Genomic DNA, 52,140 nt, shown 5'->3' with positions numbered 1-52,140 from the left:
AGATGGTGGTGGGGGAAGGATTCGAACCTTCGAAGTCGATGACGGCAGATTTACAGTCTGCTCCCTTTGGCCGCTCGGGAACCCCACCACGGGGTAAAGCTAGTTTGGTACTGGCCCGCTTCCATCTCGGGAAGCGCGGCGCATCATATCAAATGACACGCCGCTGTAAAGCGTTGAAATACCAAAACTGAATCGGCTGCCTGCTTTTTGCACGTAATGGCGTAAACTCAGGCAATTCATTTTATTTATGATTAAAGAATAATCGTCCGGTTACCGTATACAAATACGCGTTGCGCCAGCACCTGATACAGCGCACGGCTCAGGACATTTTTCTCGACATCACGACCGGCGCGCATCATATCTTCTGCTGCATAGGTGTGATCCACATGAATGACGTCCTGCATAATGATGGGACCTTCGTCCAGATTGTCGTTCACATAGTGTGCAGTTGCCCCGATGATCTTCACGCCGCGCTCATAAGCCTGATGATAAGGACGGGCACCGATAAAAGCGGGCAGGAATGAGTGGTGAATATTGATGATTTTATTCGGGAAGTGGGAAACAAATTCCGGAGTCAACACACGCATGTATTTCGCCAGCACCACGTAATCGGGTTGGTGGGCTTCAATCGCCTGGACCATCAGTGCATCGTGTGCTTCACGGGTCAGTCCTTCATGGCTTACCAGTTCGAACGGAATATCGAAGCGCTCAACCAGGGAACGCAGCGTATCATGGTTACCAATAACGGCGGCAATCTCCACATCCAACCCACCATAGTTGGCCTTCATTAGCAGATCGCCGAGGCAATGTGCTTCTTTTGTCACCAGAATTACCACGCGGCGACGACCCGCTGGGTTCAGCTCGCGAATGGAGCCTTCCGGTAGCGCGCTATCAAGATCGGCCAACAGCGTTGCATCGTTAAAAATACCTTCCAGTTCGGTACGCATAAAAAAGCGTCCGGTGCGATGATCAACAAATTCATTGTTCTGCACAATGTTCAGTTCGTGCTTGTAACAAATGTTGGTGATTCGCGCGATAAGGCCTTTCTGGTCAGGGCAAATGGTGCGCAAAATTTTACGTTGTAATGAATGCATTGCCGGGTAAATCCTGTTGATAATGTTTGCTATGAGGTGATGCCCGGCTTATTGCCCGCAGCACTTTTTAAATTTTTTACCTGATCCGCAAGGGCAGGGATCGTTACGGCCAAACTGAGGACGCGTACCATCGATATAATACCACTGGCCGCTCTCCTTTAAGAATCGGGAACGTTCGATTATTGCGCCGTTCTTACCCTTTTCCTGAAAGCGTGCCACAAAACTGACATAGCCTTCGTTGTCACTATCGCCATCAGCATGCTCAAATACCGTCAGGCCCAGCCAATGTGTATCGGCAAAACCGGCTTCAATTTGCTGGCGGAATGCATCAGCCTCGCATGAGGGATGCCAGGTTTTGATCAAATAGTCGGTCTGATGGAAAACAAAAGCGGTGTAACGCGAGCGCATCAGGCGTGACGGATCTGGCGCAACCTGCGTACCAGACAGATAAGGCTGACAACATAGGCTATAATCGAGAGCGCTACCGCATGGGCAAGATTGAGACAAAATAGCATTCCAGGAACTATAAAAGCGGCGCGTTTGCGCCAGGGTAGCGATATGTTAACTGAGCCGTAGCGTTGTGGCTACAGTAAGCCGGGGGAAGTAGAACAAGCGTAATGAGAAAGGTAAAAATAGGTCTGGCGCTCGGTTCAGGAGCAGCCCGGGGCTGGTCGCATATTGGTGTAATTAATGCCCTGGAGCGTGCCGGCATTGAGATCGATATTGTGGCTGGGTGTTCCATCGGATCTCTGGTGGGTGCGGCGTATTCCTGCAGACGACTGTCGGCGCTCGAATCGTGGGTGCGCGCCTTTAGCTACTGGGATGTGCTACGGTTGATGGATGTCTCATGGCAGCGCGGTGGTTTGCTCCGTGGGGAACGCGTGTTCAATCAATATCGCCAGATTTTACCGTTTACTGAATTCAGCCAGTGTGAAAAGCGATTTGGCGCAGTAGCGACTAACCTGAGTACCGGACGTGAACTCTGGTTCACCAGTGGCAATCTACACCATGCAGTACGCGCTTCCTGTAGTATGCCTGGCCTTATGTCTCCGGTTGCGCACAATGGCTACTGGCTGGTTGATGGCGCGGTCGTTAACCCGGTTCCCATTTCATTGACCCGTGCGTTAGGTGCGGATGTCGTGATTGCTGTTGATTTACAGCATGATGCGCATTTGATGCAACAGGATCTCATGTCATTAAATCTCACGCAAAACGAAGCAGAAGACGGCACCATCGGAGAGACAGTAGCGTGGCATGTGCGTCTGCGCGCGCGGCTGGGCCGCATTACGCCTAAACGTCCCGTAGCACCAACCGCGATGGAGATCATGAGTACTTCGATCCAGGTGCTGGAGAACCGGCTTAAGCGCAACCGCATGGCAGGCGATCCCCCTGATATATTGCTACAGCCTGTTTGCCCGCAAATATCGACGCTAGACTTTCACCGTGCGGATGCTGCCATTGCAGCCGGTCAGTTGGCGGTTGAAAAGAAAATCGATGAATTGATTCCTCTGGTGCGGACATCAATGTGACTATTTTTACAAGAGTTCAGCAAATTCTGACAGGCGATTCCTGGCTAAGCATGCCACTATTAGTCTATCTTCAGGCAGGGGAGAAAAGATGACGCAGCCGTTAACCGGAAAACAAATAGTGATCGTTGAAGACGAGCCCGTTTTCCGCTCACTGTTGGATTCATGGCTCCTGTCATTAGGCGCGATGACGCTGCTTGCTGCTGATGGCGTGGATGCGCTGGAGTTGATGACGACAAGTAAGCCTGATTTGATGATTTGCGATCTTGCTATGCCGCGGATGAATGGTCTGATGTTGATCGAATCGCTACGTAATCAGGGCAATCAGACACCGGTACTGGTGATCTCCGCAACAGAAAATATGGCTGATATCGCTAAAGCGCTGCGTCTTGGTGTACAGGACGTGGTGCTAAAACCGGTGAAGGATTTCAACCGCCTTAAAGAAACTATCTTTGCCTGCATTTACCCCAACATGTTTAACTCGCGCGTCGAAGAAGAGGAACGTCTGTTCCAGGACTGGGATGCGCTGGTAGGTAATCCGCAGGCTGCTGCCAATCTGTTGCAGGAACTTCAGCCGCCGGTACAGCAAGTGCTTTCCGGGTGCCGGGTAAATTATCGCCAATTAGTTTCCGTGGAAAATCCCGGTCTGGTTCTGGATATTGCGCCTATTTCCTCACAGGATCTCGCTTTTTACTGTCTGGATGTTACCTGTGCGGGGAATAACGGCGTACTGGCTGCGCTATTATTGCGGGCGTTATTTAATGGCCTGTTACAGGAGCAACTGTCGCATCAGCGTCAGCGTTTGCCCGAAATGGGTGCGTTACTTAAACAGGTGAATCAACTTTTGCGCCATGCGAATTTGCCGGGGCAGTTTCCGTTGCTGGTGGGCTATTACCACAGCGAGCTTAAAAACCTGATATTAGTTTCTGCCGGGCTTCATGCATCGTTAAATACTGGCGATCACCACATTCAAATTAGCAACGGTGTTCCGCTTGGCACACTGGGTAATGCTTATCTTAATCAGGTGAGCCAGCGCTGCGATTCCTGGCAATGTCAGGTGTGGGGCGCTGGAGGAAAGCTGCGCTTAATGTTGAGCGCAGAATGAGCGATCGCGTCATCCATTGCAGATACATTTACCCGTCGGATTAAACGGGTGGTACTATCGCCGCAGAATATGCGTATTTGTCCTAATTAGATGTAAGCGCGTCCTTTTCAGACCTGGTTGATGGGTGGGTGCTGATATACTCAGGCGCGAGTTAATTCATGAACATGTTCATAGTTTGAACAGTCCAGGAGATTTCAATGGCTGCAATAAATTCGAAAGTGACTAAAGCAGTAATCCCGGTAGCGGGATTGGGAACCAGGATGTTACCAGCGACCAAGGCGATTCCTAAAGAAATGTTGCCGCTGGTTGATAAGCCATTAATTCAGTATGTCGTTAATGAATGTATCGCTGCAGGTATTACGGAAATCGTTCTGGTCACACATTCATCCAAAAACTCGATTGAAAACCATTTCGATACCAGTTTCGAACTGGAAGCAATGCTGGAAAAACGTGTTAAGCGTCAGTTGCTGGAAGAAGTTCAGTCCATCTGTCCACCGCATGTAACTATTATGCAGGTTCGTCAGGGGCTGGCGAAAGGGCTTGGACACGCGGTGCTGTGCGCACATCCGGTGGTTGGCAATGAGCCTGTTGCGGTAATTCTTCCGGACGTAATTCTGGATGAATTTGAATCCGATCTTTCCCAGGATAACCTGGCTGAAATGATTAAACGTTTTGACGAAACGGGTGCCAGCCAGATTATGGTTGAGCCGGTTGCCGATGTGACAGCCTACGGTGTCGTTGACTGCAAAGGTGCAACATTAAATCCAGGCGACAGTGTGCCGATGGTTGGCGTGGTGGAAAAACCGAAAGCCGACGTTGCACCCTCTAATCTGGCCGTGGTAGGCCGTTATGTGCTGAGCGAACAGATTTGGCCGCTGTTGGCTAAAACGCCTCCGGGAGCGGGCGATGAGATTCAGCTTACCGATGCGATTGATATGCTAATCGAAAAAGAAACGGTTGAAGCTTATCATATGAAAGGCAAAAGCCATGATTGTGGTAATAAGCTGGGATATATGCAGGCGTTCGTAGAATACGGTCTCCGTCACAGTTCTCTGGGCGCAGAATTTAAAACCTGGCTGGAAGATACTGTGGGCATCAGAAAAGCATAATCTTCTAATCGTTGCGCAAATAAGGCGGGAGACAATAGTGCAATCCACTGATTATCTCCGGCCTTTTTTTTATTTTTGTGTTTCCGGATGAAACATCTGTTAACTTCTTCTCATAAGAACAAAGCGCACAAAAAGAATAATGTGATGCTGAGAATTTCAACAAAAGGCAAACGATAAGTATGAGCGGGGATGGTAATACACTATATTTGTGAAGATATTGTGTGTTTCATCAAAAAAAATCCCGCAGGTGGCGGGATTTTTTTGATGCAGGCGAGATTACTCGTTGATCAAGAAATCTTCGAGCTGTTTGCCTTGTTCGTCCATTGCTTTTTTGATAACGGCAGGAGTACGACCTTGACCAGTCCAGGTTTTAGTTTCGCCGTTTTCATCAACGTAGCTATATTTAGCCGGACGTACTGCGCGTTTAGCTTTTGTGCTGGATTTGGCAGCTGAAAGGCTATTCAGCAATTCATTCGGGTCAATACCGTCAGCCATCAGCATGTCACGATATTGCTGCAGTTTACGCGTACGCTCTTCAACTTCAGCTGCGGCGGCACTTTCTTCCTCGCGACGCTCATTTACCACAACTTCTAATTTTTCCAGCATTTCTTCGAGCGTTTCCAGAGTGCATTCTCTTGCCTGCGCACGAAGAGTACGGATGTTGTTCAGAATTTTAAGTGCTTCGCTCATTGTAGTAATCTCAAACTTATATTGGGGTGGTTTGTCGGGCTAATAATAGAGCGTTAATTTGACCAGTGCAATAGCTGAGAATGTAAGGAATTCAAAATACCCATTTATTTCGATGGTTTTTAAATATCGCTAACTTAAATTTAGCTTGAAGAGTCGCACAAAACAGCGCTTATACCAACGACAAACTTCACCGTCATGATCACATATGCTTTCGATTAATCCAGAAAGGGTTATAGGCACAATGGATAAATAACAGCCTCGTGTATTACGACATCAGATGGTTTTTTACTTCTAAGTTATTAATAAGTTTCGATCCATAAGCTCAGAATGCTCTGATTAAAAAGAGTATGTATACGGTCCGGTTTCTAATTGCTGTTTCTTTGGCAGTAACAAACCGTTGCGTAAAGTTGCCTTATATCTATGGGTCCATAACCGGGCTCGATTTACTCAGGATCAGCGCTGGCTCCGGGTTAGCCGGATAAAATATGGTACAATCTCTGTCGGAATAACACACTTTGATCGGGGTTTTGCACGCAATGGCACAGCTTTATTTCTACTATTCAGCAATGAATGCGGGGAAATCTACAGCGTTACTACAGTCTTCGTACAATTATCAGGAACGCGGTATGCGTTCGGTAGTGTACACTGCTGAAATTGACGATCGCTTCGGAGCAGGGAAGGTAAGTTCACGTATTGGATTATCCTCACCCGCACGTTTGTTTAATCAACACACTGCATTATTCGAAGAGATAAAAGCTGAACATGCGCGTAAAGCGGTGCATTGCGTGCTGGTGGACGAGAGCCAGTTTTTAACACGTGAGCAGGTCTATGCATTGTCTGAAGTTGTTGACCAACTTGATATTCCAGTGCTGTGCTATGGGCTGCGTACTGATTTTCGCGGCGAGCTGTTCGTTGGGAGCCAATATTTACTCGCGTGGTCAGATAAACTGGTCGAACTGAAAACCATCTGTTTCTGCGGACGTAAAGCCAGCATGGTACTGCGCCTGGATCAGGCTGGACGGCCCTACAATGAAGGGGAGCAGGTGGTAATAGGCGGTAATGAGCGCTATGTCTCCGTCTGTCGTAAACACTACAAGGAAGCCCTTGCCGAAGGTTCGTTAACAGCGATACTGCAGCGTATACGCGGAACAACATCCGATTGTTAAGTTTCATGTTAGATATAAAAAACCGCCAAAGCGGGTAATGCCGATCATTTAAGGATCGGTTGACCAATACGGCGGCTCATTTAAAAGGGAGCCATTGCATATAATGGCTCCCTTTTTACATGGAATTTTCACACGTCCCCGGCATTATTAATCTTACCGCATCCGATGAAGTTTAGAGATCTGTCTGATCTCTTTCCCCCGACCTTATTCAGCAGGCCTTTACCCTCACGGATACGGTGAGGCTGCGTAAGTTCCCCTTGAATCCATGGTCTGGCGAACGCCCGATATACCATCCGGCAGCAGACAGAGCAGAACGGTATAAATACCCGTGGGAAACATAACGGGGGGGAGGTAAAGCAGTTTCTGTGCGGCGACCGCTGGACGCTGAGAAGTCAATTATCGGAAATGGTCAGAAAGGAAGTGTGTGGATACTGCTGACGTACAACCTGGTGACTGCCTGCCGTGTCAACTGCGCATTATCGGCTCGGTGGCAGAGATACTGCGGCTGTTAATCGGGCTGTCCTGGTCATCACCGGATGTTGTCCCCCTACATCTAATGCACTTCTTTAGCAATACCGCAGCAATGCTGCGATGCTGGCACTACCGCCGGGACAGGAGTGGAAGTATGAAAAAGAAGTGAGGCAAAAAACCGAATACCTTTTAAAAACAATGCCGGTCACCTTAAGTGACCGGCATTAGCCGAAACGGTTTTTTTATCAGCTAAGATAATTAAGCGGTTTTCTTCGCTTTTTTATCTGCTTTTAACGCTGGTGGTACTACTGCTTCAACTTTCGCTGATGCCACATCACCTTCTTTGTACTCGCGACCATAGAACGTATCCAGCAGGATTTGTTTCAATTCAGAGATCAACGGGTAACGCGGGTTTGCGCCGGTGCACTGGTCATCAAATGCATCTTCAGACAGTTTATCCACGTTCGCAAGGAAATCGGCTTCCTGCACACCCGCTTCGCGGATAGATTTCGGAATACCCAGTTCAGCTTTAATGCTTTCCAGCCACACCAGCAGTTTTTCAATTTTCGCTGCGGTACGGTCGCCAGGAGCACTCAGGCCCAGGTGATCGGCGATCTCAGCATAGCGGCGACGCGCCTGCGGGCGATCGTACTGGCTGAAAGCCGTCTGCTTGGTCGGGTTGTCATTTGCGTTGTAGCGGATAACGTTACAGATCAACAGAGCGTTAGCCAGACCGTGTGGAATATGGAACTGTGAGCCCAGTTTGTGCGCCATTGAGTGACACACACCGAGGAAGGCGTTTGCAAACGCGATACCTGCGATGGTCGCTGCACTGTGAACGCGTTCACGCGCTACCGGGTTTTTAGAACCCTCGTTGTAAGACGCTGGCAGGTTTTCTTTCAACAGTTTCAGCGCTTGCAGCGCCTGACCATCAGAGAATTCTGATGCCAGTACAGAAACATAAGCTTCCAGTGCGTGAGTCACCGCGTCCAGACCACCGAAAGCACACAACGATTTCGGCATTTCCATTACGAGGTTGGCATCAACAATCGCCATATCCGGAGTCAGTGCATAATCCGCCAGCGGGTATTTCTGACCTGTTGCATCATCGGTCACCACAGCAAACGGTGTCACTTCAGAACCGGTACCGGAAGTCGTGGTGATAGCGACCATTTTCGCTTTCACGCCCATTTTCGGGAACTTGTAGATACGTTTACGGATGTCCATAAAGCGCAGTGCCAGCTCTTCGAAATGGGTTTCCGGGTGTTCATACATAACCCACATGATTTTCGCGGCGTCCATCGGGGAACCACCACCAAGTGCGATGATAATGTCCGGTTTGAAGGAGTTAGCTAGTTCTGCACCTTTACGCACGATGGTCAGTGTCGGGTCAGCTTCAACTTCGAAGAACACTTCAGTTTCCACACCAGCAGCTTTCAGCACAGAGGTAATCTGGTCTGCGTAGCCATTGTTGAAGAGGAAACGGTCGGTCACGATAAGCGCGCGTTTGTGACCATCAGTAATCACTTCATCCAGCGCGATTGGCAGGGAGCCACGGCGGAAGTAGATAGATTTCGGAAGTTTATGCCACAACATGTTTTCAGCTCGCTTAGCAACGGTTTTCTTGTTGATCAGGTGTTTCGGACCAACGTTTTCGGAGATGGAGTTACCACCCCAGGAACCACAACCCAGAGTCAGGGAAGGCGCGAGTTTAAAGTTATACAGATCACCGATACCACCCTGTGATGCCGGGGTGTTGATCAGGATACGTGCGGTTTTCATCTTCTGACCGAAGAAGGCGACACGATCCGGCTGGTTATCCTGGTCGGTGTACAGGCAGGAGGTATGGCCGATACCACCCATGGCGACCAATTTCTCCGCTTTTTCTACCGCGTCTTCGAAGTCTTTCGCACGGTACATTGCCAGCGTCGGGGAGAGTTTTTCATGTGCAAATGGTTCACTTTCATCAACCACTTTCACTTCACCAATCAGGATCTTGGTCGTGGCAGGAACGGTGAAGCCTGCAAGCTCAGCAATTTTATAGGCTGGCTGACCAACGATAGCGGCGTTCAGTGCGCCATTTTTCAGGATAATGTCCTGAACGGCTTTCAGCTCTTTGCCCTGCAGCATGTAGCCGCCATGGCTGGCGAAACGTTCACGAACGGCGTCATACGCAGAATCGACAACAACGACAGACTGTTCAGATGCGCAAATCACGCCGTTATCGAAGGTTTTGGACATCAATACCGATGCGACGGCACGTTTGATATCGGCTGTTTCGTCGATAACAACTGGTGTATTACCAGCGCCTACACCAATTGCTGGTTTACCGGAACTGTATGCCGCTTTAACCATACCTGGGCCACCGGTAGCCAGAATCAGGTTAATGTCAGGGTGGTGCATCAATGCGTTGGATAATTCCACGGACGGTTGGTCAATCCAGCCGATTAAATCTTTCGGTGCGCCAGCGGCAATCGCAGCTTGCAGAACGATGTCTGCGGCTTTGTTAGTGGCATCTTTAGCGCGAGGATGTGGGGAGAAGATAATTGCGTTACGGGTCTTCAGGCTAATCAGCGATTTGAAGATAGCAGTAGACGTTGGGTTAGTGGTAGGAACGATACCACAGATGATGCCAATAGGTTCCGCGATGGTGATGGTGCCGAAGGTATCATCTTCAGACAGCACACCACAGGTTTTCTCATCTTTATAGGCGTTATAGATATACTCAGAAGCGAAGTGGTTTTTAATCACTTTATCTTCAACGATCCCCATACCGGATTCGGCAACGGCCATTTTCGCGAGGGGGATTCGAGCATCTGCGGCTGCCAGTGCGGCGGCACGGAAGATTTTATCTACTTGCTCTTGAGTAAAGTTGGCATATTCACGCTGGGCTTTCTTCACACGTTCAACGAGTGCGTTAAGTTCAGCGACATTAGTAACAGCCATAATGCTCTCCTGATAATGTTAAACTCTTTTAGTAAACCATCTGTCCGTGGTGAAATTATAGACAGTCCGGTTGAGGGTTGCATAAAGTTCGTAAAAACAGAGATTTAACGCCAACCCAATACTACTGGTTTACTGAAAGAGCCTTAACAAAAAAGTCGCATTTATTGACGATTTTGCTCTCTTTTCGTGGCTTCAAGATTACCTACTTCTGAGTAAGTAATGCGTGATCTGTGTCAAGTTTAAGACAGGCTGACACCTTTCAGCAGGCCATTTTTGGGGGGTTGTATCAAATGTTAATAGCATTTGGCCAGGCGCACCGTAAGATTATCACATTTACAACAAATTAGTAACGCGCTGTATTGCATGATTTTTCTGCAAATCTTAATGGACAGCGGCATGAAAACGCGTATCTTCTGCATGGATTTTTCTGCCACGCCGATATAGTTGATATTAGGGTGACATTACGGAGCTAACGCAGTGCAAACAATGATAGATTTACCTCTTTATTTTAAATTTTTTATTGGCCTTTTTGCGCTGGTAAACCCGGTCGGCATCATTCCGGTTTTTATCAGTATGACCAGTTACCAGATGGCTGGAGCACGAAATAAAACCAACCTTACTGCAAACGTCTCAGTGGCAATTATCCTGTGGATTTCTTTATTTCTTGGTAATGGTATTTTGCAGCTCTTTGGCATCTCGATTGATTCGTTTCGCATTGCTGGCGGTATTCTGGTTGTCACCATTGCCATGTCGATGATCAGCGGCAAACTCGGTGAGGATAAACAGAATAAACAAGAGAAATCAGAAACCGCGATTCGCGAAAGTATCGGCGTGGTACCGCTGGCATTACCTTTGATGGCGGGGCCAGGAGCCATTAGCTCCACGATTGTATGGGGAACGCGCTATCATAGTCTGGTGCATTTAATCGGCTTTACTGTGGCGATTGCGCTGTTTGCTTTCTGTTCGTGGGGATTGTTCCGCATCGCACCATGGTTAGTGCGTTTACTGGGGCAAACGGGCATCAACGTTATCACACGTATTATGGGGTTATTACTGATGGCGTTAGGTATCGAATTTATTGTCGGCGGAATACGATCCTTGTTCCCCGGCTTGCTGAACTGATTCACCTCTGTATTAAGTACGGCTGAGCTTGTTATTTCTTCCTTTACATGACAGTAAATTCAGCCGTTACGAACCTGCCAGGGAAAGTCAAAAATTAGTAAAAGATATGAAGAATGCGCAAAGCGGCGCGAAATATAATAATTTACACTCATCAGAAAATCTGTTCCCAATCAGTAAATTATAAGTAATGCGAATCAATCCTGCGCATATTTCGTGCAATTGAGGCTGTTATTTCTTTCACACCATACTATTGGGCTTGCCGTGACATTATCGAAATGATATTAGTACTTTCAGACTTCCTGTAGATGAATGTGCTAAAAAGTAGTCAATTGTTGATTATTTGTGCAAAATAATGCGGCATCTGCAAAAAAGCATTACATGGTAGTAATGCTATCTTATCTTCTTGATTTAAAGAGATAAAAAACTCAAAAGGAGGCTGTGTATGCAGCGCTTCGTAGTTTATGCTGCGTCGCAAAAGAGAAATGGTTAACAAATTTGCAAATTGTATTGGCGGCAGAGTGAGGCATTTGATATTTTCCGCCCTTATATTTAGCTCCTTATAATTTGCAAGTTAAACAACATAGATGAGAATCGTTTTCATATAACGACTATCGCTACGTTCAGAGCTGCCTCGACAGGGGAGGCAGTTTACCGAATCGACGTAAGATTGCCTTTTGAGCGATCCGTAATAAAAAAAGTCGGTGATAGCAGCAGTAAAAAAGATGTCTGATAGCGCCAAAAAGCTCCTGCGCTCTTCAGGCCCCCACAGGGGATAAACACGCTGACCTCAACGTCAGTAATTATAATGAGTGGAGTATCAACACAATGTCCATCATCACAAAGAAAAGTCTGGTAGCAGCCGGAATTTTGGCTGCGCTAATTACCGGCAACGCGGCAATGGCTGCCGACGTTCCGGCAGGTGTCCAACTGGCGGATAATCAAACGCTGGTCCGTAATAACGGTTCTGAAGTGCAATCTCTTGATCCCCATAAAATTGAAGGTGTTCCTGAATCCAACATCAGCCGCGATCTGTTCGAAGGTTTGCTGATTTCTGATGTTGAAGGCCACCCGACCGCCGGTGTTGCAGAGAAGTGGGAAAACAAAGATTTTAAAGTCTGGACCTTCCATCTGCGCAAAAACGCAAAATGGTCCGACGGTACGCCGGTAACGGCGCATGATTTCGTCTACAGCTGGCAGCGTCTGGCGGATCCGAAAACGGCTTCTCCGTATGCGAGCTACCTGCAATACGGGCATATCGCTAATATCGACGATATTATCGCCGGTAAAAAACCAGTCACCGATCTCGGCGTAAAAGCTATCGATGACAACACGTTTGAAGTGACGCTTAGCGAGCCGGTTCCTTATTTCTACAAACTGCTGGTTCACCCGTCAGTTTCCGCTGTGCCTAAAGCCGCTATTGAGAAATTCGGTGAAAAGTGGACTCAGCCTGCCAATATTGTCACCAACGGTGCTTACAAACTGAAAGATTGGGTGGTCAACGAACGTATCGTTCTTGAACGTAACACCAACTATTGGGATAACGCTAAAACGGTTATCAACCAGGTCACCTATCTGCCGATCTCTTCTGAAGTGACAGACGTTAACCGCTATCGCAGCGGCGAAATCGACATGACTTACAACAATATGCCGATTGAACTGTTCCAGAAGCTGAAAAAAGAGATTCCTAAAGAAGTACATGTCGATCCGTACCTGTGTACTTATTATTACGAAATCAACAACCAAAAAGCGCCATTCACTGACGTTCGAGTTCGTACCGCCCTGAAACTGGCGTTGGATCGCGACATCATCGTCAATAAAGTGAAAAACCAGGGCGATCTGCCAGCATACAGCTATACGCCGCCGTATACCGATGGTGCAAAACTGACAGAACCGGCCTGGTTCAAAATGACCCAGGAACAGCGTAACGCTGAAGCGAAAAAACTGCTTGCCGAAGCGGGTTATACTGCTGACAAACCGCTCTCTTTCAGCCTGCTGTACAACACGTCTGATCTGCATAAAAAACTGGCGATCGCTGTGGCTTCTATCTGGAAGAAAAACCTTGGCGCTAACGTAACGCTGGAAAACCAGGAGTGGAAAACATTCCTCGACACGCGTCATCAGGGTACATTTGATGTGGCACGTGCTGGCTGGTGTGCGGATTACAACGAGCCGACCTCCTTCCTGAATACCATGCTGTCCGACAGCTCTAACAACACTGCACACTATAAGAGTGCGGCGTTTGACAAGCTGATTGGCGACACGCTGAAAGTCACAGACGAAGCGCAACGTACTGAGCTTTACTCCAAAGCTGAACAGCAGTTGGATAAAGACTCGGCGATCGTTCCGGTGTACTACTACGTGAACGCCCGCCTGGTGAAAACCTGGGTTGGCGGCTACACTGGTAAAGACCCGATGGATAATATCTACGTTAAAAACTTATATATTATCAAGCATTAATGGCAATGAGTGGGGCAGGGTGACCTGCCTCACAGTGTCTTATTTTTTACGCAACAGAATACACATCATGCACGGATGGCTGAATTGCCGTCTGGAAGCGAATGTGTAAAAGGCACAGGCCAGAAGGTACGGGCAATGTTGAAATTTATCCTACGTCGCTGTCTTGAAGCGATTCCAACACTTTTCATCCTTATCACGATTTCGTTCTTTATGATGCGCCTTGCGCCGGGTAGTCCTTTTACCGGTGAACGTGCGCTTGCGCCAGAAGTGATGGCGAATATTGAAGCGAAATACCATTTAAACGATCCGATCACTACGCAGTACTTCAGCTATCTGAAACAGTTGGCGCATTTTGATTTCGGACCGTCATTTAAATACAAAGATTACACTGTGAACGATCTGGTTGCGGCCAGTTTCCCGGTTTCAGCGAAATTAGGGGCGGCCGCCTTTATTCTCGCCATTGTTTTTGGTGTTACCGCAGGCGTTGTTGCCGCGTTAAACCAGAACACGAAATGGGACTACACGGTGATGGGGTTGGCAATGACCGGGGTGGTGATCCCGAGTTTTGTTGTCGCACCATTATTAGTGATGATCTTCGCCATTATATTGAAATGGCTGCCCGCCGGTGGCTGGAATGGCGGTGCACTGAAATTCATGATTCTGCCGATGGTTGCGCTCTCTCTGGCCTATATCGCCAGCATCGCGCGTATTACGCGCGGTTCAATGATTGAGGTATTACACTCAAACTTTATTCGTACCGCGCGGGCGAAAGGTCTGCCGATGCGCCGCATTATCTTCCGCCACGCGCTGAAGCCTGCGCTGCTGCCAGTACTCTCTTATATGGGGCCTGCGTTTGTCGGCATTATTACCGGTTCAATGGTCATCGAGACCATTTATGGTCTGCCAGGTATCGGCCAGCTGTTTGTAAACGGTGCGCTGAACCGTGACTATTCATTGGTGCTGAGCCTGACTATTCTTGTCGGGACACTGACTATTATCTTTAATGCGATCGTTGATGTGCTGTATGCCGTTATCGATCCGAAGATCCGTTATTAACGCTGGAGTTCGCCATGATGTTAAGTAAGAAAAACAGCGAGGCGCTGGAAAACTTCAGTGAGAAACTCGAAGTCGAAGGACGTAGCCTTTGGCAGGATGCGCGTCGCCGCTTTATTCATAACCGTGCGGCAGTCGCCAGCCTGGTTGTGCTTTTGTTGATCGCACTGTTTGTGATACTGGCACCAATGCTTTCACAATTCACCTACTTCGATACCGACTGGGGCATGATGTCGAGCCAGCCGGATATGCAGACTGGCCACTATTTTGGTACCGACTCCTCCGGGCGCGATCTGCTGGTGCGTGTGGCGATCGGCGGACGTATCTCGCTGATGGTCGGTATTGCTGCGGCATTGGTGGCAGTCGTGGTCGGTACGCTATATGGATCGCTTTCCGGCTACCTCGGCGGTAAGACCGATTCCGTGATGATGCGTCTGCTGGAAATCCTTAACTCCTTCCCGTTTATGTTCTTCGTTATCCTGCTGGTGACCTTTTTTGGGCAAAATATTCTGCTCATTTTTGTGGCGATCGGCATGGTCTCCTGGCTGGATATGGCGCGTATCGTTCGTGGACAAACCTTAAGCCTGAAGCGTAAGGAGTTTATCGAAGCGGCGCAGGTTGGCGGGGTTTCCACGGCGAATATCGTGGTGCGCCACATCGTACCGAACGTGCTGGGCGTGGTGGTGGTCTACGCGTCGCTGCTGGTGCCGAGCATGATACTGTTTGAGTCCTTCCTCAGCTTCCTTGGGCTGGGTACGCAGGAGCCACTGAGTAGTTGGGGGGCGTTGTTAAGCGATGGCGCCAACTCAATGGAAGTGTCTCCATGGCTACTGCTGTTCCCTGCGGGTTTCCTCGTTGTCACCCTGTTCTGTTTTAACTTTATCGGCGATGGCCTGCGTGATGCCCTCGACCCGAAAGATCGTTAAGGAGTGCTGTCATGAGCATTATTGAAACCTCATTAGCGTCCACGACGCGGCAGCAATCGAACCTTCTGCTGGATGTCAAAGACTTACGAGTCACTTTCCAGACGCCGGATGGCGATGTCACGGCGGTTAACGATCTCAATTTCTCGCTGCGTGCGGGTGAAACACTGGGTATCGTAGGTGAGTCCGGTTCTGGAAAATCGCAGACCGCATTTGCGCTGATGGGGCTGCTGGCGACTAATGGCCGCATTGGTGGTTCTGCGACCTTTAACGGCAAAGAGATCCTCAATTTGCCGGAGCAGGCGTTGAACAAACTGCGCGCCGAGCAGATCTCCATGATTTTCCAGGATCCTATGACCTCGTTGAACCCGTATATGCGGGTTGGCGAGCAGTTAATGGAAGTCCTGATGTTGCACAAAGGCATGGGCAAAGCGGAAGCGTTTGAAGAATCCGTTAAAATGCTTGATGCGGTGAAAATGCCGGAAGCGCGTAAGCGCATGCGCATGTATCCGCATGAGTTCTCCGGTGGTATGCGTCAGCGCGTGATGATCGCGATGGCTCTAATGTGTCGGCCGAAACTGCTGATTGCCGACGAGCCGACCACTGCGCTGGATGTGACCGTGCAGGCGCAGATCATGACCTTGCTGAATGAACTGAAACGTGAATTCAACACGGCGATTATCATGATCACTCATGATCTCGGCGTGGTTGCCGGGATTTGTGACAAAGTGCTGGTGATGTATGCCGGGCGCACCATGGAATATGGCAACGCGCGTGATGTGTTCTATCAGCCATCTCATCCTTACTCCATCGGCTTGTTAAATGCTGTGCCGCGTCTGGATGCGGAAGGTGAAGCGCTGTTGACCATTCCGGGCAACCCGCCGAACTTACTGCGTCTGCCGAAAGGCTGTCCGTTCCAACCGCGTTGCCCGCACGCGATGGAAATCTGTAACAGTGCTCCACCGCTGGAGCAGTTTGCCCCGGGCCGCCTGCGTGCCTGCTTTAAATCGGTGGAGGAGCTGGTATGAACGCGATAACCGAAGAGAGAAAAGTGCTGCTGGAAATCGCCGATCTGAAGGTGCATTTCGATATCAAAGACGGCAAACAGTGGTTCTGGCAACCAGCAAAAACCCTGAAAGCGGTTGATGGCGTCACCCTGCGTCTGTACGAAGGGGAAACCCTCGGTGTGGTAGGCGAGTCCGGCTGCGGTAAATCGACGTTTGCCCGCGCGATTATCGGTCTGGTAAAAGCCACCGACGGTAAAGTCGCCTGGCTAGGTAAAGATCTGCTGGGCATGAAACCGGAAGAGTGGCGCGATGTGCGCAGCGATATCCAGATGATTTTCCAGGATCCACTGGCGTCACTGAACCCGCGTATGACTATCGGGGAAATCATTGCCGAGCCGTTGCGCACCTATCACCCGAAAATGACGCGTCAGGAAGTGCGCGATCGCGTGAAGACGATGATGATGAAGGTCGGTTTGTTGCCGAACCTGATCAACCGTTACCCGCACGAGTTTTCCGGCGGTCAGTGTCAGCGTATTGGTATTGCCCGTGCGCTGATCCTTGAACCTAAGCTGATTATCTGCGACGAGCCTGTATCTGCACTGGATGTGTCGATTCAGGCGCAGGTGGTGAACTTGCTGCAACAACTGCAACGTGAAATGGGGTTGTCACTGATCTTTATCGCCCATGACCTGGCCGTTGTGAAGCACATTTCCGATCGCGTGCTGGTGATGTACCTCGGGCACGCCGTTGAGTTAGGCACGTACGATGAGGTGTATCAGAACCCGCTACACCCTTACACCAAAGCGCTGATGTCGGCCGTGCCGGTTCCCGACCCGGATTTGGAAAGGAATAAAACTATCCAGTTGCTGGAAGGGGATTTACCGTCGCCGATTAACCCACCGTCAGGTTGCGTCTTCCGAACCCGCTGCCCGATTGCCGGGCCGGAATGCGCGCAGACGCGCCCGGTACTGGAGGGCAGTTTCCGCCATGCGGTCTCATGCCTGAAAGTCGACCCGTTATAAGCGATGCATAAAAAAGGGCTGACATTTGTCAGCCCTTTAACTTCCACGGTAGCTTATTCGCGCCACAGAATATGGCAAAGTTTATGATCTTTCTCGCGGCACAGCAAAACGCGCGCGAAGATGTCATTGAGTTCGCCGCCGTCAGTGTCTGCCAGCCCGATCACCACTTCAGCGAAGAAGTCCGGGTTTAAATCGTAATCGACATGCTCCGCCCAATCCTCGCCTGGATCAAACAGCTCTGCGCCACCACGCTCTTCAAATTGCAGGTTGAAAAGAATGATGTCCGCCGGGTCAAGGTTGTCCGCCGCCAGTTCGAGAAAGATGTCATAAGCCTGTTCGAGCGTTTCGTCTTCGGTCAGGCGGTTGTTCAGATCCATTTCCATGATTTACCTCTTCATGTCTGTTGGGCACGTTTTACAGCAACGGACTAAAGAAGTAAAACAGTCGTTCAGCAATCCGGTGCCAGAATGGTCGTTTTACCCACAAGCGCGCATCAAGCAACCGGGAACGGGAGATGTAATCGTCCTGTACCGCTGCCAGATCGCCGCCAAAACCGGCATCATCAATAACCAGCGTGATCTCAAAATTCAGCCACAAACTACGCATATCGAGGTTCACGGTGCCAATAAGGCTCAATTCGCCATCAACCAGTACACTTTTGGTGTGCAACAGACCACCTTCAAACTGATAAATCTTCACCCCGGCTGCCAGCAACTCAGTGAAGAAGGCGCGGCTGGCCCAACCGACCAGCACCGAGTCGTTTTTGCGCGGCAGAATAATGCTAACGTCGACACCGCGCTGCGCTGCTGTGCAAATAGCGTGCAGTAAGTCGTCACTGGGTACGAAATAGGGCGTGGTCATGATCAGATATTCACGTGAGGCGTAGACGGCGGTTAGCAATGCCTGGTGAATCAAATCCTCGGGAAACCCCGGCCCCGAGGCAATCGTGTGAATCGTATGCCCGCTAGCTTCTTCAAACGGCATAATATTGGTGTCAGGCGATGGTGGCAGAATGCGCTTGCCGGTCTCAATTTCCCAGTCGCAGGAGTAGACGATGCCCATCGCCGTGGCTACTGGACCTTCCATACGCGCCATCAAATCGACCCACTGGCCGACACCGGCATCCTGTTTGAAGAAGCGTGGGTCGACCATATTCATACTGCCAGTGTAGGCAATATAGTTATCGATTAGCACAATCTTGCGGTGCTGGCGTAAATCCATGCGACGTAAAAAAACGCGCATCAGATTCACTTTTAGCGCCTCGACCACCTCAATGCCCGCATTGCGCATCATCGCGGCCCAGGGGCTACGGAAGAATGCCACGCTACCCGCAGAGTCGAGTAACAGACGGCAATGCACGCCGCGTCGCGCTGAAGCCATTAGTGATTCCGCCACCTGATCGGCCATTCCGCCGGGTTGCCAGATGTAGAACACCATCTCAATATTGTGTCTGGCGAGCTGAATATCGCGGATCAGCGCCTGCATCACATCATCGCTGGAGGTCAGCAGTTGCAACTGGTTGCCTTTTACGCCAGCGATGCCCTGGCGCCGTTCGCATAATTTAAATAACGATGAAGCAACGCTGCTGTTCTCCTGTGCGAAGATGCGTTTAAAGTTTTTTAAATCGTTGAGCCATTTTGCGGTAGAAGGCCACATGGCGCGCGCGCGTTCGGCTCGGCGTTTACCGAGATGCAGTTCGCCCAGCGAGAGATAGGCGATAATCCCTACCAGTGGCAGAATATAAATAATTAACAGCCAGGCCATCGCCGATGTTACCGCCCGCCGTTTCATTAAAATACGCAGGGTTACACCAGCAATCAGTAGCCAGTAACCTAAGACGATCAGCCAACTCATTAGGGTGTAAAAAGCGGACATAGATAAAAATCCTTTTAAAAACCACATCTCATGAGTTTACGCATCCGCATTCATCTGGCAAATAAAAACGCGGAAAAGCACTGGCCTGGGAAAAACGACGGACTATAATGGCCTCTCTGTTTTGTTCAGAGTTGTAAAAATGAAGCGTAGTCGAACGGAAGTGGGGCGCTGGCGTATGCTTCGGCAGATGAGTCGCCGAAAAGCCCGCTGGCTGGAAGCGCAATCACGCCGCAATATGCGCATCCACGCCATCAGAAAATGCGGTGTAAATCGCCATCGTAATGTGTTGTTGTTCGCCATTTACGATCTTTGATACCCGGGCACCGATAAGGTGCCCGCGGTCGTAAAGAAAAGGTTATACGCTGGATGGATTGCAGCACCGGAATGGTGTTCCTCCTTTTGCCACCCGCCAGGCCATTAGCAAACGTTAACGGATATAAGTTGGACAAAAATGCAAAATGAATAAAGACGCACTCATTTTTCTTGCTATCGCCATTGTTTTTGAAGTCATTGCCACGACTGCACTGAAATCGTCAGACAGCTTTACCCGGCTGCTGCCCAGTATCATTAGCATTGTGGGTTATTGCATCGCATTCTGGTGTCTGACGATTCCGATGCGCACCATCCCAACCGGAATTATTTATGCCATCTGGTCTGGTGCCGGGATTGTATTGATTGGGATTGTTGGCTGGCTGGTTCACGGCCAGAAACTGGATCTTCCGGCAATATTGGGTATGGGGATGATTATCGCCGGCGTGGTTATCATTAATCTTTTTTCCAGAAGTGTAGCCCATTAATTATTGCAGCCAGCGCGAATACTCCACGCTGGCATTTTTCTATTCTCCGTAACCGGATGCCGGGAATAGTTTCTGGTTCTGGGCGATTAAGATGATTCGCCGCGCTCTGCCTAACCGCATCACCAAGGAACTTGACGTGGAAGTTCCACCAGGAACGACAACGCGGTAGCCATTGACCGAAAGGCAAAAGGCCTGCCATCTTCGGCGGTGCTTAAACGTTAAAAAACCTTCTTGAACGGCTTAATGATAACGTTCTGATACACGCCAGCGGCAACATAAGGATCTGCCTCCGCCCAGGCTTTTGCCGTTTCCAGCGATTCAAACTCTGCGATCACCGTTGAACCGGTAAAACCTGCGACACCAGGGTCGTTGCTGTCCACCGCTGGCATCGGGCCAGCCGTTAGTAAACGGCCTTCATCATGCAGCAGTTGCAGTCGCGCCAGGTGGGCAGGGCGCACTGATAAACGTTTCTCAAGCGAGTCAGCAACATCTTCAGCAAAAATAACGTAAAGCACGGGAAGAGCTCCTTACTTATCAGAAAGGCATACCGTATGTGAAAGGGAATGCAACTGCAATGCAAAGATGCTCTGACATTAATATCCGTGCAAAGAATGAAACTTTTTTACACGGTAAAGAGAGAAAATGGACAATGAATGCGATGGCTTGTTGAATATGATTGTTATTTGCATTTAAAATTGACCCCTGGTTTTTTAACTGACACGATTATGACTTCAATGACCTTTGATTCACCTCGCAGCTTTCCCTGGCCGACGCTGTTGTCCGTTGGTATTCACGGAGCCGTTGTGGCGGGTCTGCTCTATACATCGGTACATCAGGTTGTTGAATTGCCCGCACCCGCACAGCCTATCTCAGTGACGATGGTAACACCGGCTGAACTCGAACCGCCGCAGGTTGTGCAATCGCCACAACCTGTCGTCGAACCGGAGCCAGAGCCCGAACCAGAACCGGTGGCGGAGCCGCCAAAAGAAGCTCCGGTGGTAATTGAAAAGCCAAAACCAAAACCAAAACCTAAGCCAAAACCGGAGAAAAAGGTCGAGCAGCACAAACAAGAGGAAAAACCGGCCCAACCGCGACCGGCATCACCGTTTGACAACAACGCGCCAGCGCGCCCGGTGGCTAATCCGGCACCCTCGGCGTCCTCCACACCAGCGCCATCCGTGCCGGTCGGTCCGCGCGCGCTGAGTCGTAACCAGCCGCAATATCCGGCGCGTGCGCAGGCGCTGCGTATTGAAGGTCGTGTACGGGTGAAATTTGACGTCACGGAAGATGGTCGCGTCGAGAATATTGAAGTTTTGTCTGCGCAGCCAGCAAATATGTTCGAGCGTGAAGTGAAAGCGGCCATGCGGAAATGGCGCTACGAACCTGGTAAACCCGGTTCAGGGTTGATAGTCAATGTTGTGTTCCGCCTGAACGGCGGAGCGTCAATGGAATAAGAAAAGCCTCCGTCAGGAGGCTTTTCTTATGACTGCTGCGGTAACGCGCGAGGTTTCCCTTCTTTATCAACCGCGACATAAATAAACAATGCTTCGGTGGCTTTGTAGCGCTGGCCAATTGGCTCAGAAGAGACTTTTTTCACCCACACTTCTATATTGATGCTGACGGAAGTGTTCCCGCGTTTCATGCAGCGAGCATAGCAGCACACCACATCGCCGACGGCAACCGGACGCAGGAAGGTCATGCCATCCACCCGTACGGTTACCACGCGTCCGTGCGCAATCTCTTTTGCCAGGATTGCGCCCCCCATATCCATTTGTGACATCAACCAGCCGCCGAAGATATCTCCGTTAGCATTGGTATCCGCTGGCATTGCTAATGTGCGTAAAACAAGTTCTCCCTGAGGAGTTTCCTGAATGGTGTTCATTATTATCTCTTCTGTGATGAGGGACTTATGGCGGGATGCTACTACGAATATGGGGCGTTCGGGAAGAAAAAAGCCAGGTGCTGGCCTGGCTTCAGTTTTCAGGAGTTATCATCCTGCTGCGGCATATGGCGGTAGATGTAAATACCGCTGAGCACGGTATACACCAGCGTCAGAATCGTCAGGCCAAACACTTTGAAATTGACCCAAACATCAAACGGTAGCCAGAAAGCAATATAGATATTCGCCAATCCGCACACGATAAAGAATAGCGCCCAGGCGATGTTCAGCCGTGACCAGACGACTGCAGGCAGTGTCAGTTCTTTCCCGAGCATGCTCTGGATCAGCGTTTTCTTCAGCACCCACTGACTGAACAACAGCGCGACGGCAAAAAGACCATAAATCACCGTTACTTTCCACTTAATAAACTCAACATCGTGGAATTTGATGGTCAATCCGCCAAACACGGCGACCAGCACAAACGTGATCAACGCCACTTTTTCCACTTTGCGGTAACGGATCCAGCAATAAATCAGCACGATGGCCGAGGCGATAATCAATACCTTCGTCGCGGCGAAAATATCGTACAGCTTGTAAACGGCGAAAAAGAGCGCCAGCGGAAGAAAATCAAGAAACTGCTTCATTCTACGATTCCATAAACAGGGGCAACCCTGACAGGGCTGCCGAAACAATCATTAGCGCATCAGCATATAGAGGCGGAACAGATAAATAAGCAGCGCCGCCGAGATCAAATTGCTGAGTGTATTCGCGATAACTGCGCCTACTTCCGGGGTGAAAACCGCGAAATTGTGCGCGAACATTAACAAAACTGTTTTTGCCAGCAGCCAGCTTATGACCGCCGGGGCCACTAGCCGCATATTGCGCCAGCTCAGACGCATACTGCTGCGCATGGCGGCGAAAATCCCTGCTTTATCCTGTATCAGCATTACGGGAGCGAAAGCGAGCAGAATTGCCAGAATCACGCCCGGAACAATGATAAACATGATGCCGATCTGCACCATAAAAGTGGTCAACAGGATCAATAAAAACAGCCTTGGTAACACCGGCGCGCTGGCACCAATCGCACGCAGCGCACTGACGCGTTGACCGGCTGAAACCATCTGGATGAGCAGCAAGATGCCGCCTGCCAGAATCGCGTTGCCGATAAGGCCGGAAAACGTCGATGCGGCCGAGGCACGCAGCAATACCTGTTGTTGCTCTGGCGTCATGCTTTGTACCAGTTCAAACAAGCCGACACTGCTCGCCAGGTTATCCCCTTGCGTTAAAATAGAGAGTTGTTCGTCAGTGGGCGAAAACACGTGCCCAATGACTGCGGTGATAAATGCGCACAGCAGCGCAATCAGAAAAATGGTAATCAACTGATTACGAAAAAAATTCCCCGTGTCACGGTAAACGGACTTCGCCGTGATAGACATGCACTCTCCTTGAGTATTGCAGTATTAAATTGTTGGCGATTGTACCCCGAATGACGGCTCAGTGGCAGCATCATGGCTTGTATGGAAAAGCATATCTTTGTAAAGAGGCGCTAATCCGTAACGCGCACGGGCGCGATCACAGGCTTCATTCACTTCACCACTCTCCCCAGACATCGCAAACTCCCGGCAGGGTGATGGCCTTCCTTCATAGATGCTGCAACGGGCCGATTCGCCGGGGGTACCTTCCAGCGCCACGCAGCGACTCTGTTTCTGATTGGTACCACACATACAGCGTAACAAAGGGGTCAGTTGCTCAGTAAGTTGAGCCGGGACAGAGCCGCCAGCGTCATCCGCTTCAGCCCAGTAAAAAGAAACACGAAAATACGCACAACATGCTCCGCACGACATGCACGGATTGAGATCACTCATAGCACACCTGTACTTCACTACGTATCAAGATGAATTGTCAGGCCCCTAAATTATCTCTGCGCCTGTTGGTGTACAAGGTGGCTGCGGTGGAAAATTTTTTATGTCTGAAAAGTGTAAATTGATTTAAATACAAAAATTAAGGGGCTGGCATTAGGATGAAAATTATCTCAGATCAATGAATGTTAAATTACGTAACTAAGTGTGATCTGGGTTGGATCACTATGTACTTAATTGTGGGTATATTCACGCCGCGATAAAAACCTCAATCATGGAGTGGATATGAAAAAATTAGCTGTGGCAGCATTAGTCCTGAGTTCGCTTTCCGGCGGTGCGTACGCGCATGACGCGGGCGAATTCTTTATTCGTGCCGGTTCCGCTACTGTCCGTCCAACGGCAGGTTCGGATAATGTGCTGGGTAGTCTTGGCAGTTTTGATGTCAGCAATAACACCCAGTTGGGTGTGACGATGACATGGATGGCAACGGACAATGTGGGTATTGAGCTACTGGCTGCGACACCGTTCCGCCACCGCGTAGGCACCGGCCCTACGGGCGATATCGCGACCGTGCATCATTTGCCGCCTACATTGATGGCGCAGTGGTACTTTGGTGACTCAAAAAGCAAATTCCGCCCATACATTGGCGCGGGCATCAACTACACCACGTTCTTTGACGAAAAATTTAACGATACTGGTAAAGCTGCAGGGCTTTCCGATTTGAGCCTGAAAGACTCCTGGGGAGCGGCAGGGCAAGTGGGGCTGGACTATCTGATCAATCGCAACTGGTTAATCAATATGTCGGTCTGGTATCTGGATATCGATACGGATGTGCGTTTCAAAGCGAATGGTGCTCAGCAGAGTGTCAGTACTCGCCTGGATCCGTGGGTATTTATGTTCTCCGCAGGTTATCGTTTCTGAGTGCCGTTGGAAACTGGCCCCCGTTTGCGGCCAGTTTCCCCGTTTATTTCTGCGTCTGTGATGCGCCAGCAGTTAATCACTCTACCGGCAGTTCAGGAGTCCTGAATTCTCCACGTAGCGGCACGTCATATACGCGCCAGCCACGCATAATGTGAGAGGGACAAAAAAGCTGAAGTCCATGCCGGTGAATTCCATCAGCAGGACTATGGCGGTCAGTGGCATTTGCATGGATGACGCCAGAAACGCGGCGCCTCCAGTGAGAGCAAATTCCGCCATACTGCCGCCAGGGAAGAAGGGACCTACAAGCAGAAACATCAGCGCGCCCAGCAGTGCGCCAATCGCCAGACCAGGCGTCAGAAGGCCGCCCTCCGCTCCGCTGCGTAGCACCATCCAGATACTCACTACTTTGAGGACAATCAGCATGGCTGCCAGCGGCAGAGTGACACCGCCGCCAAAACTAAGCTGCACTGGTCCGCGGCCGTTGCCCGGCAGTTGCGGAAACCAGATGGAGAATAAGCCCAGGCAGGCAAAGGCGAGTAAACAGAGCAGCGGCATCTGCCAGTTGCTTTTCGCCTGGTTGCGCGCTTGCCGCGTCATACGGCGAAACTGGCTGGCGGCGTAGCCGAGCAGTGGGCCGGAGAGCACCGCCCAAACGATTAATGACACAGGTGCTGTAGGCGCAATAAATTGGTACTGACGTTCGTTGCCGAGCACCAGCGAGGTGATAAACGCCGCCAGCGCGGAGGTGATCGTTGCGGCGATCACTGCATCCCAGGCGATAGTAACCAGCAACACTTCCAGCGTGAAAATCGCACCTGCCAGCGGAACGTTATAAACTGCAGCCAACCCGGCTCCTGCGCCACAGGCGATCACCAGCTGGCTTTCCCGCGCATTGAGGCCGCTACGCCTGGCAATGTTGCTGCCAAACAGCGCGCCCACTTCTCGCGGTGCGCTTTCACGTCCCAGCGGCGAGCCCATCGCTACCGTCACTACCTGTAACAGGGCGTGGCAGATTGTGGTGCTCCCGGGCATCTGACGACCATTTTCGCTAAGCGCTGCCGTAACGCTTACCCGGGGCTTGCCGTATCGCGCCAGCAACCACCAGCCACAGCCAGCAATCACACCGGCACCGGTCAGTGCGACAAAACGGCGCAGGTTACTGGCATCGGTAACGCCTCGCAGAAACGGCGCACCACCAATCAGTGATTGCTGGCTGTAACCAAACACCAGATGCTGGATTGCATGCAGTAGTAATGCAATCAGCATGCCTGACACGCCGGAAAGTAGGCCAGTCAGCAGCAGCGCTATCCAGCGCCGCGTCCAGGAAGAAGGAGTGTCACTCATCTATTCAGTCTCTGTGAACAAGCATCTCGGTCATTATTCCACAGAAAATATGAATCTTTTAACAATGGGTTACCATTAATGGATGATAAAGACGGTTCTTTTTTGGCTGCCAACATACAGCCAGGTGCCTGGCAAACGGATATTCTGACTGAGGCAAGAAGAGGCCGCCTGGGGGAACAGGCGGCAACAGGATTAACGCGGCAGCGTAGCGGCTTTCAGGCTCTGAACAAAAGCGTTCAGTTCAGCCAGCATCGTCGTGGGGTTTTGCAGATTTTTTTCAATAATTTTGACAATTGCCGAGCCGGAAATAGCGCCCGCAGCACCAGCATTCACGGCAGCTGCGACCTGATCAGGCGCGGAGATACCAAAGCCCTGCAACGGCGGTGCAGCGTGGTATTCCTTCAATTTTTCCACCAGGTGATGCAATGGCAGCGCCGCACGGTTTTCCGCACCGGTCACGCCAGATCGCGACAGTAGATAGGTATAACCGCGACCATAAGAGGCAATCTGACGCAGCAGTTCATCGTCGGCATTCGGCGGGCAGATAAAAATTGGCGCAACGTTGTGGCGCATCGCCGCTTGACGGAAAGGAGCAGACTCTTCAATCGGCACATCGGCTACCAGAACTGAATCGACACCGACTTTTTCACATTTTGCATAAAACTCATCAATACCGCCGCTGAACACCAGGTTAGCATACATCAGCAGGCCAATTGGAATGGTCGGATGCTTCTGACGAATGGCCGCCAGTATTTCAAAGCACTGCGTCGGCGTAACACCAGCGGCGAAAGCGCGCAGCGTCGCGCTTTGGATCGTCGGGCCATCGGCCAGCGGATCGGAGAAGGGGATCCCCAATTCCAGTGCGTCCGCGCCGGCTTCGATCAGCGTATCGATAATTTTCAGTGACTGTTCCGGCGATGGATCACCCAGCGTAACGAAGGGAACGAAAGCGCCTTCTTTCCGGTCGGCGAGCCGTTTAAACAGATTGTCGTAGCGTTCCATCAGATTTCCCCTCGCGCTTTCAGGATGTCATATACGGTGAAGATGTCTTTATCGCCGCGGCCGGAGAGGTTAACCACCAGCAACTGCTCTTTATCCGGGTTTTCGCGCATCATTTTCAGCGCGTGGGCGAGGGCGTGCGAAGATTCCAGCGCCGGAATAATCCCTTCATGGCGGCTCAGCATCTGAAAAGCATCCAGCGCTTCGTTGTCGGTAATCGACACATAATCAGCGCGACCAATGCTGTTGAGATGCGCATGCTGCGGCCCGACAGACGGGAAATCCAGCCCAGCGGAGATGGAATAAGACTCTTCAATCTGCCCTTCATCGGTCTGCATCATCGGCGATTTCATACCGAAATAGATGCCCACGCGGCCGTGCTTCAGCGGCGCGCCGTGTTCGCCGGTTTCAATACCGTGACCGGCCGGTTCAACGCCGATCAGGCCAACGCCGGTTTCATCGATAAAATCGGCAAACATGCCAATAGCATTAGAGCCGCCGCCGACGCAGGCAATCACGGCATCTGGCAGGCGCCCCTCTTTTTCGAGGATCTGCGCTTTGGTCTCTTCACCGATCATGCGCTGGAATTCACGCACTATGGTCGGGAATGGGTGTGGGCCAGCAGCTGTGCCGAGCATATAGTGCGCGGTTTCGTAGCTGCCGGACCAGTCACGTAGCGCTTCGTTACAGGCGTCTTTTAGCGTGGCGGAGCCGCTGTGTACCGGAATCACTTCTGCGCCCATCAGGCGCATACGGAAGACGTTTGGCGACTGGCGCTCAACATCTTTTGCGCCCATATAGATGCGGCACTTCAGGCCGAGCAGAGCGCTGGCAAGTGCTGATGCAACGCCATGTTGCCCTGCGCCGGTTTCTGCGATGATTTCGGTTTTACCCATCCGTTTTGCCAGCAGCGCCTGACCGAGAACCTGGTTGGTTTTGTGCGCACCTCCGTGCAGCAGATCTTCACGTTTCAGGTATAGTGTGGTGCGGGTACCGGCAGTCAGGTTCTGGCACTTTGTCAGCGCAGTCGGACGCCCGGCGTAGTTTTTCAGCAGATCGTTAAACTGGCGCTGAAAATCCGCATCGCTCTGGGCGCTGACAAATGCTTCTTCCAGTTGGCGCAGCGCAGGCATCAGGATCTGTGGAACAAACATGCCGCCAAACTCGCCAAACCATGGATTTAATAGTGTCGTCATTCTCTTTTTTCCTTAATAAGCACGCAGTGTACGGAAAACCGAAGCCAATTTGCTGGCATCTTTAATTCCTGGTTCCGACTCCACGCCTGAATTAAAATCGAGCCCGGCACAGCCGGTTTTCGCCGCCTGCACACAATTATCTGCGCTCAGGCCGCCAGCCAGCAGCACATTATCGAGCGGCTCACCGGCCAGCAGTGACCAGTCGAAGCTTTGACCGCTGCCGCCCTGGCCGTTGTCGAAGACATATTTATCAACCTGCTGTAAGTGACGTGGCGGCAGGGTGTCGCTGACGCTCAGCGCTTTCCAGATTTTCGTCCCGGCAGGCAATACCGCGCGCAGAGCGTCAATATAGGCCTGATCCTCGCTGCCGTGTAACTGCACCGCAGAGAGTGCCAGCGTTTTCGCTTTTGCCACCACATCTTCAACCGTGGCATTACGGAACACACCGACATAATGTAGCGGCGCGCCCTGCATTACCGCCTGTGCCTGTTCATCGGAGACAGCGCGCGGCGAGGAGGCGACAAAAATCAATCCACCATAAATCGCGCCCGCGTCATGGGCAGCACGCGCATCTTCTGCGCGAGTCAACCCGCAAACCTTGTTCTCGCCGAGCAGCACGCGTTTCACGGCGGCATCAAGATCATCATGAGACATTAGTGCCGAGCCAATCAGGAAGCCATTGGCAAAGTGGCTTAGTTCGCGAACCTGAGCATAGGTATTGATGCCGGACTCGCTGATCACAGTGACGCCATTACCCAGACGCGGTGCAAGCTGGCGGGTACGGTTGAGATCAATCGAGAGGTCGCGCAGATCGCGGTTATTAATGCCGACCACTTTCGCTTTCAGCGCAACAGCGCGTTGCAATTCTTCTTCGTTGCTCACTTCAGTCAGCACGCCCATCTTCAGGCTGTGCGCTACGGCGGCAAGCTGGCGGTACTGCTCGTCATCCAGTACTGACAGCATCAACAGGCAAGCATCGGCCTGGTAGTGACGCGCCAAATAGATCTGATACGGATCGATAATAAAATCTTTGCACAGGATCGGCTGCGGCGCGATGGCGCTGACGATAGGCAGAAAATCGAAACTGCCCTGAAAATATTTCTCATCGGTCAGTACGGAAATTGCCGAAGCGTGATGTTTATAAATACCGGCGATGCGCGCCGGATCGAAATCGTCACGGATAACGCCTTTGGACGGTGACGCTTTTTTGCATTCCAGAATAAAGGCAGTACGTGTTCCTTGCAGGGCATCGTAGAAGCTGCGTGTACTCGGCACGACGTCGTTCTGGAAACTGTCCAGCGGTTGTTGCTTCTTTCGCGCCGCAACCCATAAGGCTTTGTCGGCGACGATTTTCGCTAAAACGGTCTGCATCTTTTATCCTCTTGCCGCAAGTGCGGTGACTTTGTCGTAGGCTGCTCCGCTGTGCAGCACATCCAGTACTTTCTGCGCGTTGGCCCGTAAATCTTCGTTGCCGTGCAGACGCATCAGCATCGCGACGTTGGCGGCCACCGCGGCTTCATGAGCAGTTTCGCCTTTACCTTGTAATAAGCGCGTCAGAATGTCACGGTTTTCTTCCGGCGTACCACCCGCAAGCTGCTCCTGATGATAAGGCGTCAGACCAAAGTCTTCGGCAGTCAACTGGTAACTTTTAATTTCGCTGTTGTTTAGCTCCGCAACCAGCGTCGGCGCATGTAATGACACTTCATCCATACCGCCGCTATGCACTACGGCCGCACGCTGATAACCGAGGACGCGCAGGGTTTCCGCAATCGGCAACACCAGTTCCGGGCTGTAAACACCTATCAGTGCCAGCGGCGGATGTGCCGGGTTGATGAGCGGCCCCAGCACGTTAAATAGGGTGCGGGTTTTCAACTGCTGGCGTACCGGCATCGCGTGGCGGAATCCCGTATGGTATTTCGGCGCAAACAGGAAGCAGACACCAAGTTCATCCAATGCGTTGCGCGATTTGTCGGCATTCATGTCCAGATTAATACCAAATGCGGCCAGCAGATCGGATGAACCTGAACGGCTGGAAACGCTGCGATTACCATGTTTAGCGACCTTCAGCCCGCAGGCTGCAGCGACAAACGCGCTGGCGGTGGAAATATTGATACTGTTGCTGCCATCACCGCCAGTGCCGACGATATCCGCAAACGGATAATCTGGGCGCGGGAAGGGCGCCGCATTTTCCAGCAGCGCCGTAGCAGCACCGGCAATCTCATTCGGGTGCTCGCCACGGATCTTCATGCTGACCAGCGCTGCGGCCAGTTGTTCCGGCTTCAGCTCACCACGAACCACCGCCGAGAAAAGCTGGTGGCTCTCTTGCTGACTGAGGGTTTGCGCCTGGTAAAGTTTCTCCAGAATGGGTTGCAGCGTGTTGCTTTGCTCGAGTTTCTGCAACGCCCAGGCCAGTGTCTGTTCCAGCAGACGCGCGCCCTGTGTGGTGAGGATCGATTCTGGGTGGAACTGGAAGCCGCAGACGCGATCCGCATCGTGACGTACCGCCATCACCATGCCGTTGAAATGCGCATTGATGGTCAACCCGGCGGGAATATTGCTGCCAACCAGCGAATGGTAACGCGCCACCGGCAGCGGACTGCTTAAACCGGCAAACATCGCCTGGCCATCATGTTCAATACTGGAGGCTTTGCCGTGCAGTATTTCACCGGCCTGGCCGACATAACCGCCGTAGGCTTCCACAATCGCCTGGTGCCCAAGGCAGATACCGATAATCGGCAGCTTGCCTCGCAAACGCGTTAACAGTTCCGGCATACAGCCAGCTTCCGACGGCGCGCCCGGACCGGGTGACAACATCAGAACCGGGTTTTGCATCGTCGCCAGGCGGTCAATTAAGGTTTGTGCGGGTACATGGTTACGATAAATCACCACATTATGTCCGCTTGCACGCAACTGATCCGCCAGGTTGTAAGTAAAAGAGTCGATATTATCGAGCAGCAGAATGTCAGCCATCAGAACGTCTCCTGTGCGTGGTGTGCGGTGGCAATGGCGCGCAGAACCGCGCGAGCTTTATTACGGGTTTCATCGGCTTCAGACTGCGGTACAGAATCCAGTACTACGCCAGCGCCGGCCTGAACAGTGGCAATGCCGTCTTCAACCCACGCGGAACGAATGACAATGCAAGTATCCAGATCGCCGTGAGCGGTAAAGTAACCGACAGCGCCACCATAGCTGCCGCGCCGTGCACCTTCGGCCTTGGCAATCAGTTGCATGGCGCGGACTTTCGGCGCGCCGCTAAGCGTCCCCATATTCATGCAGGCGCGGTAAGCATGCAGCACATCCAGATCATGACGCAGTTCGCCCACCACGCGGGAAACCAGGTGCATAACATAGGAGTAACGATCCACTTTTGTCAGGTCGGCAACATAACGACTGCCGGGCGTACAGATGCGTGCCAGATCGTTACGCGCCAGATCGACCAACATCAGGTGCTCAGAAAGTTCCTTGTGGTCGGTACGCATGTCGAGTTCGATACGGCTGTCGAGATCGCGATCCAGCGAACCATCCGGGCGACGACCGCGAGGGCGCGTTCCGGCGATGGGGTAGATCTCAATCTGACGGTTACTGGCGTCATATTTCAGTGAACTTTCTGGCGATGCGCCGAACAGGGTAAAATCAGCGTCCTGCATGAAAAACATATACGGGCTGGGGTTGCTCTTTTTCAGCACTTCATAAGCGGCCAGCGGCGAGGGGCAAGGCAGCGTAAAGCGGCGCGACGGGACAACCTGGAAAATTTCGCCGCTGCGAATTGCTTTCTGCATCTCCCTTACAACGGCGCCGTACTCTTCATCGCTCTGATTGGTTTCGCAACGCATATGCGCGATGGTTTGTACCGGCAGCGACTCTGCGGGGAGATCCAACTGCTGGCGCAGGACATTAATACGCTCAAGCAGGCGCGCTTTTTCGCTGGCATCCTGGCTGAACACGCTCGCCTGGATACGCGTCTGCTTTTTCTGGTGGTCGATCACCAGGAGTGTTTCCGCGAGATAGAAGCAGTAATCCGGGCAGCGACGGTCGTGGGAAAGCTGCGGTAAATCTTCAAAGCCAGCGACCAGGTCATAGGCAAACAGGCCGCCAAAAAACATCGCTTCGCGTTCATCTGCCGGGACGTCCACCAGTGTTTGCAGCAGGCGGAAAGCGTCAAATACCGAGAGCGAACACAGGCGGGCGTCTTCATCCAGCAGCGTGCTGACCGACGGAAAACGCAATTCGCGGCCATCTATCAGCACGGTGTTTTCAACCCCGGCAGGCAGCGCCGTATCAAGCAGGTTTAGCAGGGAGGCGCCATTGGCTGTTAGCGCCTGAATAGTGACAGTGTCACCGAGCGCGGTAATACGCAGTGCGCTATCGACCAGCAACAGGCTTTTTAAATCATCCTTACTGTCGATATCGGCGGATTCCAGCAGAAGTGTTGCCGGTCGATCACCGCATAATTGCTGAAACAGCGCCGTCGGATTGTCACGGTATGCGGCGTTGCTGGTAAGAAGTTCGAGTGCTGGTTTTTGCGTTTGCATAGTCGCTCTCATAAATTTGTTCAAAAAAAAGCCCGCTGAGTGAGCGGGCCGGGTATCGGTATGCTGAATGCGCACGAGATCTCACAGCCCTGTTCAGGGAGTGCGCCACCAGCGAGTAACAGAGAAATGTGCATTCATTGTTGCGATACCTTGTCGTGTGAACTTACGTACTAGTTAACTGGTTCATGGAGGGAAAGTCAACCCTCGATTTCAGAAAAAGTTGGCTAACCGTTATGATAGGGCGCAAATAGATGCCCTGATAAATTTACGGAGCCGCTTTGAGCGACACGAATTACGCCATTATTTATGACCTGCATAGCCACACCAGTGCCTCTGACGGCCTGCTTTCCCCGGAACAACTGGTACATCGCGCGGTAGAAATGCGTGTCGGCACGCTGGCCATTACGGATCACGATACCACAACTGCGATCCCTGTGGCACGGGCTGAAATTGCCCGCGCCAGGCTGGCGCTGAAATTAATTAGCGGCGTGGAAATCTCCACCGTCTGGGAAAATCATGAAATCCATATCGTGGGTCTGAATATCGATATCGATCACCCGGCGATGTGCGAATTTTTGCAGCAGCAGTCCGCCCGTCGTGTCCTGCGTGCGCAATTGATAGCCGAACGTCTGGAAAAAGCGCATATCCCCGGTGCGTGGGAGGGCGCACAACAACTGGCACGGGGCGCGAGCGTGACGCGTGGTCACTTTGCCCGCTTTCTGGTTGCGCAGGGTAAGGCCAGTAACATCGCCGATGTTTTTAAAAAATATCTTGCGCGTGGGAAAACCGGATATGTTCCGCCGCAGTGGTGTACAATAGAACAAGCTATTGAAGTGATTCATCATTCTGGCGGAACGGCGGTGCTGGCCCATCCTGGTCGTTATAATCTTTCCGCTAAATGGTTGAAAAGACTGCTGGCGCATTTTGCTGACCGCGGCGGAGAGGCGATGGAAGTCGCCCAATGCCAGCAGGCTCCCAATGAACGAGCGCAGCTCGCCGTATATGCCCGCCAGTATGGTTTGCTGGCGTCGCAAGGATCGGATTTCCATCAGCCCTGCCCGTGGATTGAACTGGGGCGAAAACTCTGGCTACCGGCTGGTGTTGAAGGCGTCTGGCTGAAATGGGAGCAGCCGCAGTAAAACGTAAGAGAGGGAAGTATGAGTCAGTTTTTTTATATTCATCCGGAAAACCCACAACCACGATTAATTAATCAGGCGGTGGAGATCGTGCGTAAGGGCGGTGTGGTTGTTTATCCCACTGACTCCGGGTATGCGCTGGGGTGTAAAATCGAGGATAAAGGCGCGATGGAAAGAATTTGCCGCATCCGTCATCTGCCGGATGGCCACAACTTTACGTTGATGTGCCGCGATCTGTCCGAGCTGTCGACCTATTCATTTGTTGATAATGTGGCGTTTCGTCTTATTAAAAACAATACGCCTGGTAATTACACTTTTATCCTGAAAGGGACAAAAGAGGTACCGCGTCGTTTATTGCAGGAAAAACGCAAAACCATCGGGCTACGCGTACCGTCGAATCCGATTGCGCTGGCACTGCTGGAAGCGCTCAATGAGCCGATGCTCTCAACGTCATTAATGCTGCCAGGCAGCGATTTTACCGAATCCGACCCTGATGAAATTAAAGATCGCCTGGAAAAAGTCGTCGATCTGATCATCCACGGCGGCTATCTCGGGCAGCAACCAACGACCGTGATAGACTTAACCAATGACTTGCCGGTGGTGCTGCGCGAAGGCGTCGGCGACGTTAAGCCTTTCTTATAGTGACGCAAGCCGCTATACTACGCGGCCATTTCAGCAGCGGCTTCGCCGGACTGATGACCCTATTCGACGCCTGTGAAGGCGACACCTAAGGATGCTCTATGAGCGAGAAACTACAGAAAGTGCTGGCGCGAGCTGGCCACGGCTCCCGCCGTGAGATCGAATCTATTATTGAAGCTGGCCGCGTCAGCGTCGACGGTAAAATCGCGACGCTGGGGGACCGCGTTGAGGTGACGCCGGGGTTGAAAATTCGTATCGATGGTCACCTCATTTCGGTGAAAGAGTCCGTTGAGCAAATTTGTCGAGTGCTGGCGTACTACAAACCAGAAGGCGAGCTCTGCACCCGCAACGATCCTGAAGGCCGCCCGACCGTCTTCGATCGCCTGCCGAAATTGCGTGGTGCACGCTGGATTGCTGTTGGCCGTCTCGACGTCAATACCTGTGGTCTGTTGCTGTTCACCACCGATGGTGAGCTGGCGAACCGCCTGATGCACCCGAGCCGTGAAGTCGAGCGCGAATACGCCGTGCGTGTATTTGGTGAGGTGGATGATGCTAAACTGCGCGATCTCGCACGCGGCGTGCAACTGGAAGACGGTCCTGCGGCCTTTAAAACCATCAAATTCAGCGGTGGCGAAGGTATTAACCAGTGGTATAACGTGACCCTGACCGAAGGACGTAACCGCGAAGTGCGTCGCCTTTGGGAAGCGGTGGGTGTCCAGGTTAGCCGCCTGATCCGCGTACGTTACGGTGATATCCCGCTGCCAAAAGGCCTGCCGCGTGGCGGCTGGACGGAACTTGATCTGGCGCAGACCAACTATTTGCGCGAGCTGGTTGGCCTGGAAGCTGAGACGCAATCAAAAGTGGCGGTAGAAAAAGATCGTCGCCGCATGAAAGCAAACCAGATCCGTCGTGCCGTGAAGCGCCACAGCCAGCCTGGCGGTGCTCGCCGTCCCGGCAGTGCGCGTAACAAAAACGATTAACAGAAAGGGGCGAAAGCCCCTTTTATAACGTCGGAATTGTTGTAGCTCGTCAATTGGCCTGCATCATCGCCAGGCCAGATTTACCATTAATAATCAATACCGATCTGCGCTTTAATACCTGCTTCGAAAGCATGTTTAACCGGACGTAGTTCGCTGACGGTATCCGCCAGTTCCTGAATATCCCGGTGACAGCCGCGCCCCGTAATGATCACAGTTTGCATCGGTGGACGGTTGCGCAGCGCATTCAGCACCGTTTCCAGCGGCAGATAATCATACGCTACCATGTAGGTCAGCTCATCGAGCAGCACCATGTCCAGAGAAGGATCTGCCAGCATCCTCTGCGCGTGTTGCCACACCGCCAGACAAGCCGCTGTGTCGCTCTCGCGATTTTGTGTGTCCCAGGTAAAACCTGTCGCCATGACCTGAAATTCCACGCCCAATGGCTCCAGCAAGTTACGTTCGCCATTTGGCCAGGTCCCTTTGATAAACTGGATCACGCCGACCTTTTTCCCATGTCCGATTGCGCGCGTAGCGGTGCCGAACGCCGCGGTAGTTTTGCCTTTGCCGTTGCCGGTGAAGACAATAATAATTCCACGTTCGTCCTGCGCGGCGGCCACGCGCGCATCAACGCGTTCTTTTACGCGCTGCTGACGTTGCTGATAACGTTCTTCACTCATTGTGCGATCCCTGGTTTACGGCCGGGTTGAGCATCGAAGCTCATCCCGGTTTTGCGTCGGCTGTCATCGCCCATCAGCCACAAATAGAGCGGCATAATATCGGCGGGGGTTTTCAATTTTTGCGGATCTTCTGTAGGGAAGGCGCTGGCACGCATTTTGGTGCGCGTGCCGCCCGGGTTGATACAGTTGACCCGCAGGCGGTTCTGGTACTCTTCGGCCAGCACCTGCATCATTCCCTCGGTGGCGAATTTTGACGCTGCGTAAGCACCCCAGTTGGCGCGTCCCTGACGGCCAACACTGGAAGAGGTGAACACCAGCGAACCGCTGTCTGATTTGAGTAATAAAGGAAGAAGCGCCTGCGTAAGATAGAACGTTGCGTTGACGTTGACCTGCATAACGGCATCCCAGGTCGCCGGATCTTGTTCGCTCATCGGGCAGACATCGCCCAGTAAACCGGCGTTATGTAGCACACCATCAAGATGAGGTGTGGCGGCAGCAATCGTTGCCGCCAACTGCAGGCACTCTTCCGGCGTACAGGTTGCCATATTCAGGGTAAACCACTGCGCCTGCTGCCCCTCATCCTCTATGGCCTGCGCGACCTGGCGTAACTTTGCTTCCTGGCGTCCGAGCAAAATCAGACTTGCGCCGTGGCGAGCGTAGGTCAGGGCGGCTTCTTTACCGATTCCGTCACTGGCACCGGTCACAAGAATAATGCGGTCATTTAGCAGATCGCGCTGCGGCTGATAATGCACACTGCCTCCTCAGGCCGGGCCGTTAATCACCTTAATATGTTGGCTTTATGCCTTAAATGACAGTCTATTTCAATCGGCCTCGTGGAGAGTTGCTCAACCTTTAAGTCTGAGAGTGTTAAAAAATTCAGCAACATGGCACATTTGGTGCCGGGCTTGCGCGAGACGCGCCCGGACGGCTCATGTACACTGGGGCCATTATTATTGATGTAACCGAGGTGGTACGCGTGGAATTACTGTCTGAATATGGTCTTTTTTTGGCTAAGATCGCGACCGTGGTAGTGGCGATTGCGGTGATAGCGGTGCTTATTGTCAATCTGACGCAGCGCAAGCGTCAGCGTGGCGAGCTAAAAATTGCCCGTTTGAGCGAGCAATATAAAGAGATGCAGGAGGAAATGTCTACTTCGTTGCTGGACGTTCATCAGCAGAAACAGTGGCATAAAGCGCAGAAGAAAAAGCTTAAGCAGGAGGCAAAGGAAGCCAAAGCGAAAGCAAAAGCAGGGAAAATTGTTGACCCAGCAAAATCGCGTGTTTATGTGCTGGATTTCAAAGGCAGTATGGATGCCGGCGAAGTCAGTGGGTTGCGCGAGGAAATTACCGCCGTGCTGACCGTGGCAAAACCGCAGGATCAGGTCGTTCTACGCCTTGAAAGCCCCGGCGGTGTAGTGCACGGTTATGGTCTTGCGGCTTCTCAATTACAGCGCCTGCGTGACAGACATATTCCGCTGACCATCGCCGTCGATAAAGTGGCAGCCAGCGGCGGTTATATGATGGCCTGCGTGGCGGACAAAATTGTTGCCGCACCCTTCGCCATTATTGGCTCTATCGGCGTGGTGGCGCAGATCCCTAACTTCAATCGTTTCCTGAAAGGTAAAGAGATTGATATTGAACTGCATACTGCCGGACAGTTTAAACGTACGCTAACGCTACTGGGTGAAAATACCGAAGAAGGGCGACAGAAATTCCGCGAAAGCCTAAATGAAACCCATGACTTATTTAAAGATTTTGTTCATCAGATGCGCCCGGCGCTGGATATTGAAAGCGTGGCGACCGGTGAGCACTGGTACGGTTCCCAGGCACTGGATAAGGGTTTGATTGATGAGATTGGCACCAGTGACGAACTGCTGCTCAGCCTGTATGAGGATCATGAAGTTATCGGTGTCCGATACCAGCAACGCAAGAAAATGATGGAGCGGGTTACCGGCAGTGCAACAGAAAGTATTGACCATTTGCTGATGCGCTGGTGGCAGCGCGGTCAAAAACCCCTGATGTAGACAAAACGCGAGGCCAGAAGCCTCGCGTTTTTAGTTAGTCGATAAGATGATACTTTTCAGAAAGTTCATGGGCTAAATATTTGAACATATTGAATACTGCCGTGCTTTTCGGCGTCGGAAGACCTTGCTCATCCAGATAGTACTCGCCGCTGAACACCAGCACGCCATTCCGCTGGGTAACATTGGTGGCTGCAATACCTGCCAGCGTATCTTCATGCTCACGGATCAGTTTGTTAGCCAGCTCCAGCAACGTCTGACGATCGATAGGTTGAGATGTACCCGTCATTTTTCTACTCCTCAAAATTTTCTGAAGTTTACCGCTGGCCCCGACAGGGAGCAAATTTTCCCTGTTTTTGCAAAGGGTTTGGCCTGTTGTTATGCTGGCGCGTTTCGTTTTTGCGTGCTAATAAAGTTGCGTAACAAATTTTATCAGGTACAGTGTGACGCTTTCGTCAACCTGGCAACAGAATTGCTTGACATTCGACCATAACACCGTCGTACAACATCATCCTGACGCGAAAAAGCTTGTAAACTCAGCCACCTGAATGCTCCGTTTAACGCGCCTGGCCAGATATGGGGTTGATATCCCCTGCTGTTGCCGCAATAGTGAAGGTTCGTCGTGGGTGGTGTTAAGCAATGTCGACGTATTCCTGGAAGAATTAAATTAGGTAAAGGTGAATATGGGTAAAGCTCTCGTTATCGTTGAGTCCCCGGCAAAAGCCAAAACGATCAATAAATATCTGGGTAATGATTATGTGGTTAAATCCAGTGTTGGTCATATCCGTGATTTGCCGACCAGCGGCTCAGCACCCAAAAAGAGTGCAGACTCAGCCTCCACCAAAACGGCTAAGAAGCCTAAAAAGGATGAACGCGGCGCTCTTGTCAATCGCATGGGGATCGACCCATGGCACAACTGGGATGCACATTATGAAGTGCTGCCAGGCAAAGAAAAGGTGGTTTCTGAACTGAAATCGCTGGCTGAGAAAGCTGACCACATCTATCTCGCAACCGACCTTGACCGCGAAGGGGAAGCCATTGCATGGCACCTGCGGGAAGTGATCGGCGGTGATGATAAACGCTATAGCCGCGTAGTGTTTAACGAAATCACCAAGAATGCCATTCGGCAGGCTTTTGAAAAGCCTGGTGAACTGAATATTGACCGTGTGAATGCCCAGCAGGCGCGCCGCTTTATGGATCGCGTTGTGGGTTACATGGTCTCGCCTCTGCTGTGGAAGAAAATTGCCCGTGGTCTTTCTGCTGGCCGCGTACAGTCTGTTGCTGTGCGTCTGGTGGTTGAACGCGAACGCGAAATCAAAGCCTTTGTTCCGGAAGAGTTCTGGGAAATCGATGCTGCTACCACGACGCCTGACGGCGACGCATTGCCACTGCAGGTGACACACCATGGTGACAAAGCGTTCCGTCCGGTCAACCGCGAACAGACAATGGCCGCCGTTAGCCTGCTGGAGAAAGCGCGTTACACCGTGCTGGAGCGGGAAGATAAACCAACCAGCAGCAAGCCGGGTGCGCCGTTTATCACCTCGACGTTGCAGCAGGCTGCCAGTACGCGTCTCGGCTTTGGCGTGAAGAAAACCATGATGATGGCGCAGCGTTTATACGAAGCCGGTTACATCACCTATATGCGTACCGACTCAACCAACCTGAGTCAGGACGCAGTCAGCATGGTTCGTGGCTATATTGCCGACAATTTCGGTAAGAAATACCTGCCGGAGTCTGCTAACCAGTACGCCAGTAAAGAGAATTCCCAGGAAGCGCACGAAGCTATTCGCCCTTCCGATGTTGCGGTGCAGGCTGAGTCGCTGAAGGATATGGAAACCGACGCACAGAAGCTATATCAACTTATCTGGCGTCAGTTCGTCGCCTGTCAGATGACGTCTGCGCAGTACGATTCCACGACGCTGACCGTGGGCGCGGGCGATTTCCGCCTCAAAGCGCGCGGGCGTATTTTGCGCTTTGATGGCTGGACAAAAGTGATGCCTGCACTGCGCAAGGGTGATGAAGATCGCACTCTTCCGTCGGTGAATAAAGGTGATGTACTGTCGCTCGTCGAACTGACTCCGGCGCAACACTTTACCAAGCCGCCTGCGCGTTTCAGCGAAGCTTCGCTGGTTAAAGAGCTTGAAAAACGCGGCATTGGCCGTCCGTCCACTTATGCGTCGATCATTTCGACCATTCAGGACAGAGGCTATGTGCGCGTGGAAAACCGTCGTTTTTACGCAGAAAAAATGGGTGAAATTGTCACCGATCGCCTGGAAGAGAACTTCCGCGAGTTGATGAATTACGACTTTACCGCGCAGATGGAAGACAGCCTCGACCGCGTTGCAAACCATGAAGCCGAGTGGCGTAAGGTGCTGGACAGCTTCTTTGGCGATTTCTCTCGCCAGCTTGAGCAAGCCGAACAGGATCCGGAAGTTGGCGGGATGCGACCGAACCAGATGGTGTTGACCAGCATCGACTGCCCGACCTGCGGTCGTAAAATGGGGATCCGTACCGCCAGTACTGGCGTATTCCTCGGCTGTTCCGGCTATGCGCTGCCGCCAAAAGAGCGTTGCAAAACCACCATTAACCTGGTGCCGGAAAACGAAGTGCTTAATGTGCTGGAAGGCGATGACGCGGAAACCAACGCGCTGCGCGCCAAACGTCGTTGTCAGAAATGCGGCACGGCGATGGACAGCTACCTCATTGATCCAAAACGTAAATTACATGTCTGCGGAAATAACCCCACCTGTGATGGTTACGAAATTGAAGAGGGCGAGTTCCGCATCAAAGGGTATGACGGCCCGATTGTTGAGTGTGAGAAATGCGGTTCTGAAATGCACCTGAAAATGGGGCGTTTTGGTAAGTACATGGCATGTACCAACGACGATTGCAAAAACACGCGTAAAATTTTGCGTAACGGTGAAGTTGCGCCGCCGAAGGAAGATCCGGTGCCTTTGCCGGAACTGCCTTGTGAGAAGTCTGACGCTTATTTCGTTCTGCGTGATGGTGCTGCCGGCGTTTTCCTCGCAGCTAATACCTTCCCGAAATCGCGTGAAACGCGTGCACCGCTGGTGGAAGAGTTGTATCGCTTCCGCGATCGTCTGCCGGAGAAACTGCGTTATCTGGCCGATGCTCCACAGCAGGATCCGGAAGGTAATAAAACGATTGTCCGCTTTAGCCGTAAAACCAAGCAGCAGTATGTGGCATCGGAAAAAGAGGGAAAAGCAACCGGGTGGTCGGCTTTCTATATCGATAACAAATGGACTGAAGCTAAAAAATAAGTCACTTCAGTTAATTATCTATAAAGGGCCGCTCTGTCGGTCCTTTTTTATACCTGTATTATTATTGTTTGTTCGCTGCTATACACAGAAGCTATAAATGATATAGTTGTTATAGCAATACGTTTTTTTATTATTAAATTGTCTTAAGCGATTACCCGTTTGCGTACTTGGGATGGTCTGTTATGAAACTACAGCAGCTTCGTTATATCGTCGAGGTGGTGAATCACAACCTCAATGTCTCCTCGACGGCGGAAGGGCTTTATACTTCCCAGCCTGGTATCAGTAAGCAAGTTCGCATGCTGGAAGATGAACTGGGGATCCAAATTTTTTCCCGCAGCGGCAAGCATCTTACCCAGGTGACGCCTGCCGGGCAGGAAATTATCCGTATTGCGCGTGAAGTCCTGTCGAAAGTGGACGCGATTAAATCGGTGGCCGGGGAACACACCTGGCCCGATAAAGGCTCACTCTATGTCGCCACCACACATACCCAGGCGCGTTATGCGCTGCCCAACGTTATCAAGGGTTTTATTGAGCGTTACCCGCGTGTCTCGTTGCATATGCACCAGGGTTCGCCCACGCAAATTGCTGAAGCGGTGTCGAAAGGCAATGCTGATTTCGCCATTGCCACCGAGGCGTTACATCTGTATGACGATCTGGTGATGCTGCCGTGCTATCACTGGAATCGTTCAATTGTAGTCACGCCGGAACATCCGCTGGCTTCAAAGCAGTCCGTTACGATTGACGAACTGGCGCAGTATCCGCTGGTAACATACACCTTTGGTTTTACGGGCCGTTCTGAGCTGGATACCGCGTTTAATCGCGCAGGGTTAACGCCGCGTATTGTCTTTACCGCCACCGATGCTGACGTTATTAAAACTTATGTAAGGCTTGGTCTGGGGGTAGGTGTTATTGCCAGTATGGCGGTCGATCCGGTCTCCGATCCGGACTTGGTTAAGCTGGATGCTCATGAGATTTTCAGCCACAGTACAACCAAAATTGGCTTCCGTCGCAGCACTTTCTTACGCAGTTATATGTATGATTTTATTCAACGCTTTGCGCCGCATTTAACTCGCGATGTGGTCGATACTGCCGTGGCATTGCGTTCTAATGAAGATATAGAAGCGATGTTTAAAGATATTAAGTTGCCGCAAAAATAATGTCGGAGGGTATCTTTCTGACTGAAAAGATACCCTTAATTCTGACTAAAGTTAAATCGCTATTACCATCATCTGACTTATCAAAAACCTTCTACAGTGATTGAAATCACATCCTCAAAGCAGACACTGTCACTCATTAGCGACAAAAATAGAAACTAAATTGCTGGTCTGCAAATTTATTACTTCAATAATTTATTTGTGGTCAAAAGATTAAATATTTCTTTGAAAATGGTGAGTAAATTCACTGGATTTTCGGCTAAAGTTCTTTTAGGATTTGTCTCATCCCATGATTAATCGTACCTATTGTTGGTGCCAAAATGATAAGTGATGTCGATTGTGCGAGGTTAGCAATGCCATCAGGAAGTGAAGAGCCAAAAAGGGATCCTGAGCTCAAGCGTAAAGCCTGGCTGGCTGTATTTCTTGGTTCTGCCTTATTTTGGGCGGTTATTGCGTTATTGATCTGGAAATTCTGGGGTTAAAATGGCTATAGCGGGTCGATTAGAACCAGTTAAGCAAGTATGTCAGCTTCGTGACACACCACAGAAAGCCAAAACCAAAACTGTGACCTCTATTCCGGCATGCTGGAAACTGACGCCGCAGCAGCAAGCTTTTATTGATGCCTTTGCGGAAGACGACATCAAAAAACAATAATTATATCATCAGAATAATTGTGGGGAATTATCCGCGCTATTCATTGATATGTTCTTATGTACTATTTAATTAATACACAGCATAAATAGATTGAGTAAAGACTCAGTTTTAATGAATAGTTTTTCGGGTAATTAGTTGATGAATAATCATTATCGAATGAAATACTGGTCGTGGATCACCGTGTTTTCTGTTTCCCTCCTCTTTTGGGCTCAGATTGTCTGGATGCTCTTCCGGTAATGAGTAATGAATTGAAAAACCTCGCAAATTGCGGGGTTTTTAATTTTATCACCTGCAAATTTACCCGTTTGTAGCAATTCGGGTTGTTATCAAAACGTTACGATATGTTTGTGTTATCTTTAATACAGACCCTGAAGATCCTCAGGGTATCGCAATCCCTGTAAGTAAGGAGGAGCACATGTCGTTGACCCTACGCGAAGCCAGTAAGGACACGTTGCAGGCAGAGAATAAAACTTACCAATACTACAGCTTGCCGCTGGCCGCCAGACAACTTGGAGATATTTCGCGTCTACCCAAGTCACTCAAAGTACTACTCGAAAACCTTCTGCGCTGGCAGGATGAAGAATCCGTCACTGAAGAGGATATCCGTGCGCTGGCGGGCTGGCTAAGCACGGCTCACGCCGACAGAGAAATTGCCTATCGCCCGGCCAGGGTTCTGATGCAGGATTTTACTGGCGTTCCCGCGGTCGTTGATCTTGCGGCCATGCGCGAAGCGGTAAAACGTCTTGGTGGTAATACCGCCAAAGTAAACCCGCTGTCACCGGTTGATTTGGTTATCGATCACTCTGTCACCGTTGATCATTTTGGTGATGATGATGCGTTCGAAGAGAACGTCCGGCTGGAAATGGAACGTAACCATGAGCGCTACGTTTTCCTGCGCTGGGGCCAGCAAGCCTTCAGCCGCTTCAGCGTCGTACCGCCTGGCACCGGTATTTGTCACCAGGTCAACCTTGAATACCTCGGCAAGGCCGTGTGGAGCGAATTACAGGACAAAGAGTGGGTTGCTTACCCGGACACGCTGGTCGGTACCGATTCCCATACCACGATGATCAATGGTCTGGGCGTGCTGGGCTGGGGCGTCGGGGGTATTGAAGCGGAAGCCGCCATGCTTGGCCAGCCAGTGTCAATGCTCATTCCTGACGTCGTTGGTTTTAAACTGACCGGTAAGCTGCCAGAAGGCATTACCGCCACTGACCTGGTACTGACGGTGACGCAGATGTTGCGTAAACACGGTGTAGTGGGGAAATTTGTCGAATTTTATGGTGATGGACTCGATTCGCTGCCGCTCGCCGATCGCGCCACTATCGCCAATATGGCGCCGGAGTATGGTGCCACTTGTGGTTTTTTCCCTATTGATACCGTAACACTTGAATATATGCGTCTTAGTGGGCGCAGCAAAGAGCAGGTTGCGCTGGTTGAGGTCTACGCGAAAGCGCAGGGCATGTGGCGTAACCCGGGTGATGAGCCGGTATTTACCAGCACACTCGAACTGAATATGCATGATGTCGAGGCAAGTCTTGCTGGCCCGAAACGTCCACAGGATCGTGTAGCGCTTAGCGATGTGCCTAAAGCCTTTGCTGCCAGCTCTGAACTGGAACTGAATACAGCACAGAAGGACCGCAAACCAGTTGACTACGTGCTCAATGGGCATTCATATCAGTTGCCGGATGGCGCGGTGGTCATTGCGGCCATTACTTCCTGTACGAATACCTCAAACCCCAGCGTGCTGATGGCCGCTGGTTTATTGGCCAAGAAAGCCGTCGCACTCGGGTTGAAACGTCAGCCGTGGGTAAAAGCTTCACTGGCGCCGGGTTCGAAAGTGGTTTCCGATTACCTGGCACAAGCGCGCCTGACGCCTTACCTTGATGAGTTGGGGTTTAACCTGGTTGGTTATGGCTGTACGACCTGTATCGGTAACTCGGGCCCGTTACCGGAACCGATTGAGCAGGCGATCCGCGAGGGCGATCTGACAGTTGGCGCGGTGCTGTCGGGCAACCGTAACTTTGAAGGCCGCATTCATCCGCTGGTGAAAACCAACTGGCTGGCGTCTCCCCCGCTGGTGGTGGCTTACGCGCTGGCGGGGAACATGAATATCAACCTCGCAACTGATCCTCTGGGCCACGATCGGAAAGGCGATCCGGTGTATCTGAAGGATATCTGGCCTTCCGGTAACGAAATTGCGCGTGCCGTTGAGCAGGTTTCGACAGAAATGTTCCGCAAGGAGTATGCCGAGGTGTTTGAAGGTACCCCGGAATGGAAAGCCATCCAGGTTCAGCGTTCGGACACTTACGACTGGCAGAACGATTCGACCTATATTCGTTTGTCCCCATTCTTTGATGATATGGCGGTACAACCGAAGCCGGTGGAGGATATTCACAGCGCGCGGATCCTGGCCATGTTGGGTGATTCCGTCACCACCGATCATATTTCGCCAGCGGGCAGTATCAAAGCGGACAGCCCGGCGGGGCGTTATCTGCAAAGCCACGGTGTTGAGCGTCGTGATTTTAACTCGTACGGATCCAGACGCGGCAACCATGAAGTCATGATGCGTGGCACGTTTGCCAATATTCGTATCCGTAATGAAATGGTGCCAGGCGTGGAAGGGGGAATGACACGCCATTTACCGGGCAGTGAAGTGATCTCCATCTATGATGCCGCGATGCGCTATCAGCAGGAAAAAACGCCATTAGCGGTAATCGCTGGTAAAGAGTATGGCTCAGGCTCCAGCCGCGACTGGGCCGCCAAGGGGCCGCGTTTGCTGGGGATTCGTGTGGTGATCGCCGAATCGTTTGAGCGTATTCACCGCTCGAATCTGATTGGGATGGGGATCCTGCCGCTAGAATTCCCGCAAGGTGTTACGCGCAAAACGCTGGGACTTACTGGCGAGGAAAAACTGGACATTGTCGATCTGGAGCATATCAGCCCGGGCGGAACATTAGCGGTAACACTAACTCGCGCTGATGGTAAGCAGGAAGTGCTGGAATGCCGCTGCCGCATTGATACGTCTACAGAGCTGACTTACTATCGCAATGACGGCATTTTGCACTACGTGATACGCAATATGCTGAACTAAACAAAAAGGCCTGCAAATGCAGGCCTTTTCCCTTTCCCTTTTCTTTCATGGCGGCAGCTTATTTCAGCAGATGTCCCATTTTTTCAGCTTTAGTATCCAGATAGTGTTCGTTTTTTGGGTTGCGGCCGACAATCAGTGGTACGCGTTCCACGATGTTGATCCCGGCTTCGGTCAGGATTTCCACTTTCTTAGGGTTATTGGTCAGCAGGCGGACCTCATCCACACCCAGTAGTTTGAACATATCGGCGCACAGGGTGAAATCGCGTTCATCGGCGGCGAAACCCAATTGATGGTTGGCCTCAACGGTGTCGTAGCCCTGATCCTGCAACGCATAAGCGCGGATTTTATTCAGCAGACCAATATTACGCCCTTCCTGGCGATGGTAAAGCAGCACGCCGCGGCCTTCCTCGGCGATATGATTCAGGGCCGCTTCAAGCTGAAAACCGCAGTCACAACGCAAACTGAAAAGTGCGTCACCAGTCAGACACTCCGAATGTACACGTGCCAGGACAGGCAACTGCCCGGAAATATCGCCGAAAACAAGAGCAACGTGATCTTGCCCGGTAGCCAATTCTTCAAAACCCACCATCAGGAAATCTCCCCATGGAGTTGGCAGCTTGGCTTCTGCCACACGTTTAAGTTGCATGTGAATCTCCGAATTATATTGGCGCATTGCGCACTTTTAGCCTGTTGGCCTTCTGTATAGGTGTATTTTGCCACAATGCACTGAATAACACCTACAAGTGACCATTCCATTGCTGCTTAAACGCACAAACACGGCGATTTTAGCGTGAATGTTATATTTCGGTTATGATTGAGTCGCTTATCAGAAAGGAGAGGACATGCTGTCAATTGTAAAGCGTACAACTGTGGGAGCGTTGATATTATTGGTGATGCCGCTGGCCGTGTGGGTATCCGGATGGAGTTGGCAGCCTGGCCAACCTCGCTGGTGGCTCCATTTTCTCTTCTGGTTAACCGAAACGGTTACGCAGCCGTGGGGGATTATTACGCACATTGCGCTGTGCGGTTGGTTTCTCTGGTGCCTGCGTTTTCGCCTGAAAGCGGCGCTGATGCTGTTTGCGATTCTTGGATGCGCAATTCTGGTCGGGCAGGGGTTAAAATCCTTCGTCAAAGAGCGGGTGCAGGAGCCGCGTCCCTTCGTGTTATGGCTGGAACAAACACACAATATTCCGGCGGATGAGTTCTATGCTTTAAAGCGTAAGGCGCGGGGGCAACTGGTGAAATCACAGCTCACCGGGCAGCATGATATTCCTGGTTTTTTACAAAAACATTGGCAAAAAGAGACCGGTTTTGCCTTTCCTTCCGGACATACTATGTTTGCTGCGAGTTGGGCGCTGTTGGGCGTGGGTTTATTGTGGCCACGCAGACGGACATGGACCCTTGTTTTCCTGTTAGTATGGGCAACCGGAGTAATGGGTAGCCGTTTATTGCTGGGCATGCACTGGCCGCGCGATTTAGTGACCGCAACGTTGATTTCCTGGCTGCTGGTTACGCTGGCAACCTGGCTGGCGCAGCGCCTGTGCGGCCCATTAACGCCGCCCGCGCAAGAGGTGCCAGAAATTGTCGCCAGAGATCGTGAGACTTGATTTCCGATATTTCGCCCGCAAATCGGAATCTGGCATTATGTAATTTCATTCCACGATGGGCGCTAAAATGATAGGTTATAAGGCTGCGTGCAGTCAGTTGCATAGAAATTCATCGCCTGAACCACATAACGGGATGTAATGTGAAATATTTACTCATTTTCTTACTGGTATTAGCGATTTTTGTCGTGTCGATTACGCTTGGTGCGCAAAACGATCAGCAAGTGACATTCAATTATTTACTCGCGCAGGGCGAATATCGCATTTCTACGTTGCTGGCTGTGCTGTTTGCAGCCGGGTTTGTCATCGGCTGGCTGATTTGCGGCCTGTTCTGGCTACGCGTACGGGTCTCTCTGGTTAGAGCGGAACGTAAGATCAAGCGACTTGAGCACCAGCTTGCTCCCGCCTCTGATGTTCCGGTTGTCTCCGGCACAGCGGCGGGGAAGGAATAATATTTTATGCTGGAGTTGCTTTTTCTGTTGTTACCTGTCGCGGCTGCCTACGGCTGGTATATGGGGCGCAGAAATGCTCAACAAACAAAGCAAGATGAAGCTAACCGGCTCTCACGTGAATATGTGGCCGGGGTTAACCTTTTACTTAGCAACCAGCAAGATAAGGCTGTAGACCTGTTCCTTGAGATGTTGAAAGAGGATACAGGCACCGTCGAAGCCCATCTCACCCTTGGTAATCTGTTCCGTTCGCGTGGTGAAGTGGATCGCGCTATTCGCATACACCAAACGCTGATGGAAAGTGCCTCGCTCACCTATGACCAGCGTCTACTTGCCGTGCAGCAACTGGGTCGTGACTATATGGCGGCGGGTTTGTATGACCGGGCCGAAGATATGTTCAAGCAACTGGTCGATGAAACGGATTTCCGCGTCAATGCGCTACAGCAATTGCTGCAAATTTATCAGGCCACCAGTGAATGGCAGAAAGCGATTGATGTGGCGGAGCGGCTGGTGAAACTCGGTAAAGAGAAGCAGCTCGGCGATATCGCCCATTTTTACTGTGAGCTGGCGCTGCAACAGATGGGAAATGAAGATATGGATCGCGCGATGGGGCTGCTGAAAAAAGGCGCTGCCGCCGATCGCAATAATCCCCGCGTTTCCATCATGATGGGGCGGGTGTTTATGGGCAACGGAGAGTACGCCAAAGCGGTCGAAACACTATTGCGGGTGATCGAGCAGGATAAAGATCTGGTGTGCGAAACGCTGGATATGCTGCAGACCTGCTATCATCAACTCGGTAAAAACGACGAGTGGGCGGCATTTTTGCAACGTTGCGTTGAAGAAAACGTTGGCGCCACAGCGGAACTGATGCTGGCGGAAATCATGGAACAGCGTGATGGGGCTGATGCTGCACAGAGCTACGTTACCCGACAGCTACAGCGTCATCCGACCATGCGCGTGTTCCATAAACTCATTGATTACCACTTGAATGATGCAGAGGAAGGGCGTGCGAAAGAGAGCCTGATGGTGCTGCGCGATATGGTAGGTGAGCAGATCCGTAGTAAACCGCGCTACCGTTGCCATAAGTGCGGTTTTACGGCATTTACCATCTACTGGCACTGTCCATCATGCCGGGCGTGGTCAACGGTTAAGCCTATTCGCGGCCTCGACGGGCAGTGATTTTTTAAAAGATCTTATTTTAGTTACAACATACTATTAGGCTTTAACTTTCATTTGTCAGATCTGCGCAGTAACATCGCTTATCAGGCAAAAAATGGAAACTGTTATTTCCAGGCTCTCACAGGTAGAATGCACGCCGTTTATTCACTTTGCGCCTGTGCGGGTGCCTCATTTCAGAAGGCCTGATCATGACATCTACTCCTTTATCGACTTCCCGCGCTGTGACTACTTCCCCGGTGGTAGTGGCACTTGATTATGATAACCGCGACAAAGCACTGGCATTTGTCGACCGCATCGATCCCCGCGATTGCCGCCTGAAAGTGGGCAAAGAGATGTTTACGTTGTTCGGGCCGCAATTGGTACGCGATCTGCAACAGCGCGGTTTTGATATTTTCCTGGACCTGAAATTTCATGATATCCCTAATACCACGGCGCATGCGGTGAAAGCAGCGGCAGATCTCGGGGTGTGGATGGTTAACGTTCATGCCTCAGGCGGGGCACGGATGATGACAGCGGCGAAAGAAGCGCTATCCTCTTTTGGTTCTGATGCCCCGCTACTGATCGCTGTTACTGTGTTAACTAGCATGGAAGCCAGCGACTTACAGGATCTGGGCATCAACGTCTCTCCAGCAGAGTATGCGGAGCGTCTCGCACGCCTGACGCAACAGTGTGGCCTTGATGGCGTGGTCTGCTCAGCTCAGGAAGCCGTACGTTTCAAAAAAGAGCTGGGTAAGGCATTTAAGCTGGTGACGCCAGGCATTCGTCCTCTGGGTAGCGCTGCGGGCGATCAACGCCGTATTATGACGCCGGAAGAGGCGCAGCTTGCGGGCGTGGACTATATGGTAATTGGCCGCCCGGTTACGCAATCTGCAGATCCAGCCGCAACTCTAAAAGCCATCAACGCTTCGCTGAGTAAGGGGGCTTAATGAGCGACAACAACAGCCGTCTGGTTTATTCCACGGAAGGCGGGCGTATTGACGAACCTAAAACGGCGACCGTACGCCCGAAAGGCGATGGTATTGTACGCATTCAACGCCAGACCAGCGGACGCAAAGGCAAAGGTGTGTGCCTGATCACCGGTATTGATTCTGATGATGAAACACTGGCTAAACTGGCCGCTGAATTGAAGAAAAAATGCGGATGCGGCGGTGCGGTAAAAGAAGGTGTAATTGAAATCCAGGGAGACAAGCGAGATTTATTAAAATCGCTTCTGGAAGCCAAAGGAATGAAAGTTAAACTTGCCGGTGGATAAAACAGAAAGGCCGCGATATTAATCGCGGCCTTATTTTTTTACACTGTGTAACTCAGACCTGAAAAGAAAGTATATTTATTTTTTTATTGTCGCCATTTCAATGACCAATTATTTACCAACCTGGTGACCAATGATACCGCCGACAGCCGCACCACCTAATGTACCCAGCGTGCTACCATCTGTCAGTACAGCACCACCCAGCGCGCCCGCACCTGCGCCGATGGCAGTATTACGCGAACGTTTATCCCAGTGACCGCAGGCGCTAAGGGACATTGCCAGGGTTACGGTGAGAAGTGCGGTGGCCATTTTTTTACTTGTTAACATCATCATACTTTCTCCTGAATTATCGATTCACGGAAAAATGATCTCTTTAAGTATAGAAGCTGTAGCCAACCTTAAAGCACTTCCGTGAAACCTTGCTGCGCAGGTGTAATACAATCACGAGGGTGATAGTCACTTCCTGTTATATCGCTAATATCAATTTTACTCTGGGGCAGAAAGCCAGACAGGTAAAAAGTCTTAATCAACGCGTCGGAATATTCCCAGATATGAGCAAGATAGCCCGCTTTCGCGGGCGGAAAATTAAGCAGTAATGCCGGGTTTAACAATATCAACGATCAGGTCTGCCTGGCGAAGTTGCTGATGCACTTCGGAAGAGAGTTTTTCATCGGTAATCACCCGCTGGAAGCGTTCAACCGGGCCAAGTGTATAAGGGTGCATCACACCAAATTTCGAGCTGTCGGTAAGCACAATCGCCTCGATGCCTTTTTCCAGCACCGCATTAACGACATCAGTGCGCATCATATCCCGACCGGTAAAACCCGTTTCTTGTTGCCAGCCATCGATGCCAATGAACGCTTTACTGAAGTGCACCTGCTGGATGTACTGCCGCGTCAGCGGGCCAACCATGCTTTCACTCTTTTTCTGGTAG

52 protein-coding genes, 1 tRNA gene, 1 pseudogene and 1 other annotated feature (1 of these 55 running past the window's edge) are annotated in these 52,140 nt (G+C 51.3%); of the genes and pseudogenes, 30 read left to right on the top strand and 24 right to left on the bottom strand.

Annotated elements, in window-relative coordinates; translation table 11 throughout:
* Window positions 1–3: 3 nt before the first annotated feature.
* The 3 genes from BM427_RS08025 to BM427_RS08015 form a co-directional block, all read right to left on the bottom strand.
* Window positions 4–88 (bottom strand) — tRNA-Tyr (locus tag BM427_RS08025).
* A gap of 163 nt (window positions 89–251) precedes the next feature.
* Window positions 252–1,094, bottom strand: coding sequence for a formyltetrahydrofolate deformylase (gene purU, locus BM427_RS08020; protein ID WP_090120618.1), 843 nt, complete (start codon window positions 1,092–1,094; stop codon window positions 252–254).
* A 48-nt stretch (window positions 1,095–1,142) separates the two neighbouring features.
* Window positions 1,143–1,601 (bottom strand): YchJ family protein, encoded by a 459-nt coding sequence (locus tag BM427_RS08015; RefSeq protein WP_090120617.1) that lies wholly within the window; start codon window positions 1,599–1,601, stop codon window positions 1,143–1,145.
* A 110-nt stretch (window positions 1,602–1,711) separates the two neighbouring features.
* Between BM427_RS08015 and rssA the strand changes: the two genes are divergently transcribed.
* From rssA to galU, 3 genes are all read left to right on the top strand, one after another.
* Window positions 1,712–2,623, top strand: coding sequence for a patatin-like phospholipase RssA (rssA, locus tag BM427_RS08010; protein ID WP_090120616.1), 912 nt, complete (start codon window positions 1,712–1,714; stop codon window positions 2,621–2,623).
* A gap of 88 nt (window positions 2,624–2,711) precedes the next feature.
* Window positions 2,712–3,725 (top strand): two-component system response regulator RssB, encoded by a 1,014-nt coding sequence (gene rssB / locus BM427_RS08005; RefSeq protein WP_090120614.1) that lies wholly within the window; start codon window positions 2,712–2,714, stop codon window positions 3,723–3,725.
* A 197-nt stretch (window positions 3,726–3,922) separates the two neighbouring features.
* The gene (gene galU / locus BM427_RS08000; protein ID WP_090120613.1) at window positions 3,923–4,834 is read left to right on the top strand and encodes a UTP--glucose-1-phosphate uridylyltransferase GalU; all 912 of its coding nucleotides are present in this window, start codon (window positions 3,923–3,925) and stop codon (window positions 4,832–4,834) included.
* 276 nt (window positions 4,835–5,110) lie between these two features.
* Here galU and hns read toward each other — a convergent pair whose 3' ends face one another.
* Window positions 5,111–5,524 (bottom strand): histone-like nucleoid-structuring protein H-NS, encoded by a 414-nt coding sequence (gene hns, locus BM427_RS07995; RefSeq protein WP_090120611.1) that lies wholly within the window; start codon window positions 5,522–5,524, stop codon window positions 5,111–5,113.
* A 536-nt stretch (window positions 5,525–6,060) separates the two neighbouring features.
* Between hns and tdk the strand changes: the two genes are divergently transcribed.
* Complete coding sequence (gene tdk / locus BM427_RS07990) at window positions 6,061–6,690, top strand: thymidine kinase (protein WP_090120610.1); 630 nt, start codon at window positions 6,061–6,063, stop codon at window positions 6,688–6,690.
* Window positions 6,691–6,809: 119 nt separating this feature from the next.
* A pseudogene (locus tag BM427_RS26465) lies at window positions 6,810–6,964 on the top strand (IS4 family transposase); the annotation flags it as partial.
* Between the two features lie 455 nt (window positions 6,965–7,419).
* On the opposite strand, the gene adhE reads toward BM427_RS26465, so the two are convergent.
* Window positions 7,420–10,107, bottom strand: coding sequence for a bifunctional acetaldehyde-CoA/alcohol dehydrogenase (gene adhE, locus BM427_RS07980; RefSeq protein WP_090120609.1), 2,688 nt, complete (start codon window positions 10,105–10,107; stop codon window positions 7,420–7,422).
* Window positions 10,108–10,593: 486 nt separating this feature from the next.
* Here adhE and BM427_RS07975 point away from each other — a divergent pair, with 486 nt between their 5' ends.
* The 6 genes from BM427_RS07975 to oppF all read left to right on the top strand — a co-directional run bounded on the left by BM427_RS07975 (window position 10,594) and on the right by oppF (window position 17,691).
* Window positions 10,594–11,229, top strand: coding sequence for a YchE family NAAT transporter (locus tag BM427_RS07975; protein ID WP_090120607.1), 636 nt, complete (start codon window positions 10,594–10,596; stop codon window positions 11,227–11,229).
* Window positions 11,230–12,054: 825 nt separating this feature from the next.
* Window positions 12,055–13,686, top strand: coding sequence for an oligopeptide ABC transporter substrate-binding protein OppA (gene oppA / locus BM427_RS07970; RefSeq protein ID WP_090120606.1), 1,632 nt, complete (start codon window positions 12,055–12,057; stop codon window positions 13,684–13,686).
* 135 nt (window positions 13,687–13,821) lie between these two features.
* Window positions 13,822–14,742: an oligopeptide ABC transporter permease OppB gene (gene oppB, locus BM427_RS07965; protein ID WP_090120605.1), complete on the top strand. Its 921-nt coding sequence runs from the start codon at window positions 13,822–13,824 to the stop codon at window positions 14,740–14,742.
* A gap of 14 nt (window positions 14,743–14,756) precedes the next feature.
* Complete coding sequence (gene oppC, locus BM427_RS07960) at window positions 14,757–15,665, top strand: oligopeptide ABC transporter permease OppC (RefSeq protein WP_090120603.1); 909 nt, start codon at window positions 14,757–14,759, stop codon at window positions 15,663–15,665.
* Between the two features lie 11 nt (window positions 15,666–15,676).
* Window positions 15,677–16,690, top strand: coding sequence for an ABC transporter ATP-binding protein (locus BM427_RS07955; protein WP_090120602.1), 1,014 nt, complete (start codon window positions 15,677–15,679; stop codon window positions 16,688–16,690).
* A complete protein-coding gene (oppF, locus tag BM427_RS07950) occupies window positions 16,687–17,691 on the top strand; it encodes a murein tripeptide/oligopeptide ABC transporter ATP-binding protein OppF (RefSeq protein WP_090120600.1) in 1,005 nt (334 codons plus the stop codon). The genes BM427_RS07955 and oppF overlap by 4 nt, the downstream gene beginning before the upstream one ends.
* A gap of 53 nt (window positions 17,692–17,744) precedes the next feature.
* Here the strand turns inward: oppF and BM427_RS07945 are convergent, their stop codons facing one another.
* Window positions 17,745–18,074, bottom strand: coding sequence for an HI1450 family dsDNA-mimic protein (locus BM427_RS07945; RefSeq protein ID WP_007371902.1), 330 nt, complete (start codon window positions 18,072–18,074; stop codon window positions 17,745–17,747).
* Window positions 18,075–18,105: 31 nt separating this feature from the next.
* Entirely contained in the window at window positions 18,106–19,566 is a 1,461-nt protein-coding gene (gene cls / locus BM427_RS07940) for a cardiolipin synthase (RefSeq protein WP_090120599.1), read from the bottom strand.
* Window positions 19,567–19,705: 139 nt separating this feature from the next.
* On the opposite strand from cls, the gene BM427_RS07935 reads away from it, so the two are divergent.
* A complete protein-coding gene (locus BM427_RS07935) occupies window positions 19,706–19,879 on the top strand; it encodes a YciY family protein (RefSeq protein WP_017457170.1) in 174 nt (57 codons plus the stop codon).
* 145 nt (window positions 19,880–20,024) lie between these two features.
* Entirely contained in the window at window positions 20,025–20,363 is a 339-nt protein-coding gene (locus BM427_RS07930; RefSeq protein WP_090120598.1) for an SMR family transporter, read from the top strand.
* Window positions 20,364–20,581: 218 nt separating this feature from the next.
* Here the strand turns inward: BM427_RS07930 and BM427_RS07925 are convergent, their stop codons facing one another.
* Entirely contained in the window at window positions 20,582–20,878 is a 297-nt protein-coding gene (locus tag BM427_RS07925; protein ID WP_090120596.1) for a YciI family protein, read from the bottom strand.
* A gap of 219 nt (window positions 20,879–21,097) precedes the next feature.
* Here BM427_RS07925 and tonB point away from each other — a divergent pair, with 219 nt between their 5' ends.
* Entirely contained in the window at window positions 21,098–21,817 is a 720-nt protein-coding gene (tonB, locus tag BM427_RS07920; protein WP_167518575.1) for a TonB system transport protein TonB, read from the top strand.
* A gap of 26 nt (window positions 21,818–21,843) precedes the next feature.
* On the opposite strand, the gene yciA is transcribed toward tonB, so the two are convergent.
* From yciA to BM427_RS07900, 4 genes are all read right to left on the bottom strand, one after another.
* Entirely contained in the window at window positions 21,844–22,245 is a 402-nt protein-coding gene (gene yciA / locus BM427_RS07915) for an acyl-CoA thioester hydrolase YciA (protein ID WP_090120594.1), read from the bottom strand.
* Between the two features lie 98 nt (window positions 22,246–22,343).
* Window positions 22,344–22,886 (bottom strand): septation protein A, encoded by a 543-nt coding sequence (locus tag BM427_RS07910; protein WP_090120592.1) that lies wholly within the window; start codon window positions 22,884–22,886, stop codon window positions 22,344–22,346.
* A 51-nt stretch (window positions 22,887–22,937) separates the two neighbouring features.
* Window positions 22,938–23,678, bottom strand: coding sequence for a YciC family protein (locus tag BM427_RS07905; RefSeq protein WP_090120591.1), 741 nt, complete (start codon window positions 23,676–23,678; stop codon window positions 22,938–22,940).
* A gap of 24 nt (window positions 23,679–23,702) precedes the next feature.
* Complete coding sequence (locus BM427_RS07900) at window positions 23,703–24,107, bottom strand: YkgJ family cysteine cluster protein (RefSeq protein WP_090120589.1); 405 nt, start codon at window positions 24,105–24,107, stop codon at window positions 23,703–23,705.
* Between the two features lie 279 nt (window positions 24,108–24,386).
* On the opposite strand from BM427_RS07900, the gene ompW reads away from it, so the two are divergent.
* Window positions 24,387–25,022, top strand: a complete 636-nt coding sequence (ompW, locus tag BM427_RS07895; protein WP_090120588.1) for an outer membrane protein OmpW — start codon at window positions 24,387–24,389, stop codon at window positions 25,020–25,022.
* Between the two features lie 81 nt (window positions 25,023–25,103).
* On the opposite strand, the gene BM427_RS07890 is transcribed toward ompW, so the two are convergent.
* From BM427_RS07890 to BM427_RS07865, 6 genes are all read right to left on the bottom strand, one after another.
* Window positions 25,104–26,366: a chloride channel protein gene (locus BM427_RS07890; protein WP_167518506.1), complete on the bottom strand. Its 1,263-nt coding sequence runs from the start codon at window positions 26,364–26,366 to the stop codon at window positions 25,104–25,106.
* A gap of 192 nt (window positions 26,367–26,558) precedes the next feature.
* Window positions 26,559–27,368, bottom strand: coding sequence for a tryptophan synthase subunit alpha (gene trpA, locus BM427_RS07885; RefSeq protein ID WP_090120587.1), 810 nt, complete (start codon window positions 27,366–27,368; stop codon window positions 26,559–26,561).
* Complete coding sequence (trpB, locus tag BM427_RS07880; RefSeq protein ID WP_090120585.1) at window positions 27,368–28,561, bottom strand: tryptophan synthase subunit beta; 1,194 nt, start codon at window positions 28,559–28,561, stop codon at window positions 27,368–27,370. Before trpB ends, trpA begins: the two co-directional genes overlap by 1 nt.
* 12 nt (window positions 28,562–28,573) lie before the next feature.
* Window positions 28,574–29,932, bottom strand: a complete 1,359-nt coding sequence (gene trpCF / locus BM427_RS07875; protein ID WP_090120583.1) for a bifunctional indole-3-glycerol-phosphate synthase TrpC/phosphoribosylanthranilate isomerase TrpF — start codon at window positions 29,930–29,932, stop codon at window positions 28,574–28,576.
* 3 nt (window positions 29,933–29,935) lie between these two features.
* A complete protein-coding gene (trpD, locus tag BM427_RS07870) occupies window positions 29,936–31,531 on the bottom strand; it encodes a bifunctional anthranilate synthase glutamate amidotransferase component TrpG/anthranilate phosphoribosyltransferase TrpD (protein WP_090120582.1) in 1,596 nt (531 codons plus the stop codon).
* Window positions 31,531–33,093, bottom strand: coding sequence for an anthranilate synthase component 1 (locus BM427_RS07865; RefSeq protein ID WP_090120581.1), 1,563 nt, complete (start codon window positions 33,091–33,093; stop codon window positions 31,531–31,533). Before BM427_RS07865 ends, trpD begins: the two co-directional genes overlap by 1 nt.
* Window positions 33,094–33,115: 22 nt before the next feature.
* Window positions 33,116–33,210, bottom strand: a sequence feature (Trp leader region).
* Window positions 33,211–33,371: 161 nt separating this feature from the next.
* On the opposite strand from BM427_RS07865, the gene rnm reads away from it, so the two are divergent.
* The 3 genes from rnm (at window position 33,372) to rluB (ending at window position 35,848) form a co-directional block, all read left to right on the top strand.
* Window positions 33,372–34,232: an RNase RNM gene (rnm, locus tag BM427_RS07860; RefSeq protein WP_090120579.1), complete on the top strand. Its 861-nt coding sequence runs from the start codon at window positions 33,372–33,374 to the stop codon at window positions 34,230–34,232.
* Window positions 34,233–34,250: 18 nt separating this feature from the next.
* A complete protein-coding gene (locus BM427_RS07855) occupies window positions 34,251–34,871 on the top strand; it encodes an L-threonylcarbamoyladenylate synthase (RefSeq protein ID WP_090120577.1) in 621 nt (206 codons plus the stop codon).
* A 98-nt stretch (window positions 34,872–34,969) separates the two neighbouring features.
* A complete protein-coding gene (gene rluB / locus BM427_RS07850) occupies window positions 34,970–35,848 on the top strand; it encodes a 23S rRNA pseudouridine(2605) synthase RluB (protein WP_090120575.1) in 879 nt (292 codons plus the stop codon).
* A gap of 86 nt (window positions 35,849–35,934) precedes the next feature.
* Here rluB and cobO read toward each other — a convergent pair whose 3' ends face one another.
* Window positions 35,935–36,525: a cob(I)yrinic acid a,c-diamide adenosyltransferase gene (gene cobO / locus BM427_RS07845; RefSeq protein WP_090120573.1), complete on the bottom strand. Its 591-nt coding sequence runs from the start codon at window positions 36,523–36,525 to the stop codon at window positions 35,935–35,937.
* Window positions 36,522–37,277 (bottom strand): YciK family oxidoreductase, encoded by a 756-nt coding sequence (locus BM427_RS07840; protein ID WP_090120572.1) that lies wholly within the window; start codon window positions 37,275–37,277, stop codon window positions 36,522–36,524. Before BM427_RS07840 ends, cobO begins: the two co-directional genes overlap by 4 nt.
* A gap of 224 nt (window positions 37,278–37,501) precedes the next feature.
* Between BM427_RS07840 and sohB the strand changes: the two genes are divergently transcribed.
* Window positions 37,502–38,548, top strand: a complete 1,047-nt coding sequence (gene sohB / locus BM427_RS07835; RefSeq protein ID WP_090120733.1) for a protease SohB — start codon at window positions 37,502–37,504, stop codon at window positions 38,546–38,548.
* A gap of 34 nt (window positions 38,549–38,582) precedes the next feature.
* On the opposite strand, the gene BM427_RS07830 is transcribed toward sohB, so the two are convergent.
* Complete coding sequence (locus tag BM427_RS07830) at window positions 38,583–38,834, bottom strand: YciN family protein (RefSeq protein ID WP_090120570.1); 252 nt, start codon at window positions 38,832–38,834, stop codon at window positions 38,583–38,585.
* 394 nt (window positions 38,835–39,228) lie between these two features.
* Between BM427_RS07830 and topA the strand changes: the two genes are divergently transcribed.
* The 6 genes from topA to acnA all read left to right on the top strand — a co-directional run bounded on the left by topA (window position 39,229) and on the right by acnA (window position 46,725).
* Window positions 39,229–41,826 (top strand): type I DNA topoisomerase, encoded by a 2,598-nt coding sequence (gene topA / locus BM427_RS07825; protein ID WP_090120569.1) that lies wholly within the window; start codon window positions 39,229–39,231, stop codon window positions 41,824–41,826.
* Between the two features lie 182 nt (window positions 41,827–42,008).
* On the top strand, window positions 42,009–42,983 hold the full coding sequence (cysB, locus tag BM427_RS07820) for an HTH-type transcriptional regulator CysB (protein ID WP_090120568.1): 975 nt from the start codon (window positions 42,009–42,011) through the stop codon (window positions 42,981–42,983).
* Between the two features lie 317 nt (window positions 42,984–43,300).
* Complete coding sequence (locus BM427_RS07815; RefSeq protein WP_090120567.1) at window positions 43,301–43,462, top strand: YmiA family putative membrane protein; 162 nt, start codon at window positions 43,301–43,303, stop codon at window positions 43,460–43,462.
* Between the two features lies 1 nt (window position 43,463).
* Complete coding sequence (locus BM427_RS25690) at window positions 43,464–43,634, top strand: YciX family protein (protein ID WP_090120565.1); 171 nt, start codon at window positions 43,464–43,466, stop codon at window positions 43,632–43,634.
* A 138-nt stretch (window positions 43,635–43,772) separates the two neighbouring features.
* Window positions 43,773–43,871: a small membrane protein YmiC gene (gene ymiC / locus BM427_RS25955; RefSeq protein WP_244316578.1), complete on the top strand. Its 99-nt coding sequence runs from the start codon at window positions 43,773–43,775 to the stop codon at window positions 43,869–43,871.
* A 178-nt stretch (window positions 43,872–44,049) separates the two neighbouring features.
* The gene (acnA, locus tag BM427_RS07805) at window positions 44,050–46,725 is read left to right on the top strand and encodes an aconitate hydratase AcnA (RefSeq protein ID WP_090120564.1); all 2,676 of its coding nucleotides are present in this window, start codon (window positions 44,050–44,052) and stop codon (window positions 46,723–46,725) included.
* A gap of 58 nt (window positions 46,726–46,783) precedes the next feature.
* On the opposite strand, the gene ribA is transcribed toward acnA, so the two are convergent.
* Complete coding sequence (ribA, locus tag BM427_RS07800) at window positions 46,784–47,371, bottom strand: GTP cyclohydrolase II (RefSeq protein WP_007371938.1); 588 nt, start codon at window positions 47,369–47,371, stop codon at window positions 46,784–46,786.
* Window positions 47,372–47,567: 196 nt separating this feature from the next.
* Between ribA and pgpB the strand changes: the two genes are divergently transcribed.
* The 5 genes from pgpB to yciH all read left to right on the top strand — a co-directional run bounded on the left by pgpB (window position 47,568) and on the right by yciH (window position 51,209).
* On the top strand, window positions 47,568–48,332 hold the full coding sequence (gene pgpB / locus BM427_RS07795) for a phosphatidylglycerophosphatase B (protein ID WP_090120563.1): 765 nt from the start codon (window positions 47,568–47,570) through the stop codon (window positions 48,330–48,332).
* A 140-nt stretch (window positions 48,333–48,472) separates the two neighbouring features.
* On the top strand, window positions 48,473–48,781 hold the full coding sequence (locus BM427_RS07790) for a LapA family protein (protein ID WP_090120561.1): 309 nt from the start codon (window positions 48,473–48,475) through the stop codon (window positions 48,779–48,781).
* Between the two features lie 6 nt (window positions 48,782–48,787).
* Complete coding sequence (gene lapB, locus BM427_RS07785; protein WP_090120560.1) at window positions 48,788–49,957, top strand: lipopolysaccharide assembly protein LapB; 1,170 nt, start codon at window positions 48,788–48,790, stop codon at window positions 49,955–49,957.
* 188 nt (window positions 49,958–50,145) lie between these two features.
* Complete coding sequence (gene pyrF / locus BM427_RS07780) at window positions 50,146–50,883, top strand: orotidine-5'-phosphate decarboxylase (protein WP_090120559.1); 738 nt, start codon at window positions 50,146–50,148, stop codon at window positions 50,881–50,883.
* A complete protein-coding gene (gene yciH / locus BM427_RS07775) occupies window positions 50,883–51,209 on the top strand; it encodes a stress response translation initiation inhibitor YciH (RefSeq protein ID WP_090120558.1) in 327 nt (108 codons plus the stop codon). Before pyrF ends, yciH begins: the two co-directional genes overlap by 1 nt.
* 108 nt (window positions 51,210–51,317) lie before the next feature.
* Here yciH and osmB read toward each other — a convergent pair whose 3' ends face one another.
* Both osmB and yciT read right to left on the bottom strand, forming a co-directional pair.
* Window positions 51,318–51,536 carry an osmotically-inducible lipoprotein OsmB gene (gene osmB, locus BM427_RS07770; RefSeq protein WP_035885807.1) on the bottom strand — a complete coding sequence of 73 codons (219 nt, stop codon included), beginning with the start codon at window positions 51,534–51,536 and terminating at the stop codon, window positions 51,318–51,320.
* A 255-nt stretch (window positions 51,537–51,791) separates the two neighbouring features.
* Window positions 51,792–52,140, bottom strand: the 3' portion of a protein-coding gene (gene yciT, locus BM427_RS07765; protein WP_090120556.1) for a DNA-binding transcriptional regulator YciT. Its footprint extends 410 nt past the window's final position; 349 of the gene's 759 nt are visible here — the last part of the coding sequence; its start codon lies beyond the right edge, outside the window; the stop codon is at window positions 51,792–51,794.

Source organism: Kosakonia arachidis, from assembly GCF_900116535.1.
In the GTDB taxonomy this organism is placed as follows: Bacteria; Pseudomonadota; Gammaproteobacteria; order Enterobacterales; family Enterobacteriaceae; genus Kosakonia; species Kosakonia arachidis.
The sequence above is the reverse complement of the archived record's forward strand: the minus strand, read 5'-3'. Positions and strand labels throughout refer to the sequence as shown.

Excerpts from the sequence above, each read along its gene's own strand:
- purU (WP_090120618.1), bottom strand. The coding sequence starts at position 1,094 with ATGCATTCATTACAACGTAAAATTTTGCGCACCATTTGCCCTGACCAG.
- rssA (WP_090120616.1), top strand. The coding sequence starts at position 1,712 with ATGAGAAAGGTAAAAATAGGTCTGGCGCTCGGTTCAGGAGCAGCCCGG.
- rssB (WP_090120614.1), top strand. The coding sequence starts at position 2,712 with ATGACGCAGCCGTTAACCGGAAAACAAATAGTGATCGTTGAAGACGAG.
- galU (WP_090120613.1), top strand. The coding sequence starts at position 3,923 with ATGGCTGCAATAAATTCGAAAGTGACTAAAGCAGTAATCCCGGTAGCG.
- hns (WP_090120611.1), bottom strand. The coding sequence starts at position 5,524 with ATGAGCGAAGCACTTAAAATTCTGAACAACATCCGTACTCTTCGTGCG.
- tdk (WP_090120610.1), top strand. The coding sequence starts at position 6,061 with ATGGCACAGCTTTATTTCTACTATTCAGCAATGAATGCGGGGAAATCT.
- adhE (WP_090120609.1), bottom strand. The coding sequence starts at position 10,107 with ATGGCTGTTACTAATGTCGCTGAACTTAACGCACTCGTTGAACGTGTG.
- BM427_RS07975 (WP_090120607.1), top strand. The coding sequence starts at position 10,594 with ATGATAGATTTACCTCTTTATTTTAAATTTTTTATTGGCCTTTTTGCG.
- oppA (WP_090120606.1), top strand. The coding sequence starts at position 12,055 with ATGTCCATCATCACAAAGAAAAGTCTGGTAGCAGCCGGAATTTTGGCT.
- oppB (WP_090120605.1), top strand. The coding sequence starts at position 13,822 with ATGTTGAAATTTATCCTACGTCGCTGTCTTGAAGCGATTCCAACACTT.
- oppC (WP_090120603.1), top strand. The coding sequence starts at position 14,757 with ATGATGTTAAGTAAGAAAAACAGCGAGGCGCTGGAAAACTTCAGTGAG.
- BM427_RS07955 (WP_090120602.1), top strand. The coding sequence starts at position 15,677 with ATGAGCATTATTGAAACCTCATTAGCGTCCACGACGCGGCAGCAATCG.
- oppF (WP_090120600.1), top strand. The coding sequence starts at position 16,687 with ATGAACGCGATAACCGAAGAGAGAAAAGTGCTGCTGGAAATCGCCGAT.
- BM427_RS07945 (WP_007371902.1), bottom strand. The coding sequence starts at position 18,074 with ATGGAAATGGATCTGAACAACCGCCTGACCGAAGACGAAACGCTCGAA.
- cls (WP_090120599.1), bottom strand. The coding sequence starts at position 19,566 with ATGTCCGCTTTTTACACCCTAATGAGTTGGCTGATCGTCTTAGGTTAC.
- BM427_RS07935 (WP_017457170.1), top strand. The coding sequence starts at position 19,706 with ATGAAGCGTAGTCGAACGGAAGTGGGGCGCTGGCGTATGCTTCGGCAG.
- BM427_RS07930 (WP_090120598.1), top strand. The coding sequence starts at position 20,025 with ATGAATAAAGACGCACTCATTTTTCTTGCTATCGCCATTGTTTTTGAA.
- tonB (WP_167518575.1), top strand. The coding sequence starts at position 21,098 with ATGACCTTTGATTCACCTCGCAGCTTTCCCTGGCCGACGCTGTTGTCC.
- yciA (WP_090120594.1), bottom strand. The coding sequence starts at position 22,245 with ATGAACACCATTCAGGAAACTCCTCAGGGAGAACTTGTTTTACGCACA.
- BM427_RS07910 (WP_090120592.1), bottom strand. The coding sequence starts at position 22,886 with ATGAAGCAGTTTCTTGATTTTCTTCCGCTGGCGCTCTTTTTCGCCGTT.
- BM427_RS07905 (WP_090120591.1), bottom strand. The coding sequence starts at position 23,678 with ATGTCTATCACGGCGAAGTCCGTTTACCGTGACACGGGGAATTTTTTT.
- BM427_RS07900 (WP_090120589.1), bottom strand. The coding sequence starts at position 24,107 with ATGAGTGATCTCAATCCGTGCATGTCGTGCGGAGCATGTTGTGCGTAT.
- ompW (WP_090120588.1), top strand. The coding sequence starts at position 24,387 with ATGAAAAAATTAGCTGTGGCAGCATTAGTCCTGAGTTCGCTTTCCGGC.
- BM427_RS07890 (WP_167518506.1), bottom strand. The coding sequence starts at position 26,366 with ATGAGTGACACTCCTTCTTCCTGGACGCGGCGCTGGATAGCGCTGCTG.
- trpA (WP_090120587.1), bottom strand. The coding sequence starts at position 27,368 with ATGGAACGCTACGACAATCTGTTTAAACGGCTCGCCGACCGGAAAGAA.
- trpB (WP_090120585.1), bottom strand. The coding sequence starts at position 28,561 with ATGACGACACTATTAAATCCATGGTTTGGCGAGTTTGGCGGCATGTTT.
- trpCF (WP_090120583.1), bottom strand. The coding sequence starts at position 29,932 with ATGCAGACCGTTTTAGCGAAAATCGTCGCCGACAAAGCCTTATGGGTT.
- trpD (WP_090120582.1), bottom strand. The coding sequence starts at position 31,531 with ATGGCTGACATTCTGCTGCTCGATAATATCGACTCTTTTACTTACAAC.
- BM427_RS07865 (WP_090120581.1), bottom strand. The coding sequence starts at position 33,093 with ATGCAAACGCAAAAACCAGCACTCGAACTTCTTACCAGCAACGCCGCA.
- BM427_RS07855 (WP_090120577.1), top strand. The coding sequence starts at position 34,251 with ATGAGTCAGTTTTTTTATATTCATCCGGAAAACCCACAACCACGATTA.
- rluB (WP_090120575.1), top strand. The coding sequence starts at position 34,970 with ATGAGCGAGAAACTACAGAAAGTGCTGGCGCGAGCTGGCCACGGCTCC.
- cobO (WP_090120573.1), bottom strand. The coding sequence starts at position 36,525 with ATGAGTGAAGAACGTTATCAGCAACGTCAGCAGCGCGTAAAAGAACGC.
- BM427_RS07830 (WP_090120570.1), bottom strand. The coding sequence starts at position 38,834 with ATGACGGGTACATCTCAACCTATCGATCGTCAGACGTTGCTGGAGCTG.
- topA (WP_090120569.1), top strand. The coding sequence starts at position 39,229 with ATGGGTAAAGCTCTCGTTATCGTTGAGTCCCCGGCAAAAGCCAAAACG.
- cysB (WP_090120568.1), top strand. The coding sequence starts at position 42,009 with ATGAAACTACAGCAGCTTCGTTATATCGTCGAGGTGGTGAATCACAAC.
- BM427_RS07815 (WP_090120567.1), top strand. The coding sequence starts at position 43,301 with ATGATAAGTGATGTCGATTGTGCGAGGTTAGCAATGCCATCAGGAAGT.
- BM427_RS25690 (WP_090120565.1), top strand. The coding sequence starts at position 43,464 with ATGGCTATAGCGGGTCGATTAGAACCAGTTAAGCAAGTATGTCAGCTT.
- ymiC (WP_244316578.1), top strand. The coding sequence starts at position 43,773 with ATGAATAATCATTATCGAATGAAATACTGGTCGTGGATCACCGTGTTT.
- acnA (WP_090120564.1), top strand. The coding sequence starts at position 44,050 with ATGTCGTTGACCCTACGCGAAGCCAGTAAGGACACGTTGCAGGCAGAG.
- ribA (WP_007371938.1), bottom strand. The coding sequence starts at position 47,371 with ATGCAACTTAAACGTGTGGCAGAAGCCAAGCTGCCAACTCCATGGGGA.
- pgpB (WP_090120563.1), top strand. The coding sequence starts at position 47,568 with ATGCTGTCAATTGTAAAGCGTACAACTGTGGGAGCGTTGATATTATTG.
- lapB (WP_090120560.1), top strand. The coding sequence starts at position 48,788 with ATGCTGGAGTTGCTTTTTCTGTTGTTACCTGTCGCGGCTGCCTACGGC.
- pyrF (WP_090120559.1), top strand. The coding sequence starts at position 50,146 with ATGACATCTACTCCTTTATCGACTTCCCGCGCTGTGACTACTTCCCCG.
- yciH (WP_090120558.1), top strand. The coding sequence starts at position 50,883 with ATGAGCGACAACAACAGCCGTCTGGTTTATTCCACGGAAGGCGGGCGT.
- osmB (WP_035885807.1), bottom strand. The coding sequence starts at position 51,536 with ATGATGTTAACAAGTAAAAAAATGGCCACCGCACTTCTCACCGTAACC.